We start from the raw sequence: 56,087 nt of genomic DNA on the forward strand, positions 1-56,087 counted from the left end.
CGGGCTTTTTTGTTTTTGCCGCCCTGGCACGCGGCGGGGCCGGTAGCCGGCCCCGCAGTAGCGCTTACAGCACTCCCCACATAACGTCGCACTTGTGGTCTCGTGCGGCCCGCAGCATTTCGAGCAGGGGATAAGCCCGGGTGGCGAAGCTCACCGTCTCCATGCCCTCATGCTCCTTGTCGTCAGGCGCGGTGTGCGCCTTGATGTCCTGCTGCACCTCGTCCGCCGCCTGGTGTTTCCGCGATTCGGCAATTTCCTTCTCGATTGTCTCGACCGCTTTGGGCGCCTCGGCCGCCGTGATCACGCCGCGGTCGGCGTCCTTGTTCAGCAGATCGAGGATCCGCTTTGCGTGCTCCTTGTACATCATGACCTCGGGAGCGGCCTTGCATCTGAACGTGATAAGCATGATTCTTTCCAGTTGGTTGGATGACTAAAACGATAACACGGCTCGCCAGCTGACGCCGGCGCGGTACGCGCTCACTGCGCCTTGAACGACGAGATGAACTGCTCGGTGGGCTCCGGCGCCACCGATTTGGCCGGCCCGACGACAATGACCTGGTAGAAGCGCTGTCCGCGTGCTTCGAAATGCCCCACGAGCCGCATCGGCACGCCGTTCAGTACGCCATCGGCCGTCACGTCGTTCGTTGCCGACGCGCTGGACGTGGCACCCGACACGCTCGCCGTCGCGCTCGATTTCTCCTGCGTCGCGGTGGCGCCGATGTTGCGCACGAGCGCGGTTTTCATTGCGCCCAGCGCTGCCTGGGCTTGGGCGGCCGTGGGCGCCTGCGCGGCGCCGACCGCATACATGGCCCCCTCGACTTCGGTAGCGGTCATGGTCATGTCCACCCGCATGCCGTCCAGGTCGACGCTGCGCGTGTAGGTTGCGGGCTTACCGGGAAACATCACCCGATAGGGCGCATCCGGGCTCATGTAGTCGCGCCAGTTGTACTTGGGGCTGCAGGCGGCGAGCGCAACGGTCGCGGCGGCAGCGGCGAATGCAAGGATGGAATGTGGTCGCATATACCGATGGTAGCAGGGCGGGCGTGGCGCAACCAGCCGCTCATCGCTCGCGCAGCCCACGCCGGTACTGCACCGCCTCGCTCACGTGCTCTGGCGCAATGCGCGGCGCGCCGGCCAGGTCGGCGATCGAGCGCGCCACCTTGAGCACGCGGTGGTAGGCCCGCGCCGACCAGTGCATGCGCGCCATGGCCTGGCGCAGCAGTGCCTCGCCGGCGGCGTCCAGCCGGCAGTGACGGTCGATTTCGCGCGTGGCCAGCTGCTGGTTCGGTTTGCCCTGGCGCGCCAGCTGGATGGCGTATGCATGGGCAACCCGGTCGGCGATCGCTTCGCTCGGTTCGCCGTCCGCCTCTGCGGCCATCGTCTCGGGCGTCATCGGCGCCACCTCCACCTGCATGTCGATCCGGTCGAGCAGGGGCCCCGAGATGCGGTCCTGGTAGCGCTGTACCGCTTCGCTGCTGCAATGGCATTTGCCCGAGGGGTGGCCGAGCCAGCCGCACGGGCAGGGATTCATCGCCCCGATCAGCTGGAAGCGCGCCGGGAAATCGGCCTGGTGGGCGGCGCGCGACACGGTGATGTGGCCGGACTCCAGCGGCTCGCGCAACACCTCCAGTACGCGGCGATCGAATTCCGGCAGCTCATCCAGGAACAGCACGCCGTTGTGCGCGAGCGACACCTCGCCCGGACGCGGTACGTTGCCCCCGCCAACGAGCGCCACGCCCGATGTTGTGTGATGGGGCGACCTGAATGGACGCGTCTTCCAGCGTTCGGCGCGGAACGCCCCGGCCAGCGACTGGACAGCGGCCGATTCCAGCGCCTCTTCATCGTTCATGGGCGGCAGCAGTGCCGCAAAGCGCGACGCCAGCATGCTCTTGCCGGTGCCCGGCGGGCCCACCAGCAGCACCGAATGCAGCCCGGCGGCCGCAACTTCCAGCGCGCGCTTGGCATACTGTTGCCCTTTGACGTCGGCGAAGTCGGCGTAGTCCGGGCTCGCCGGCTCGGCCCTGCCTGCGTGGCGCGCCAGCCGGCCGCTTTCATCGGCGCTCATGAAATGGGCGCACACCTCGAGCAGGGAGCGGGCAGGGTAGATGGCAGCGCTCGGCGCCAGCGCCGCTTCGTCCGCATTGGCATGGGGCAGGATGAACGATGGCGCCGCCAGGCAGCGCTGCATGGCGAACGCCATGGCCAGCGCGCCGCGAATCGGGCGCAGCTCGCCGGACAGCGACAACTCGCCGGCAAACTCGTACCGCCCGAGCTCCTTCGACGGAATCTGTTTGGATGCCGCCAGGATGCCGAGCGCAATGGGCAGGTCGAACCGGCCCGATTCCTTGGGAAGATCGGCCGGCGCCAGGTTGATCGTGATGCGCCGGGCCGGAATGTCGAAGCCGGAATTTTGCAGCGCGGCGCGCACCCGGTCCTTGGCTTCGCGCACCTCGGCGTCGGGCAGGCCGACGATGGTCAGGCCGGGCAGCCCGTTGGCCAGGTGCACCTCGACGCTGACCGCGGGCGCATCCATGCCCGCGAGGGCGCGACTGCGAAGGACTGCAAGGCTCATGGCTTTCGGCGCGAATTGAACTCGCAAGAGTTTGCTTGTTCACGCGCCCGGCCCTGTTGAGGGCCGCCAAACGGATCAGAACTTGCCGGTGATGCCGAGCAGGAATGCGCGGTCGGCCGTCAGCTGCACGCCGTTGACGTGCCGGTACAGCGCCTGCTGGACGTAGCCGTACACCTGCAGGTTGCCCGAAATGGCATAGGTCAGGCCCGGGCTCACGTACACGAAGCGGCCGCCGCTGTCTGCCGGCTCGGCCGAGGCGCCCTTGTCCGCGCTCTTGTGCACGAAGTTCAGCTGGACCTGCGCGCCGAAGCGCTCACCCAGCCCGTGCCGGTAGCCCAGGTCCGCACTGAATTGCGCGCCCGGCTTGTACCCGTCGTGGCTGTTCAGGGCGTGCTGGTATTGCGCCTGCGCGAACCACGAAGCGTCCGACATCATCAGGGTCTGGTGATAAAAGGCGCCGACGATCAGGTCGGTGGTGCCGGTACCCGGCTGCATGCTGCGCTCGCCGACGTCGCCGCCGTCGTTGGCCACCGTGGTGCGGCCGGTGGGCAGCTTCAGGCCCGCCATCACCCCGCCCGCGGAGGGCGCCGTTGCTTCCCCGCCACTAAAGAACTGGTAACGGCCCACTGCCCGGATATCACCCAGTTCGGTGAATTTCCATTGCTCGTTGACCTTCTCGCCATGGTGGTTGTGGATATGGACGTGGTCGCGGTCGCCCAGCGGTGCGCTGATCGACAGGCCCCAGCCGTTGCCAAAGCTGCGGCTGTAAGTCGCCACCAGGTTGCGGTTCAGCGTGCTCACCTCGTCGTGGTGGTGCGGGATCTGGCCAACGGCGATCTTGTCCGAGCCGGCGAACGGCTGGTCCTGGTTGATGAATTCGTAGCGCAAATCATACGAGGAGCCCGCATCGACCAAGGCGGACTGCGCAGTCCAGTTGGTGTTCACCGTGCAGAAAGCTGCGCCGCAGCTGGCGAAAGCGAGAGAAGGCAGCAGGCCGGCCAGGCTGGCTGCGATGGTGAGACGGCGTTTCATGATCTTGCTCCTCAATGTATGTCGCGGCGCACCGCGTGGTCGGGCTTGGTGTGGCCTTATTGCGACAAATCATACATGCGCGATACATCTTTTAAACATGATGTAGATCAAATTCCCTATAGAGCGCTGTTCACTCCGCTTGACGCCTATGATGGCACGGTCTCGCCCATTGTTCCGTACGTTAGGTTTTTTTGATGTACATCATTTTTTTAAGATGCATCTGAAATCTATCATTTGTCCCGTAACGAAACGAAAGAACACGACACAACAACCCCAAGGTGAAACAAATGAAACGCAAGCTGATCTCGACCGTCATCGCATCCCTCGTCCTGGGCGCCGCCAGCATGGCTCCCGCCTACGCACAACACCAAGCCCATCACGCGGCCTCGGCCGTGCAGAACGTCGCGGACGTCACCTTCACGCTGCGCACCGACATCGCCGATGGCAAGCTGGTCTTCGTTGGCAAGGGCGGCGCCCTTGATGGGCAAGCCAACCCGACGCTGCGCGTGCCGGAAGGCGCCGTGGTGCAGATCAACCTGGTCAATGGCGACGGAGCCACCCACGACCTGACCATCGCCGACTTCGGCGCCAAGTCGAACCAGGTCAACGGCAAGGGCGCAAGTACCTCGATCGTCTTCCGCGCTAACAAGAAGGGCGAATTCAACTACATCTGCTCGCTGCCGGGCCACGTTGCTGCCGGCATGATCGGCAAACTGATCGTCGGCGACGCCGCCGTCCAGGCCAAACCGCAAGGCGTCGAGATTTCGCACGACCCGCGCGACGTCGGCACCCCGGTGGGCGCCCGTGGCCCGCAGCACCTGAAGGTGAACCTGGACACCACCGAGGTGACCGGCCGCCTGATGGACGGCTCGACCTACAAATACTGGACCTTCAACGGCAAAGTGCCGGGCCCGTTCATCCGCGTGCGCGTGGGCGACACCGTGGACGTGAACCTGTCCAACGCGGCCGACAGCCACATGATCCACTCGGTTGACTTCCACGCCGTGACCGGTCCTGGCGGCGGCGCCGCTGTGACCCAGGCAGCACCGGGCAACAGCAAGGGCTTCACCTTCAAGGCACTCAACCCGGGCCTGTATGTGTACCACTGCGCTACCCCGATGGTCGCCCAGCACATCTCGAACGGCATGTACGGCATGATCCTGGTCGAGCCGGAAGGGGGCCTGCCGAAGGTTGACCGCGAGTTCTACGTGATGCAGGGCGAGCTCTACACCGCCCAGCGCCATGGCACCGCCGGCGAAAACGAGTTCTCGCTCGACAAACTGCTGGCCGAACAGCCTGAGCACATGATCTTCAACGGCAACCACGAAGCGCTGACCAAGACCTACCGCATGGAAGCCAAGGTCGGCGAGACCGTGCGCATCTTCTTCGGCGTCGGTGGCCCGAACCTGACCTCGAGCTTCCACGTGATCGGCGAAGTGTTCGACCGCGTGTACTCGATGGGCGACCTGACCTCGCCGCCGCTGCGCAACGTGCAGACCACCACGGTCGCACCGGGCGGCGCCACGATGGTCGAGTTCAAGGTCGAAGTGCCGGGCCGCTACGTGCTGGTTGACCACGCGCTCTCGCGCATGGAGAAGGGCCTGGCAGGCTTCCTGTACGTGACCGGCCAGGACAACCCGGAAGTGTTCAAGACCTCGAGCAAGCCGGACGCAGCCTCGGGCCATTGAACCAGTGTGAAAGCGGGCGCGATCGGCGCGCCCGTTGTGTGACCCGCGAGGCGTGCGTCCCCAAACGCGCGCCTCATTTTTACCTTGTGAGCGCCTGTCATGGCTATACAAAAAATCGATCCGCGTGAATTCTTGAAGCGCCAGCCCCTGTTCCAGGACCTCGGGCCGGAGGAACTGTCGGCCATCGCCGCTGGCACCGTTGAGGTGCATGCGGTGCGTGGCCAGCCGATCTTCCAGCGCGGGGACATTTGCCACGGTTTCCATACGGTCGTGTACGGCCAGGTGAAGCTCGGCTTCGTGTCCGCGCAGGGCAACGAAAAGATCGTCGAGATCGTCGGGCCCGGGCACAGCTTCGGCGAAGCGGTGATGTTCATGGACCGGCCGTACGTGCTGACCGCGCACGCGCTGGCCGACTCGCTGCTGCTGCACATCTCGAAGAAGGTGATGTTCGACGAGATCGACCGCAACCCGGTGCTGGCACGCCGCATGCTGTCCGGGATGAGCCGCCGCCTGCACGGCCTGATCGCCGACGTCGAATCGTATTCGCTGCGCTCGGGCAGCCAGCGCATCGTCAGCTACCTGCTCAACGAAGAGCCGCCGGCCGACGGCGCGCGCTTCACCCTTTCGGCCAGCAAGAAGATGATTGCGTCGCGCCTGAACCTGACGCCGGAGTACTTCTCGCGCGTGCTGCACGAGCTGGTTGCGCGCGGCATGATCGCGCTGCGCGGCCGCGAGGTCACGATCCTCGACCTGCAGCGTCTACGCGCGTTCGAGAGCTGACGCGGTAATAATGCGGCGGTAACGCAGCGCTGCGCCGGCCAGGATCGTGCCGATCCAGGCTGCCTGCGCCGCGAACAGTGCGCCTGCCGCCCGCGCCAGCACCGGCACCACCACCGCCACGCACAGCGCCGCCACCGCGGCGGCATGGGCCGCATATTGGCGTTTCGCGGCGCGTGCGCCGATCCAGTTGTTCACGCCCGGCACCCGCGCGCGCGCCACGCCGGCGCTGCCCAGGTGGTACCACAGCAGGAACGGCACGATCTTGTACAGCATGCCGTTGACGGCAGAGGTGGCAAACCCCGCCACGAACAGCACGCCCAGCAGCACTGCCTTGCGGTCCGGGTCGATCCCGGGCCACGCATACACGAGCGCGCAGCACAGCAGGCTGCCGAGCGACAGCCGCCAGTACCAGGTCGTGATGTCCGGGGTGGTGCGCCGGCTTTTCGAGAGCAGCCACAGCGAATAGCCCGCAAAGCCGGCCAGCACCAGTGCGACGCCGTAGCCGGCCAGGGCTTGCCAGGCCGGCCGCAGCCACCCTGCGGCGCCCCATGCGCACAGCAGCAGCGCCAGCGCCGGCGGCAGCGCAAAGCTGGCCGCGCGCCGGTACACGGGCGTGGCCTGGAACATCGGGATCACCTGGAATCCGGCCGCCATGACGAGCATGGCAACCCAGCCGAGCAGGCCAAGCGCTGCGTGCAGGTCGGTGACCGCCATCACCGGCAGGGCCGGGCCGCCGGCCAGGAACACCGCGAGCGACAGTCCAAGCACGATGGTCAGGAAGAACCCGGGCACCGCCAGGCGCATGCCGGCGGCCATGGGCAGGGCCCCTGGGCTGGTGCGGCGCGCCAGCGCGCGCGCGGCGCCGGCCACGAAGACCAGCAGCGCAAGCCCGAGCACGCTTGGTGCGGCGGCGAACAGCCAGCGCGGCCCGCCAAGCAGCGCGGCCGCCAGCAGGGGCGTGCCGCCCACCAGGCCAAGCCAGGACACCCACGCCACCGCGCGCGGGCGCGGGAACGGCGACTCCGCCACCACCGGCAGCATCTGCAGCATGGCGCCCAGCATGGTCATGGCCAGGAAGCCCAGCGTCATCAGGTGGGTGAGCGCGAGCATGGGGCCGCTCCAGCGGCTCTGCAATGCCGGCGCGCCGCTCCACAGCAGCAGCAGCCCGGCCGCCGCCGCAAACCAGGGCGCGGTCAGCATGAACCGCAGCGGAATCGACAGGGGCGGGGTGGTGTCGAACGAAAGCGCCCGCTGCATCAGGACGCGGGCCAGATCAGGATTTCGAAGCTGCCGTCCGCGAGCGACTTGGCCTGGAAGCGGTGGCCGTTGGCATCGAGGATACGGTACAGCGGCCGCGGTTCGCGGTCGACCAGCATGCGCAGGCGCTGCCCGGACAGCAGCGTGTCGAGCGCGTCGAGCACGCGTTCGAGGGGCTCGGGCGGCGGCAGGCCGCGCACGTCGAGCAGGATGTCTTGCGGATCAGTCTTGGGCATTGCGGGTCAAAGGAAGAACAGCGGGTTTTTGGTGACGGCCACGGCCACAATGTAACCGAAGGTGGTCAAAGCCGCCAGCCACGCAATCGTGCGCACGGTCTTGGTGCGCCCGTACTTGAGCGCCACGCTGCCCAGCAGGATGTAGGCCACGAGGGCGACCAGTTTGGCCGTGAGCCAGGGCTGTTCGCCGGGGTACTGGTGGCTCCAGGCGGCCAGGCCGACCGCGGAGCCCAGCAGGAGGGAATCGACCAGGTGCGGCAGGGTCTTGACCCAGCGGCGCTGCAGCAGCGGCGAGTTGGCCAGCATCCAGGTGCCGCGCACAAGGAAAAAGCTGCCCGAGAGGGCAGCGCAGGTCATGTGGAAGTGTTTGAGCAGCAGGTAGTCCATCGTCATCCGGAAAAGGTCAGTTCGGCGAATCCGTCGGCCAGCCGTGAGCGCGGGAGCGGCAGCACGCTGGCCAGCGATATGCGATCCAGTTCCTGCAAGTATGCACTGGTTGCGCGTCCGAGTGCGTGCTTGAGCACGCAAATGGGCGCCAGCGCGCACGTGTTCTTTTCCTCGTCGAAGCACTCGACGATGGTGAAATCGGGCTCGGTCAGGCGCACGACCGAGCCGATCGTGATGGTTTCCGGGTCGCGCGCCAGGCGCACGCCGCCGGTGCGGCCGCGCACGGTCTCGACCAGGCCCGCCAGGCCCAGCCGGTGCACGACCTTGGTCAGATGGTTCTTCGAGATGCCGTGGTTGATGGCGATCTCCTGGATCGTCACCAGACGGTCCTTCTGCGCGCCGACGTACATCAGCACGCGCAGGGCGTAATCGGTATAGTCGGTCAGTCGCATGGTCGTCGGTGCGCTTGGCGCTGTCAGGCTTTGACGGTGAAGTCGATCACGATCTCTTCCGGGTTGCGCGCCACGTAGCCGATGTCGATGCGCGGACCGAAGTAGTTGCGCAGCTGGGCCAGCAGGGGCAGCGGATCATGGTCGTTCACGAAGCGCATGGTCTCGCCCGGGGTCAGCGACTCGAGCGCGCCGAAGATCGAGGCATGGCGGAAGCGGCGCGCCACGCCGCGCGCGTCGAACAGGTGGGTGTTGTTGGCCTGGGCCGAATCGTTGCAAGTGCAGTTGGACATGATGGATTCCTTGTGTGGGTTGGCAGGGCGCCGGCGGAGAGGGGAGCCGGCGCCCTGCATTGCTTAGGCCTTGGTGCCTGCAACCGGTTCGGTTGCGGCGACCGCGGCTTCCTTCGGTGCGCCGCCGCGCAGCAGGCGCAGGGCGAACACGGCGAGGAACAGCACACCGATGGCGAACACGATGTCACCCGGCACACGCAGCCACACCATGTTTTCCATGAACGCCGAGTGGATCACTTCCGGCGAACGGGCGTACCACATGCCCTTGGTGATGCTGGCGGCAGCCTGGTAGATGCCGGCCGGGACCAGTGCCATGAACACCATCATCGCCAGGCCAATGTTCAGCAGCCAGAACATCTGCTTGAGCAGGGCGTCCGACCATGCCATGCGGTTGGTCAGGCCGCGCAGGCAGAACAGCATCAGGCCGATGCCGAGCATGCCGTACACACCGAACAGCGCGGCGTGGCCGTGTGCAGCGGTCAGGTTCAGGCCCTGCACGTAGTACAGCGAGATCGGGGTGTTGATCGAGAAGCCGAGCAGGCCGGCGCCGACCATGTTCCAGAAGCCGACGGCGATGAACGACAGGATCGACCATTTGTAGGCCTGGACCCACGGTGCTGCCTTCGAGCGCTGGTAGTTGCGGTATGCCTCGAAACCGATCATCGACAGCGGGACCACTTCCAGCGCGGAGAACATGCCGCCGATGGCGATCACCGAGGTCGGGGTGCCGGTCCAGTACAGGTGGTGCAGGGTGCCCAGGATGCCGCCGAACAGGAACACGATGGTTTCCAGCACGATGGCGCTGTTGGCGGTCGCTGCACGGATCAGGCCAAGACGGGTGAACAGCAGGGCGATGACTGCGGTGGCGAACACTTCAAAGAAGCCTTCGACCCACAGGTGCACCAGCCACCAGCGCCAGTATTCGATCATCGAGTAGTGGGTGGTACGGCCCCAGGCCAGCGAGGTGGCGTAGAAGGCGCCGATGCAGCAGGCGGCCAGGAACACCATCATGATCAGGCCGCGGCTTTCCGACGGCTTGGTCAGTGCGGGCCACAGGCCGCGGCCGAGCAGGAAGGCCCAGAACAACAGGCCAACGAACAGCAGGTATTGCCAGATGCGGCCCATGCTGGTGAATTCCAGGCCCTGGCTGCCGAGCCAGAACGAGAACTCGGTGCCCTTGTGCTCGATGGTGCCGAGCCAGCCGCACACGGTCGAACCGACCACGATGAACAGCAGCGCGTAGAACAGCACGTCCACGCCGAGCTTCTGGAATTTGGGTTCACGGCCGCCGATGATCGGGGCGATGTACAGGCCGGTGGCCAGCCATGCGGTCGCGATCCACAGCACTGCGAACGACGTGTGGATGGTGCGGGTGACGGTGTACGGCAGGATGTCGGCCAGCGGGAAGCCGAAGAAGGCGTGGCCTTCGACCGAATAGTGCGCGGTGATGGCGCCAAAGCCCACCTGCGCCAGGATCAGGCCGATCACGACCATGAAGTACTTCTTGGTCGCTTTCATTGACGGCGTGGCCTTCAGGCTGAACAGCGGGTCGGCCTTCGGCGGGGTCGGGTCGTCTTCTTCCTTGTGCGACGAGTGGTACAGGATCATGGCGGCGATTGCGCCGATCATCAGGATGATCGAGGCGATCGACCAGATGCCGGTGCCGGCGCTCGGGCTGTTGCCAACCAGCGGCTCCATCGGCCAGTTGCTGGTGTACGACAGGCCGGCTTCGCCCGGACGATCGGCGGCGGCGGCCCACGACGACCAGAAGAAGAAGCCGGTGAGCGCCTGGCGTTCGTCTGCCTTGGGCAGCGAGCCGGCGTTCATCGCATACTGTTCACGCAGCTTGTCGAGCTTGGAGTCGGTGCCGAACAGGCCGGCGTAGTGCTGCGCGACCTGGCGCACGGCTTCGGCACGGATGTCCGACAGGGCCAGCGTCTTGGTCTTTTCGTCATAGGTGTTGGTGCGCAGCTCCTGTTTGACCAGCGCGTCGACCTGGCCGCGCTGTTCGGCGGACAAATCTGCATAGTTGGTCTTGTAATTGCGCTGAGCGAACAGATCTTGGAGTGCAAGGGCTTCGCGGTGCAGCCAGTCGGCCGACCAGTCCGGTGCGACATAGCTGCCGTGGCCCCAGACGGTGCCAAGTTGCTGGCCGCCGGCGGACAGCCAGGCTTGCTGGCCGAGGATCACCTGGTCGGCGGTGTACAGAACGTCACCCTTGGTGCTGGTGACTTGTTGGGGGATTGGTGGCGCCTTCAGGTAGATTTCCTTGCCGACCCACAGCAGGACGGCAAAGGAAACTACGCAGATGATCGCAAGCCAACTCCATAGTTTGCGCGTGGCGTGCATGGTAGTTCCTTGGTGGTTGGGTTAATGGGTTTCCAAAGTTTTCTGCTGGGCAGCAGTTAAGATGCATTCTAGGTGCATCTTTTATTTGAGGCAAACGAAATGTATGTTTTCTTGACCCAGGTTGTGTTTTTTTGAGACACCGGCACAAAAAGTTGTAAAATTTGTGCCTGTTATCGCGCATGGCGCGAATGGCCCGACAATGAGACTGACTTCCTACACCGACTATGCATTGCGCACGCTGATGTACCTGGCGCTTAACCGCGACCGCCTGGTCACGATTGGCGACATCGCGGAGAACCACAACATCGCCAAGAACCACCTGACCAAGGTGGTGCACCAGCTGGGCACGCTCGGCTATGTCGAAACCGTGCGCGGGCGCAGCGGCGGCCTGCGGCTGGGACGCGAACCGTCCACCATCACCATTGGCGAAGTGGTGCGCGAGACCGAGAGCGACTTCTATATGGCCTCGTGCTTCGACGCCAGCACCGCACCGTGCCTGTACGCGGCCGGCTGCGAGATGCGCGGGGCGCTGGCGCGCGCCACCAGCGCCTTCCTCGGCGTGCTCGACAGCGTCACGCTCGAGCAGATGGTCGCGCGCGATCCCAAGCTGGGCACGCCCGGCGTGCAGGCGATCCAGCTGCACTTCAACAAGCGCGCCGCCGCCTGACCGCAACGCATTGTCGGTTGCTCTAGGGCAATCGGCACATGATGCAGGTCAAAACATGCGCGAGTTCGGCCCGGCGTGCGCGACAAGCAACTCGGCCACAGATCTAGGTTGCCTGCACAGGCTGTCCGGTATAAGATGCATTAAAAATGTATCTTAAACGGAGAAATACCATGTCTCTCTTGACCATCGAAGAACGCGAAGCGCCCGCCCCAACGCCGGGTTCGGCCTTGCTGGCGCTGGGGTTCCGCCCGTTCTACCTGCTGGCTGCGGCCTTTGCCGCCATCAGCATCCCGGCCTGGATCGCCAGCTACTACGGCGTGGCCGGACCGTTCCAGGTCGGCCTGGCCTGGCACGTGCATGAAATGATGTTCGGCTTCGTCGTGGCGGTGGTGGTGGGCTTCCTGTATACCGCCGGGCGCAACTGGACCGGCCTGTGGACCCCGCGCGGCGCCCAGCTTGGCGCCATTGCCGGGCTGTGGGTTGCGGGCAGGGTGGCCATGTTCGCCGGCTCGCCGCTGGTGGCCGCCGTGGTGGACGTGGCGTTCCTGCCGGTTGCGGCGTGGCCGTTCTACCAGGTGCTCAAGCGCACCGGCAACAAGCGCAACCTGTTCCTGGTCGCGCTGCTTGGCCTGCTGGCCGTGGCCAATGCGCTGTACCACGCCGCCATGCTGGGCTGGATCGACGCCTCGCCGCTGCGCCCGATCTACGCCGCGATCATCGTCGTGGTGGTGATCGAGGGCGCCATCGGCGGGCGCGTGATCCCGATGTTCACCCAGAACGGCGTGGGCGCCAAGACCGTCAGCAACCCGCGCACCGACAAGCTGGCGCTGGGCTGCACCGCCGCCGCGGGCCTGGCCTGGGGGCTGAACCTGCCGGCCATCGTGACCGCGCCGCTGGCACTGGCCGCGGCCGTGTTCCAGGCCATGCGCCTGGCTGGCTGGAAGCCGCTCTCCACCCTGGGCAACCCGCTGGTGTGGATCCTGCACGCGTCGTACGCGTGGATCCCGTTCGGCTTCCTGCTGCTGGCGCTGTCGCAGCTTGGCGTGGTGCCGCAGTCGGCCGCCGTGCACGTGCTCGCGGTGGGCGCGCTGGCCGGCCTGATCCTTGGTATGATGACGCGCACCGCACTTGGCCACACGGGCAGGAAGCTGGCGTCGGGGCCGAAGGAAACGGCGATGTACGTGCTGGTCCAGCTGGGCGTGGTCACCCGCCTGGTGGCGGCGCTGTCGCCGGATGGCGCGCGCAATGTCGCGCTGGTCGCCGCCGCGGTCTGCTGGAGCGCCGCATTCGCGCTGTACGTGGCTGTGTACGGCCCCTACCTGTGCCGCCCGCGCATCGATGGGCGCGAGGGATAACACCAACAAGGAAACACGATGTCGAAAACCGCATTCCCGGCGCCGGGCGCGCTGGACCTGTCCGCCGACCTGATCGAACGGATGAGCCAGCAGGGACCACGCTACACGTCCTACCCGACGGCGGACCGCTTCCACGGCCAGTTCACCGCGCTCGACTACCAGGCCGCGGTGCAGGGGCTGCGCGCGGCCGGCGGCGTGCGGCCGCTGTCGCTCTACGTGCACATCCCGTTCTGCCAGTCGCTGTGCTACTACTGCGGCTGCAACAAGATCATCACCACCAACCGCGACAAGGCCGCCATCTACCTCGACTACCTCAAGCGCGAGGTGGACATGCAGGCCGCGCTGTTCGGCGCCGACAACCGGGTCGAGCAGCTGCACTTCGGCGGCGGCACGCCGACCTACCTGTCCGACGCCCAGATGGGCGAGCTGATGGACTACCTGCGCAGCCGCTTCACCTTCGTGGGCGACACCGAGGGCGAGTATTCGATCGAGATCGACCCGCGCACGGTTGACCCCGAGCGCGTGCATTCGCTGCGGCGCCAGGGCTTCAACCGCCTGAGCCTGGGCGTGCAGGACTTCGACGCCGAGGTGCAGAAGGCGGTCAACCGCATCCAGCCCGAGGCGCTCACGCTCAACGCGATCCGCGCCGCGCACGAAGCGGGCTTCCGCTCGGTCAGCATCGACCTGATCTACGGCCTGCCCAAGCAGAGCATGGAAACGATGCGGCAAACGCTGGCCAAGGTGGTCTCCGCCAGCCCCGACCGCATCTCGATCTACAACTACGCACACATGCCGGCCCTGTTCAAGTCGCAGCGCCTGATCGACGAGGACGAGCTGCCGGCGCCGCAGGTCAAGCTCGACATGCTGGCGCTGTGCATCGAGCAGCTCACCAATGCGGGCTACGTGTACATCGGCATGGACCACTTCGCCAAGCCCGACGACGAGCTGGCGATCGCCCAGAAGAGCGGCGGACTGCAGCGCAACTTCCAGGGCTATTCGACCCATGCCGAGGCCGACATGGTGTCGGTCGGCGTGTCGGCGATCAGCGCGGTGGGCAGCGTGTACGCGCAAAACGAAAAGTCGCTGGAGCGCTACTACGCGGCGCTGGACCGTGGCGAGCTGCCGCTGGCGCGCGGCATTGCGCTCTCCAGCGACGACAGCATCCGGCGCGCCGTCATCCAGCGCCTGATGTGCGACTTCACGCTCGACGTGCCCGCCTTCGAAAAGGCGCACGGCATCGTCTTCAACGACTACTTCGCGGCCGAGATGCCCAAGCTGCGCGCGTTCGAGGCCGACGGCCTGCTGGCGCTGGAGGACGGCGCCATCAGCGTCACCACGCGCGGGCGCCTGCTCATCCGGAACATCGCGATGGCGTTCGACGCCTGGCTCGGCAAGCCCAACCACGTGCCGCTGCAGCGCATGCAGTATTCCAAAACCATCTGAGCCGGGGCAAGGCCGGGCGCACGTATAATCCGTTTAAGAACCGCCGCGTTGGCGGTTCCTGAACCAGCACACGTGTATGCGCCGTACCAGCCAATTCGCCCAAGGCACCGTCCACCGCTTCCTCTTCGACAGCCACGTCCTGCGCGCCAACCCGCTGGGCGACCCGCACCAGCGCGAGCTGTACGTGTACACCCCGCCGGGGTACGCATCCGGCCCGGCGCCCTTACTGGCCGACCTGCCGGGCTTTAACAGCTGCGGGCCGGACCACGTCGCACGCAAGAACATCGGCGAGAACGTTCCCGAGCGGCTCGACCGCCTGATTGGCCAAGGGGCGATGGCGCCGGCCGTGGTGGTGTTCGCCGATTGCATGACCGCACTTGGCGGCAACCAGTACATCAACGGCGACGCCACCGGCCGCTATGCCGACTACCTGGTGCAGGAAGTGGTGCCGTTCGTCGAGCAGCGCTTCGGCTGCGGCGGGGCTGGCCGGCGCGGCCTGTTCGGCAAATCGTCCGGCGGCTTTGGCGCGCTGTGGCACCTGATGCTGTATCCGGGCTTCTGGTCGGCCGCGGCCTGCACCTCGGGCGACATGGATTTCGAGATCGCGTACAAACCCGGCATCTACGCGGCGCTCAATGTGCTCGAGCGCTTCGATCATTCGGTCGAGCGCTTTTTTGCGCACTTCGAAAGCGCGGGCAAGGTGACACCACAGGAACGCGGCTGCCGCATGCACCTTGCGCTGGCGGCCACCTATGACCCGGACCCGTCGGCATACCGTTTCGCCAGCCTGCCGTGCGACCCGCACACCGCTCGCTTCGACCAAGCGCGCTGGGCCAACTGGCTGCGCCATGACCCGGTGCTGGCAGTGCAGCACCATGCGGTCGCATTGCGCCAGGCGCGCGGCTTGTGGATCGATTGCGGCTGGCGCGACCAGTACTTCCTGCATTTCGGCGCGCGCCGCCTCAGCCAGGAACTGGCCCGGCTTGGCATCCATCATGTGCACGAGGAGTTCGACGACGAGCACCTCGACGTCGACTATCGGATGGACGCGTTCCTTCCGTTCCTGGCGCGTTCGCTGGCCTGAACGCGGCCGCCTGCGGCTGCACGTAGGGTGGGCTCTCGAGCCCACGCCGTTCATGCGACGCATGACGACCGCGTGGGCACGAGTGCCCACCCTACGGGGCTGGCCTGACGGGTATCTCGCCCACGCGTCCAATGGAAGCATGCATTGCCACGGCGCGACCGTGCTTTGAACGCGTGGGCAGGAGAACCTGCCCACCCTACCGATCAGGCATCCAAAAAAAATCCCCGCCTGGGCGGGGACCTGCTGGAAGCTCCGGGAATCAGTGCCCGCCGCCGCCACAGCCGCCGCAGCAGCCGCCGGTCTTCGGGGCTTCGCGCAGCGGAAAGCCGGTGCGTGCGAGCACCGCGGCGATTTCCTGGGCCGAGGTCGTGTTGTCGTCGAATGCGATGGCCACGCGGTTGGTGCCGTCGGCGGCGCCGACCTGGCTCACGCCCGCGAGCGCGGACAGCGCGCGGTTGACGGCGGCAGCGCCGGCGGCATCGAGGGCGGCGGCCAATTGAAGGTTCTGGTGAATCATGCTTGTTGCTCCTGCTTGAAGAATAGCGCGTCATCCGCGCGGTGGTTCGTTCGTTGGACACACGCGGGCCAGGCCCGCGTGCCTGGTCAGCCGCAGCCGCCCACGTAGTTGCATTCGGTGCAGCGGGTGCAGCCGTCGATCTTGCGCAGCGCGCGCGCGCCGCACTCCGGGCACTTGGCGCCCGAGGCGTTCGGCGCCACGCCTTCGACGGTGGTGGCCACCGGCTGCGGGGTGGTCTCGTGCGAGCAGCAGACGCGCTCGGCAAAGCGCTTGGCCAGCACCGGCACTGGCACCTGGTGGCCGTAGGCGTCCAGGAAGCCGCGCCGGATCAGGATACGCTGCAGCATGAAGGCGATCGCCGCCACTTCCGAGTCGTGGTACACCGGCACCTGGGTGCCGTCCTCGCGCGTCAGGTAGCCGCAGCGCACCGGGCCTTTTTCCCACACCACTTCACGCATGTCGGCCAGCGCCTTGGCGATCGGGCTGCCGGCGCGCGCGACCATCGACAGCATCCGCATCGATGCGGTGATCCACTGCTGGCCGTCGCTGCGCTGGTTGGTCGGCATGAAGAAGTCGAACGGACGCTCGATGGCGACCGGCTGGCCGTCGTACACGCCCTGGGCGCGGATGAAGCTCACCGTCAGGTACACCGACTTCTTGCCTTCCTGGGTCGAGTACTCGATCTTCGATGTCACCGATTCCAGCTCGCCCAGCGGGCGCCGCTCGAAGCGCTTGCGCAGCGGGTCGTCGTCGGGCGCCTTGAGCTTTTCCGGCTCGGGCGTGGCCGACAGCACGCTGCCGATCACCGAATTGGGGCGGTAGGTCGCCAGGCCCTTCAGCCCGGCGCGCCAGGCCTCGGTGTACAGGTCGCGGAAGTCCTCGTACGGGTAATCGGCCGGCACGTTGACGGTCTTGGAGATCGCGGTATCGACGAACGGCTGCACCGCCTCCATCATCTGCAGGTGGTCGATGGCGCGCATCTGCAGCGCGGTGACGAACTGCGGCGGCAGCTTGGCGTCGTCGGTCACGTCGTTGCCGAGCTGGCGGTACAGGCGCCAGGCGTGGTCGGCCACCTCGTAGGTGCGGGTCGAGCCGTCAGGCTGGCGCTTCTTGCGATGGTAGGTCCACGAGAACGCCGGCTCGATGCCGTTCGAGGCGTTGTCGGCGAACGCCAGCGAAATGGTGCCGGTGGGCGCGATCGACAGCAGGTGGGAGTTGCGGATGCCGTGCTCGCGGATGGCCGCGCGCAGCGACTCCGGCAGGCGGCCGGTGAACTGGCCCTGCAGGTAGCGCTCGGCGTCGAATTTCGGGAACGGGCCTTTTTCGCGGGCCAGCTCGATCGAGGCGGCGTAGGCGGCGTCGCGCAGCTCGATTGCGATGCGGGCCGCCAGCTCGCGGCCTTCGTTCGCGTCGTAGCGCAGGCCGAGCATCACCAGCGCGCTGCCAAGGCCAAGGAAGCCCAGGCCGATGCGGCGCTTGGCCTGCGCTTCTTCGGCCTGCTGCGGCAGCGGCCACTCGGTCGCGTCCAGCACCAGGTCGAGCATGCGCACGGCCACCGCGGCCACTTCGCGCATGCGCGCGAAGTCGAAGCTGGCCTGCGGCGTGAACGGGCGGTCCACGAACATGGTCAGGTTCAGCGAGCCCAGGTCGCAGCAGCCGTAGGCGGGCAGGGGCTGCTCACCGCAAGGGTTGGTGGCGCGCAGGGTCTCGCAGTACCACAGGTTGTTCTCCGCGTTCATGCGGTCGATGAACAGCACGCCCGGTTCGGCGTGGTCGTAGGTGGACTGGATGATGCGGTCCCACAGCTCGCGCGCGCGCAGCTGGCGGTACACCCAGATGCCGTCGTCGCGCTGCCATGCGCCGGCTGCGATCTGTTCATCGCTGGGCTCGGCCGCGTGCACCAGGTCGAACGGCGCGTCGGCCTGCACCGCTTGCATGAAGGCGTCGGTGACGCCCACGGACAGGTTGAAGTTGGAGAAGGCGCCGTTGTCCTTGGCGGCGACAAAGGCTTCCACGTCCGGGTGGTCGATGCGCAGCACGCCCATCTGGGCGCCACGGCGCGCGCCGGCCGATTCGACCGTCTTGCACGACGAGTCGAACACTTCCATGTACGAGACCGGCCCCGAGGCGCGCGACTGGGTGCCGCGCACCTTGCTGCCGAACGGGCGGATGGCGGAGAAGTCGTAGCCGACGCCGCCGCCGCGGCGCATGGTCTCGGCAGCTTCCGAGAGGGCGGTGTAGATGCCGGGCAGGCCGTTTTCGGCGCCGGTGATCGAGTCTCCCACCGGCTGCACGAAGCAGTTGATGAGGGTGGCCTTGATGCCCATGCCCACCGCGGAATTGATGCGGCCGGCCGGGACGAAGCCTTGTTCCTGGGCCCACAGGAAGCGCTGCTCGAGGTCGGCGCGCAGCGGTTCCGGTTCGAGCGCGGCCAGCGCGTTGGCTACGCGCGCGCGCACGTCGGCGACGGTTTGTTCAGTGCCCTTGGCGTATTTTTCGCGCAGCACATCGAGCGACACCTCCTGCGGTGCCATCTGTGACGTGCTGATTATCTTGTCGTTTGCATTCATGCCTAGCGGTCCTAATTGACTGTTCTGGCCTTTGCGGCCAATCGAACAGACTATCCATGAATGCTGGAAACGACGCCTTAAACTAGTTTAAGAAGCCTGTGCAGCCAGGCGTGCCTCCAGCTCTGCCACGCGTGCTTCGAGCAGCTCGAGTTTGGCCCGGGTCTTGGCCAGCACCTGGGCCTGGATGTCGAACTCCTCGCGCGTGACCAGGTCCAGCTTGGAAAAGCCCTGGGTCATCATGGCCTTGACGTTGCGCTCGATGTCCTTGACAGGCGAGTTCTCGAAAGCCTGGTTGAGCTTGTCCTGCAAGTCGTTGAAGAAAGTATTCATTCCGTTTCTGTTCCTGGCGAAGTAGGCGGCTGCACCGGCGCGGTGCGCCTGCCGCCTGTTGGTGCGCCCGCGCGGCGCGGGCAGCGAAATCCTGAAACCCATTTGGTGCGTGCTCGCTCAAAAAGCAAGCACGGCACGGTTCTTGGGACATGGCACGCATCCTGCTAGATGAAGGTCAGGCGTGCATATCGATTGTAACCGCAACAGGATCATCGTTCACGAAGGGGATGTCATGAAAATGAAACAAGCAGTCACGGCCGCGCTGGCGCTGGCCGCATGCAATTGGATCGTCCCGATGGCGCAGGCGCAGGAGCAGCCGGCGGCCGAGCACCAGGTGAGCTACAACGCGGCCGTGGTCAGCGACTACCGGTACCGCGGCATTTCGCAGTCGCGGCTGGACCCGGCGCTGCAGGGCGGCGCCGACTACACGCACACCCCGACCGGGCTGTACGCCGGCACCTGGCTGTCGACGATCCACTGGACCGGCGACCTGGGCGGCTCGGGCAGCGTCGAATGGGACCTGTACGGCGGCAAGCGCGGCGAGCTGGGCGGCGGCGTGAGCTACGACGTGGGCGGCCTCTACTACTTCTACCCGAGCAACGGCCTGCACCCGAACGCCAACACCTTCGAGCTCTATGGCCAGCTCGGCTACGGCCCGGGCTACCTCAAGTATTCGCGCAGCCTGACCAACCTGTTCGGCACCGCCGACAGCAAGCAGAGCGGCTACTGGGACCTGGGCGCGAACATCGATACCGGCTGGCAGGCGGTAACGCTGCAGCTGCACGCCGGCCGCCAGCAGGTGCACCACAACGATGCGCTCTCGTACACCGACTACAAGGTGGGCCTGGCGCGCGACTTCGGCTGGGCCACCGTCGGCCTGGCCTGGGTCAAGACCAACACCAGCGCCTACGTGGCGCCGGATGGCCGCAGCCTGGGACGCTCGGGCGTGGTCGCGTCCTTAACCAAAACTTTTTGAAAGAGGTAAGTCATGAAAATGATCACAGCGATCATCAAGCCCTTCAAGCTGGACGAGGTGCGTGAAGCGCTGTCGGCCATCAACGTGCACGGCATGACCGTGACCGAGGTGAAGGGCTTTGGCCGCCAGAAGGGCCACACCGAGCTGTACCGCGGCGCCGAGTACGTGGTCGACTTCCTCCCCAAGATCAAGATCGAGGCGGCGGTGGACGACGCCATCCTCGACCAGGTGATCGAGGTGATCGAAACCGCTGCGCGCACCGGCAAGATCGGTGACGGCAAGATTTTCGTCGCCAGCCTCGAACAGGTCATCCGTATCCGTACCGGCGAGACCGGCAACGACGCACTCTGAAAGGAACGCCATGAAACGAACCATGACCCGCGTGCTGGCTGCCGCTTGCGCGCTCGGCACCGCTTTGCCCGCCTGGGCTGCCGCCCCCGTCGTCAACAAGGGCGACACCGCCTGGATGCTCGTCGCCACCTTGCTGGTGGCGATGATGTCGATCCCTGGCCTGGCCCTGTTCTACGGCGGCCTGGTGCGCGCCAAGAACATGCTGTCGGTGCTGCTGCAGGTCTTCATGATCTTCTCGGTCATCACCGTGCTGTGGTACCTGTACGGCTACTCGCTCGCCTTCACCGAAGGCAATGCCTTCATCGGCGGCCTCGACCGCGCGCTGCTGCGCGGCATCTGGGACCCGGCCACCGCCACCTTCTCGACGGCGGCCACCTTCAGCAAGGGCGTGGTGATTCCCGAGTTCGTGTTCGTCGCCTTCCAGGGCACCTTCGCGGCCATCACCTGCGGCCTGATCGTCGGTTCCTTTGCCGAGCGCATGCGGTTCTCGGCGGTGCTGCTGTTCTCCGTGCTGTGGTTCACCTTCGCTTACCTGCCGATCGCGCACATGGTCTGGTTCTGGCCGGGCCCGGACGCGATCACCGACGCCGCCACCCTGGCCAAGGCCACCTCGCAGGCCGGCTGGCTGTGGCAGAAGGGCGCGCTCGACTTCGCGGGCGGCACGGTGGTACACATCAACGCTGCGGTAGCCGGCCTGGTCGGCGCCTTCGTGGTGGGCAAGCGCATCGGCTACGGCCGCGAGTACATGGCGCCGCATTCGCTGACCATGACCATGATCGGCGCTTCGCTGCTGTGGATCGGCTGGTTCGGCTTTAACGCCGGTTCGGCGCTGGAAGCGGGCGACGTGGCCGCGCTGGCCTTCGTCAACACCATGCTGGCCACCGCTGCCGCTGCCGTGTCCTGGCTGCTGGGCGAGTGGGTCTTCAAGGGCAAGCCGTCGATGCTGGGCGCCGCCTCGGGCGCGGTGGCAGGGCTGGTGGCGATCACCCCGGCCTGCGGCTATGTGGGCCCGATGGGCGGCCTGGTCATCGGCCTGGTGGCCGGCCTGGTGTGCCTGTGGGGCGTCAATGGCTTAAAGCGCATGCTGGGCGCCGACGACTCGCTCGACGTGTTCGGCGTGCACGGCGTGGGCGGCATCCTGGGCGCGCTGCTGACCGGCGTGTTCGCTTCGCCGAACCTGGGCGGGCAGGGGATTTTCGATTACGTGACCAACAAGATGTCCGCCGATGCGTATTCGATCGGCGCGCAGGTGTGGGTCCAGGCCCAGGCCGTGCTGACCACCATCGTGTGGTCCACGGTTGTGGCATTGATTGCGTACAAGCTGGTTGACCTGACGGTCGGCCTGCGGGTACCGGAAGAGCAGGAGCGAGAAGGGCTGGATATCACCAGCCATGGAGAATCGGCGTATCACTCGTGATAAAACGAGGGTATAGCTGACCGGAAAGGCGCCTTCGGGCGCCTTTTTTTGTCCCTTCCAACAGCACGGCCTTTAAAAACGGATGACGCGCCCCGATGTATCCTTACCATACTTATAAAGAAGCCAAACTAAGGACGCTACATTCATGGTTCCGCACCTCGTCACCGCCCTGAACGGTCCCCTGCTCGACCTGGAAAAGAAAATCCTCGAGGCCACCCCGGCCATCGAGCGCTGGTTCCGCCTTGAATGGCAGGAGCACACCCCGCCGTTCTACTGCTCGGTGGACCTGCGCAATGCCGGCTACAAGCTGGCCCCGGTGGACACCAACCTGTTCCCCGGCGGCTTCAACAACCTGGCCACCGAGATGCTGCCGCTGGCGGTGCAGGCGGCCATGGCGGCGATCGACAAGTACTGCCCGGATGCGCGCAATCTGCTCCTGATCCCGGAAAGCCACACGCGCAACCCGTTCTACCTGCAAAACGTGCAGCGCCTGATGCAGATCTTCCGCCAGACCGGCCTGCATGTGCGGCTCGGCTCGCTGTCGCCGGAAATCACCCAGCCGACGCCGCTGGCGCTGCCGGACGGGAACATGCTGGTGGTCGAGCCACTGGTGCGATCGAGCAACGGCCGCCGCGTCGGGCTGGCCGACTTCGACCCGTGCACCATCCTGCTCAACAACGACCTGTCGGCCGGCGTGCCGCCGATCCTGGAGAACATCCACGAACAGGCGCTGCTGCCGCCGGTGCACGCCGGCTGGGCGGTGCGGCGCAAGAGCAACCACTTCAAGGCCTTCGACGAGGTGGCCAAGAAGTTCGGCAAGCTGATCGACATCGACCCGTGGCTGGTCAACCCGCTGCACGCCAAGTGTGGCGAGGTCAATTTCCAGGAAGACCAGGGGCTCGATTGCCTTGCCGACAACGTATCGATGCTGCTGTCGAAGATCAAGAAGAAGTACAAGGAATACGGGATGAAGGAGCAAAAGCCCTTCGTCATCGTCAAGCCGGACGCGGGCACCTACGGCATGGGCATCATGACCGTCAAGGACGCCAGCGAAGTGCGCGACCTGAACCGCAAGCAGCGCAACAAGATGTCGGTCATCAAGGACGGCGTGCAGGTGACCGACGTGATGATCCAGGAAGGCGTGCCGACCTTCGAGTCGATCGAGGACAAGGTGGCCGAGCCGGTGGTGTACATGATCGACCGCTACGTGGTGGGCGGCTTCTACCGCGTGCACGCCGAGCGCGGCGTGGACCAGAACCTGAACGCGCCGGGCTCGCAGTTCGTGCCGCTGGCGTTCGCGCAGCAGCACGCGGTGCCGGACCTGAAGGCCAAGCCGGGCACGGCCGCGCCGAACCGGTTCTACGTGTACGGCGTGGTGGCGCGGCTGGCCTTGCTGGCGGCGTCGCTGGAGCTGGAGCGTACGGATCCCAATCCGGAAGTGTATTAAGCGGTAGGGTGGGCTCTCGAGCCCACGCCGTTCACGCGCCGCGTGTGCACGCGTGGGCTCAAGAGCCCACCCTACGCGCCACCGGCCACCATTGCACCACACCCCACGCAAACTCGGGCACCAGCAGCAGCCACAGGAACGGCGCGCCGGTATTGGCCAGCGCCCACGCCATCCACGTGGAGAACAGGAAGCGCCCCGTCCCGTCGAAGCGGCCCAGGCGCACCGACGGCTCGACCAGCCGCAGCACCGACCACACCAGCACCACGGACCCCATCAGGCAGGCGATCAGCGTCTGGAAAATGCCGAACGGCGGGAGCGCTGCGCCGCCCAGCATCTGGTTGGTGGCGGACATCGCCTCGTGCGCGAGGGCGAAAGTCCAGGGCGTGGCAAACAGGGCCGTCAGCACGATGTCGTACCAGGCGCTGGCGCGCACGATGCGGATGAATGCGGGCAGGGGAATCGGTGTCATGGGTATCCTCTTGAAGAAACGGGACGCCCATCGTCAACCGTGGAGTACACTCAAGGGTCAAGCACTTTGTAGGATGGATATGCAAATCGGCGAACTGGCGCTGGCAACGGGCCTCTCCCGCGATACCCTGCGTTTCTATGAAAAGCGTGGCCTGCTGACCGCGCGCCGGCGCGGCAACGGCTACCGCGACTATCCGCCCGAGGCCGCCGACTGGCTGCGCTACGTGCGCATGGCGCAAACGCTGGGGTTCACGTTGGCCGAAATCGAGGCAGGGCTGCCCCTGCTGGCAAACCCCGAACAGGCCGGCGCCGAGCTGCGCGCGGCGCTGCGCCGCAAGGTGGCTGAAATCGACACGCGCATCACGGCACTGGCCGAGCTGCGCGCCGGCCTGGCGCGCCGGCTGGAAGAACCGATGGCCGCCTGCCCGCTGCAGGCCGGAAAGGCCGTGTGAGCCCTGCCGTACCAAAGCCGCCAACCCGGCGGCCTTCACCGTTTCCGGCTAAAATCTGGGCATTCATCCAATGGAACCGCCCATGAAAATCGCTTTTCTCGCCGATCCGCTGTCCAGCTTTAAAACCTACAAGGATTCGACCTTCGCGATGATGCGCGAGGCCGCCAAACGCGGCCACGAGATCTACGCCTTCGAGCAGCACGACATGGCGCTCGAACAAGGCATCGCCACGGCCGAGGTCGCAAAGATCACGCTGACCGGCGAGCTTGACGACTGGTACCGCGCCGCGCCCGGCGAGTCGGTGCCGCTGTCGTCGTTTGACGCGATCATCCAGCGCAAGGACCCGCCGTTCGACATGGAATACGTGTACGGCACCTACCTGCTGGAAATGGCCGAGCGCCAGGGCGCGCGCGTGTTCAACAAGCCGGCCGCGATCCGCAACCACAACGAAAAGCTGACGATTGCGCAGTTCCCCGAGTTCACCGCGCCCACGCTGGTCACGCAGAGCGCGACGCGCCTGCGCGAATTCCACGCCGAGCATGGCGACGTGATCTTCAAGCCGCTCGACGGCATGGGCGGCTCGGGCATCTTCCGCGTCAAGGCCGACGGCATGAACCTGGGTTCGGTGATCGAGACGCTGACCCTCGAAGGAAAGCGCACCATCATGGTGCAAAAATACATTCCCGAGATCGTCAAGGGCGACAAACGGGTGCTGGTCATCGGCGGCAAACCTGTGCCGTTCGCGCTGGCGCGCATCCCGCAAGCCGGCGAAGTGCGTGGCAACCTGGCCGCCGGCGGCACCGGCGTGGCCCAGCCCTTGTCCAGCCGCGACCGCCAAATAGCCGAGGCGCTCGGTCCAGTTCTGGTCGAGCGTGGCCTGTTGCTGGTAGGATTAGATGTGATTGGCGATTTCCTGACGGAAGTGAACGTGACGAGCCCGACTTGCTTCCAGGAGATCACCGACCAGACCGGTTTTGACGTAGCCGCGATGTTCATCGACGCGGTCGAGCAGGCTTTGAACACTTGAGACCATGGTAGGCATCCTCCTGCTGACCCACGCACCGCTGGGCCAGGCATTCATTGCGGCGGTCGCGCACGTATTTCGCGGACCGACCGAGCGCTTCGAGGCGATCGACGTGACCGCGGACCAGGACCTGGCCGAGGTCAACGCGCTGGCCCGGCGTGCCATCGCGCGCCTGGACGACGGCGATGGCGTGCTGGTGATCACCGACATCAAGGGCGGCACGCCGTGCAACTGCTGCAATGCGCTGGCCGACGCGGGCCATGTCGAGGTCATCGCCGGGATCAGCCTGCCCATGCTGCTGCGCGCAATCACCTACCGCCGCGACTCGCTGGACGTGGTGGCCGAGATGGCGCTGGCCGGCGCGCAAAATGGCGCGGTAAAGATCGACAACCGGGTGAGGGTGGGGCCGGATTAAAACATCAAACAAAAGTACACCCCTACTTTTGTTTGGAGAACCATTGGCTAAAAATCACCGGCAAAGCCGGATGATTTTTAGATGCAAAAACAAGGTGGTAAGGCGTAAGATCGACCATATAACGACAAGATGATTCAACAGGAACTCGAGATTATCAACAAGCTGGGCCTGCATGCCCGGGCCTCCGCCAAATTCACCCAGCTCGCCGCCAAATTCCAGAGCGACGTCTGGCTCACCCGCAACGCGCGCCGCATCAATGCCAAGTCGATCATGGGCGTGATGATGCTGGCCGCGGGCAAGGGCGCGAAAGTCACCCTCGAGGCCGAAGGCCCGGACGAACAAGAGGCAGTGCAGGCGCTGGCCGCGCTCGTCAACGACAAATTCGGCGAAGGCGAGTAATGCCTTACGAACCGGGCCAGGGCCGACTTCAGACGAGACCACCAATGGCATCGTTCACGCTCCACGGCATACCGGTCTCGCGCGGCATCTCGATCGGCCGCGCGCACCTGCTCACGCCGGCCGCGCTCGACGTCAAGCACTACCTGGTGCCGGAAGAGCAGGTCGAAGCCGAAGTGCAGCGCCTGCAGGACGCGATCGCGCAGGTGCACCGCGACCTGGAAGCGCTGTGGACCGACCTGCCCAAGGACGCCCCCACCGAGCTGGGCGCCTTCATCGACGTGCATGCGCTGATCCTGTCCGACCCGATGATCTCGGAGGCGCCGCTCGACATCATCCGCACCCGCCACTACAACGCCGAATGGGCGCTGGTGACCCAGATCGACGAGCTGTCCTCGCAGTTCGACGAGATCGAGGACGAGTACCTGCGCGAGCGCAAGCACGACATCCAGCAAGTGGCCGAGCGCGTGCTCAAGGTGTTGATGGGTACCGCGCTGCCGATGCCGCCGCCGCGCGAGGACGACGACAGTTACCGGCCGCAGATGATCGTGGTCGCGCACGATATTTCGCCGGCGGACATGCTGGCCTTCCGCGACCGCTCCTTCATCGGCTTCGTCACCGACGTCGGCGGCCAGAACTCGCACACCGCGATCGTGGCGCGCAGCCTGGATATTCCGGCCGCGGTCGGCCTGTCGCAGGCCTCGCGCCTGATCGAGCAGGACGACTGGGTCATCATCGACGGCGACGCGGGCGTGGTGATCTGCAACCCGAGCCCGCTGGTGCTGGAACAGTACCGGGCGCGCCAGGCCGCGCTGCTCAAGGCGCGCAAGCGCCTGCTCAAGCTGAAGAAGACGCCGGCCGTCACGCGCGACGGCACCCCGGTGACCCTGCTGGCCAACATCGAGCTGCCGGACGACTGCCCGGCCGCGCTCGAAGCCGGGGCCACCGGTGTGGGGCTGTTCCGCTCCGAGTTCCTGTTCATGGGCCGCGCCGGCCAGCAGCACAAGGTGCCGGGCGAAGACGAGCAGTTCGAGCAGTACCGCAAGGCGGTGCTGGCGATGAAGGGGCGGCCGGTCACCATCCGCACGCTCGACATCGGCGCCGACAAGCCGCTCGACCCGACCGAGCACAATGCGCTCAACCCGGCGCTGGGCCTGCGCGCGATCCGCTACTGCCTGGCCGAGCCGCAGATGTTCCTGACCCAGCTGCGCGCGATCCTGAGGGCGTCCGCCTATGGCAAGGTGCGCATCCTGATCCCGATGCTGGCGCACGCGTTCGAGATCGACCAGTCGCTGGCGATGCTCAGGCAGGCCAAGGCCACGCTGGCCGAGGAAAATACCAAGTTCGACCCCGCGATCGAAGTGGGCGCGATGATCGAGATCCCGGCCGCCGCGCTGGCGCTGCCGATGTTCATCAAGCGGCTGGACTTCCTGTCGATCGGAACCAACGACCTGATCCAGTACACGCTGGCCATCGACCGGGTCGACTACGAAGTGGCGCACCTGTACAATCCGCTGCACCCTGCCGTGCTCCAGCTGATCGCGATGACCATCGAAGCCGGCAAGAAGGCCGGCAAGGACGTGGCCGTGTGCGGCGAGATGGCGGGCGACGTCAAGCTCACCCGCCTGCTGCTGGGCATGGGCCTGCGCGAATTCTCGATGCATCCGGCCCAGCTGCTCGCGGTCAAGCAGGAAATCCTCAACAGCGACCTGAAGGCGATTGCGCCTTGCACGCGCAAGATCCTGCGCTCGATGGAGCCTGCCGAAATCGCGCAGGCGGTGGAGCAACTGCAGGCCATGTAACTATCGTAGGGTGGGCGCGTCCCCCGCCCACGCGTCCAAGCGGCGCTGGCGCTGACGGAACCTCTGCTCGTGCCGGATTTGAACGCGTGGGCGGGAGAACCGCCCACCCTACCAACAACCAAGAAGCCTTAGATGGGATCAATCGGAAACGTCACGCCTCAGTCGATGCACTTCGCGGAACCGTTGCGCCTGCAAAGCGGCGCCCAGATCAGCGACTACACCCTGATGTACGAAACCTACGGCACGCTCAATGCCGACAAGTCGAACGCGGTGCTGATCTGCCACGCGCTCAATGCCTCGCACCACGTCGCGGGCACCTACGCGGATAACCCGAAAAGCGCCGGCTGGTGGGACAACATGGTCGGCCCCGGCAAGTCGGTGGACACCAACCGCTTCTTCGTCATTGGCGTGAACAACCTGGGCTCGTGCTTCGGCTCGACCGGGCCGATGCACACCAACCCGGCCACCGGCAAGCCCTACGGCGCGGCGTTCCCGCTGCTGACGGTGGAGGACTGGGTGGCGGCGCAGGCGCGCCTGGCCGAGCGGCTTGGCATCGGGCAGTTCGCGGCGGTGATGGGCGGCTCGCTGGGTGGCATGCAGGCGCTCACCTGGTCGATCATGTTCCCCGAGCGGCTGCGCCACTGCATCGTGATCGCGTCCACGCCCAAGCTGTCTGCGCAGAACATCGCGTTCAACGACGTGGCGCGCCAGGCAATCCTGACCGACCCCGACTACCACGGCGGCGACTTCTACGAGCACGGCGTGGTGCCGAAGAACGGCCTGAAGGTGGCGCGCATGATCGGCCACATCACCTACCTGTCCAACGACGACATGGCCGAAAAATTCGGCCGCAAGCTGCGCAACGCCGCAGAAAATAACGACTACAAGTTCGACTTCGGCATCGACTTCGAGATCGAATCCTACCTGCGCTACCAGGGCGACAAGTTCTCCGAGTACTTCGACGCCAACACCTACCTGCTCATCACCAAGGCACTCGACTACTTCGACCCGGCGCGCGAATACGACGGCAACCTGACGAAGGCGCTGGCCGGCACGCAGGCGCAGTTCCTGGTCGCCTCGTTCACCACTGACTGGCGCTTTTCACCGGAGCGCAGCCGCGAGATCGTGCAGGCGCTGGTCGATAACCGCCGCCGCGTGACCTACGCCGAAATCGACGCGCCGCACGGCCACGACGCGTTCCTGCTCGAAGACCCGCGCTACATGAACGTGGTGCGGGCTTACTACGACCGCATCTGGGGCGAATCGCTTGCTAAGGAGGCGGCATGAGCACGCAACAGACTACCCTCATCCGCCCGGACCTGGCGTTCATCTCGCGCTGGGTGCGCGAAGGCGCGCACGTGCTCGACGTGGGCTGCGGCGACGGCGCCATGCTGCGCTACCTGGAGCAGGCCAAGCGCTGCACCGGTTACGGCATCGAGATCGCGGACGACAAGGTGCTCGAAAGCGCCAAGCGCGGCATCAACGTGATCCAGCACGACATGGAGCAGGGGCTCGGCCTGTTTGGCGACAATTCCTTCGACACCGTGCTGTGCCTGTCCTCGCTGCAGATGATGCAGCAGGTCGAGGCGCTGCTGCGCGAGATCGTGCGGGTCGGGCACGAGGCGATCGTCTCGTTCCCCAACTTCGCCTACTGGCCGCACCGCGTGGCGCTGCTCAAGGGCCGCATGCCGGTGTCGCGTTCGCTGCCGTACCAGTGGTACGACACCCCCAACGTGCGCTGCGCCACGATCTACGACTTCCAGGAGCTGGCCGAGGAATGCGGCCTGGAGGTGCTCGAATGCGTCGCGCTGGCCGACGGCGCGCCGGTGCACTTCCTGCCCAACCTGCGCGGCAGCCTGGCGGTGTTCAGGCTGCGCAAGAAGGCGCGCGCTGCGGCCTGAGCCCGCGCCGCCTGCGGCCCGCTTGGGTTTATGATTGCCGAAACGATCATATCGCCGGGAGGACGGGGCCGCCAATAACGGTCTTGTGGATAGAAAATGAAACGATTAAAACGCGTTGCCATGCTGCTGGTGCTGTGCGCCAGCGTCGGCTCCGTGCCGGCGGCCCAGCCGCAGCAGCAAGAGGTGCAGGACGGGATTACCTTACGTCCGATCAATAAATACTGGAGCGTGCTGATTTCCAAGGAGCAGCTCAACCAGCAGGCCGCGCAGGAGTACTCGGGCCTGATCTCGACCGCGCGTGAAAAGGGCGCGCTGGTGCCGGCCAGCGACCCCGAGGCCCGGCGGCTGCGCGCCATCGCCCAGCGTATCATCCCGTTCGCCCCGCGCTGGAACCCCGAGGCGTCCGGCTGGAACTGGCAGGTCAACTTGCTGGAGTCGGACCAGGTCAACGCCTTCTGCATGCCGGGCGGGCGGATCGCCTTCTTCAGCGGGATCATCGACAAGCTCAAGCTGACCGACGACGAAATCGCGGCGGTGATGGGGCACGAGATGGCGCACGCGCTGCGCGAGCACGGACTGGAGCAGGCCGGCAAGTCCGGACTGACTTCGCTGGGCGCACGGCTCGGCGGGGCCGCCCTGTCGGCGTGGCTGGGCATCGACCCCAACATCACCAGCACCGCCACCAACGCGGCCGGCCAGCTGCTTGTGCTCAAATTCTCGCGCAACGACGAGCGCGAGGCCGACCTCGTTGGCCTGGACCTGGCCGCCCGCGCCGGCTTCGATCCGCGCGCCGGCATCTCGCTGTGGCAGAAGATGGCGGCGCAGAACCAGCGCGCGCCGATCGAGCTGCTCTCCACCCACCCGTTGGGCACGGAGCGCATCGCCCAGATCCAGGACCACATGAACGTGCTGCTTCCGCTGTACGCCCGCACCAAGGGCACCACCGTGGACAAGCTGCCGCCGTACCGCAGCAATGTCGCGCTTCGTTAGGCCAGGCCACCAGGCCCAGGCCAATGCCTTCGTTCCGCTGCCGATCAAGGATGGCGTAGCGCCGAGCTACCTGTGGATCACCGAAACGCTGGCCGGCGGCATGCTGCGCTTTCTGTGCGAGCGTTTCCCGGACGTGTCACCCGAGGGCTGGACGGCGCGCCTGGCGCGTGGCGAAGTGGTGGACGCCGAGGGCAGGGCGCTGGCGGCGGACAGCCACGTGCGCCAGGGCATGCGCATCTGGTACTACCGCGAGCTGGAGGAGCCCGAAACGCCGATCCCGTTCGAGGAAAAGGTGCTGTTCCAGGACGAGCACCTGCTGGTGGCGGACAAGCCGCACTTCCTCCCGACCATCCCGACCGGGCGCTTCTTGCACGAGACCCTGCTGGTGCGCCTGAAGCGCCAGTACGACTTGCCGCACCTCACGCCGATCCACCGCCTCGACCGCGAGACCGCCGGCGTGGTCATCTTCTCGCACAACCCGGCCACGCGCGGCAAGTACCAGTCGCTGTTCCAGAAGCGTGCGATCCGCAAGGTGTATGAAGCGCTGGCCGCGCCGATCGCCGGCCGCGCATTCCCGTTCACCTACCGCAGCCGCATGGTCGATGGCGAGAAGTTCTTCGTGATGAAGGAGGAGGCGGGCGAGCCGAATTCGGAGACGCTGGTGGAGCTGATCGAAGAGCGCGGCAAGGTGGCGCGCTACCGGCTGCACCCGCACACCGGTCGCAAGCACCAGCTGCGGCTGCACATGGCCTCGCTCGGCGCGCCGATCCTGAACGACGCGTTCTACCCCGTGGCGCTGCCATGCAAGGGCGACGATTTCTCGGCGCCGCTGCAGCTGCTGGCGCGTTCAATCGCGTTCGACGACCCGCTCACCGGCGAACCACGCGAGTTCGCCAGCGAGCGCGCGCTCGACTGGCCTTAGTACAGGACCGAAGGCCCGAGGTAGATCTGGGCCGTGATCACGTCGAACGGGAAGTCGATCGTGGTCGCCGCCACATGATTGCCTGCCGCGTCGGTGACGCCGCTCAGGTCCAGCGACAGCTTGCCCGATTTGCTCGGATGCAGCGTGAGGACCGACACTTCGTGGTTGTTCAGCATCGTGGTGCCCCAGTTGCTCGGGTCGTTGGCATGGGCGTCGGAGGCGTTGTTCGAGTTGTCCCACAGCGTGCCTGTGCCCAGTGCGCCGTGGTCCACCAGCTCGCTGAACACCAGCTGGAATCCGCTGCCCGTGACCGAGCTGGTCCAGCTGGCCACCGTTGGCGCCGTGGCGTCGATCGTGACCGCGACGCTGGCGGACGCCACGCTGGCATTGCCGGCCGCATCCAGCTGGCGTGCGCTGAGCGCATGGCTCCCGTCCAACAGCTCGCCCGACGGGGCAATGCTGAAATTGCCGCTGCCGTCTGCCGTCCCGGTTCCCACTTTTTCCGCCCCATCGTACAGGTCGACCCGCATGCCGGGCACCGCGCCGCCGCCCGTGATGACGGGCTTTTTGACGTTGGTGATGTGGTCGGTGTTCGACACCCCGGAGTCGCTGCTTGCGGACAGCGCCAGCCCGGTCAGTGCGGCGGGCGCGGTGCGGTCGATGGTCAGGGCCAGCACGTCCGATGCGACGCTCACGTTGCCGGCCAGGTCCGTCTGGCGCACCGTAAAGTTGTGCAGGCCTTCGGTAATCGAGGCGAGCGTGATGGTCCAGTCGCCCATCTCGTCGGCGACGGCGGCGGCGACCGAGGTGGTGCCGTCGAACAGCTCGACCTTTGCGCCTTGCTCGCAACCCATGCCCATCAGGATGGGATTGGTCGCGTTGGTGAGGTTGTCGCCCACGGTGCCGCTGTCGGTTGCGCTGTTGAGCACCGGTGCGTTTGGCCGCTCGGCGGAGAGGTCGATGTTCAGCGCCAGCGCTTCGGACAGGGCGCTGGTGTTGTTGGCGCCGTCGGTCTGGCGCACCGCGAGATCGTGCATGCCTTCGGTCAGGTTCGACAGCGCCAGGCTCCACACGCCGTCGGCGTTGGCGGTGGCGCTGCCCACGCGGGTGGTGCCGTCGAACAGCTCGATCTTCGCGTTGGGCAGGCTGCCGGTCCCGCTGATGGTCGGGGAGGCGATGTTGGTGATGGCGTCGCCGTGCACGCCGCTGTCGCTGACCGTGGCAAGCGCCGGCGCGGGAGGCTTTGCGATGCCGCTGCTGACGATGGTCAGCTCCAGCCAGGACGACGGGCTCTCGTTGTGCGCATCGTCGATCTGCCTGGCCACCAGGTTGTGCATGCCGACCGTGAGCGATGTCGTGATCGACCAGTTGCCGCTTGCGTCGGCCGCCGTAGAGGTCAACCAGTATTCGCCGTCATACAAGTCGATTTCGTTACCCGGTTCGGCCTTGTCGCCGTGCAGGGTGACGATGGTCTTGGAGGTGATGTTGTCGCCCGCGGTGCCGGTGTCGTCTGCCGGGTCGAGGGTGGGCTTGCCGGGTGCGGCGGGCGCGACCGTGTCGATCACGGCGGTGCCGCCGAGCAGGTCGAATTGCGTGAAGTCGATGTTCGACGCAACCAGCGCATTGCCTGCCAGGTCGGTCAGGCCGGTGACCAGGTTGGCCGTGCTGGACAGCTTGAGTTCGCCGTTGACGTCGGAGGCGCCGACCGTGTACTCGAAGACGGCGTACGTGCCGCCTTCGGTCAACGCGAGAAGCTTCGCCTGTCCGTTGCTGCTCAAGCCGAGCGACGGGGTCGCCCCTTCAGCCAGCTTCATCGGCTCGCTGAACGTCACCCCGATGTGGATCGTCGAACCCGCGCCGTACGAATCGTGCGAGCCCGTGAACAGCCAGGCGCGGGTCGCGTGCGGCGCAAGCGTGTCCACATACACGCCCGAGGTGTGGAATTCGAGCGGATGGTCGGCCGCCATGTTGCCGGCGATGTCGGTGAGCGTGCCGGGCAGGTAGAGCGTATAGCCCAGGCCCGAGACCAGCTTGGCGTCGGCCGCGCCGATCGTCAGCGTCTTGCCGTCCGCCGACAGGTTGCTTGCGCTGATGGTCACGAACACCTCCCGGCCGTCCGCACCCTCGAGCACGACCTGGTCGTCGCGGTACTCCGTCGTGCTGGCGTGCCAGTACATCTTCTCGTTGAAGGTGATCACGAGTGGCAGGCCCGGGTCGTACAAGGTGCCCTCCACGGGCGCAACCAGCGCCGGTACCGGCGCGGTGGTTTCGACCGTGATGGTGCGGCTCATGGTGGCGCTGGCATGGCCGTTAGTGTCGATCACGTTCGCTTCGATGACATGGCTGCCGTCCGACAGCGGCGTGCTCACCTTGTAGCTCCAGCTCGAGGTGGCGCCGCGTTCGATCGAGATCTGGTCCTGTGCGATGGCCACACCGTCGATGCGCAGCTGGACCGACTGGTCGGCGCCCAGGGTGCCGACGAAGTGGCCGCCAACCAGGGTTTGCGCGTCGTGTGTGATGTAGTCGTGCGCATCCGGCCCGGTATCGTCGATCACCAGGTCCGGGGACAGCAGCGTGGTGACCGTGGTGTCCACCGCGTAGCCGGTCGAGACCGCGGTGCCGCTGAACGCCGATGCGTCGGCCGGGTGGACCTTGGCCAGGTTCAGGCTCACCGTGTTGGTCGCCTCCAGCGTGCCGCCGGCGGCCGGCTTGAGCGTGGCGTACCAGGTCTTGCCGTCCGCCGAGGCGTGCAGGTTCTCGACCGTCGCGTTCTGGGCGCTGATCGCGTCGGCATCGATGCTGCTTACCGCCACCTCGAAGCCGATGGTCACGCCGATGCTGCCGCCCCAGACCAGCTTGGAGCCGCTGAGCGCGACGGTGGCGTGGCCCACCGGCGCGGTGTTGGCATCGACGCTGTAGCCGGTCGTGCTGGTGACCGTGCCCATGCCGGCGTTGCCGTACACGTCCTGCACGTTCGCGGCGTCGATGTTGACGAAGTTGTTGCCGGTGTCGCTGCTGGCGGGGGTGAGCGTGGCCACCCAGGTCACGCCGCCGTCGTCGCTGTGCAGGCTGGTGAGGTTCGCGTGCGGCGTCGTGATGGCCGCGGCCGGATTTTTCACCGCTTCCGAGAACGTGATCGTCAGCGTCACGCTGTGGGTCGGGTTGATCGCCGTGCCGTCGAGTGCAATGCTGGACACCGACGGACCCTGCGTGTCCACGCTGTAGGCCCCGGACGTGGCGATGCCGGCGCCGAAGTTGCCGGCCATGTCCTGCACGCGCCCCAGGTTGATCTGCAGGTTGCCGGTCTGGGTCGTGCCGCTCATCGGGGACAGCCCGACCGTCCAGTTCACGCCGCCGTCAAGGGTGGTGAGCGAGGTGATGTTGGCGTAGGTGGCCGACAGCGCCTCCACGGTCAGGTTCACCGCTTCGGAAAAGGTGAGGGTGGCACTTGCGCCGGTCTTGCTCATCACCGGCGAGATGCCGCTGAACGCCACTTTCGGCAGCGTGGGCAGCACGCTGTCGGACAGGTAGGTGCCGACGTTGGCAACGCCGGTCCCGGCGTTCAGGGCGGCGTCCTTCACCTGCGTCATGTCCAGCGATGCCACGTTGCTGGTGCCTTGGACGTTGGCGGCGGCGGTCACCGTCGCCTGCCAAGTGGTGCGGCTGGCGTCCACCGGGTGCAGGTTGGTGATCACCGCGTTGGGCGTGGTGAAGGCGGCGGCATCGAGCGTGGGCACCGATTCGGAAAAGGTGATGCTCATGGTGCCGCTGTTAGCCGCGTTCAGCGCCGGCGTGAACAAGGTCGAAACGATCGAGGGCGGCATGGTGTCGGTGTTCGACACGGTGAACGAGGTCCGGCCCGGGTTGGAGAGGCCGGCAAACGGGAATTGCGAGCTGGACAGCAGCACGCCCGGCCCCATCAGCACGCTGTAGCTGTGCCCGCCCGGCAGGTCGAGCCCGTCGATGTACACGTGGTTGCCGTCGATCGTCACGCTACCCACCGGCACCTCGCGCGTGACCGTCGCGCCGACGATGCGCATCGTCGGCAGGCCGGTGGCGCGGTCGATCACGCTCTGGGCGGCGCCGTCGGTGATGAAGATGCTGCCGCTGCCGCGCGCCATGCCGGTCGAAAAGCCCAGGTCCAGGCGCAGGTGGCCGGGGCTGCCTGTGACGTGGACGATGTCGGTCAGGAGGGGAGGCACGCTCGAGTATGTGGTCATGATGGGATGCCCGGCCCGGAGGCGGCCGGCAGGTAAACGGTGGCACGGAGCCCGCTACGGGCGAACCTGAATAGCGGGATGATAACAAACAAAACAGCAACATTTTCCCGAGGGAACTAACTTTTTGTTTCCTTGTTGCATGGGGGCGACTGCCATACCGCCCCGTCAGGTCGTGGGCGGCCCGACGGTGAAGACCAGGTCCGGCAGGCCGACCAGCGACACGTTACCGGCCAGGTCGGCGGCCTGGCTGGATTCGGCGTGCAGCTTGTAGGCGCCGTTGGCCAGGCCGTCGATCTGGAATACCGAGATGTCGTGCGAGCCGTCGCTGCCCACGCTCCAGTTGGCGCCGGCGGCATAGGTCGCCACCACATGGTTGGCCGAGTCGTACAGCGTCAGCGCGCCCACGGAGGCGACGTCGATCCGTTCGTTGAACTTCAGGATGAAGGCCGCGCCCGAGGCCACGGATGCGGTCGAGCTGGACAGGGTGGGGCCATTGGTATCCATCGTGATCGTCAGCGCCGGGGAATCGGGCCCTTCGTTGCCGGCGTCGTCACACTGGCGCACCACGTACTGGTAGGTGCTGCCCACCACCAGGTTCTTGGACGTGATGCTCCACTTGCCGCTGGCGTCGGCCACGCCTTCGCCCATCAGCGCCGGGGTGGACTGCAGCAGGTAGATGCGCACCAGGCTGTTGGGCGCTGCGGTGCCGGTCAGCGTGGGCGTGGTGTCGCGCGTGATGTGGTCGCTGTTCGAGACGCCGGTGTCGCTGCTCGGGTCCAGCGCGGGTGCGGACAGCACGCTGGCCGGGGCCACCGTGTCGATCGTGACCTGCACCGTGGCCGACAGCGGACCCAGGTTGCCGGCCTGGTCCATCTGCAGCACGGACAGGGTATGCACGCCGTCGGACAGCGCCTTCGAATCGAACACGTCGGCGAACCAGGTGCCGTCGGCATTGGCGTAGCCGCCGCCGATCCTGGTGCTGCCCTCGTAGAGCTGAATCTCGCGCGCGTCCGGCTCGGCGCCGGTGCCGGTCAGGGTCGGGGTCGCATCGTTGGTCAGGCGGTCGCTGTGCGAGATGCCGTGGTCGCTGTAGCTGTAGAGTGACGGCGCGTTGAGCGCGGCCGGGGCGTGGGTGTCCACCGCGATGTTCCACTCCAGGTTCAGCGGCGCGACCTGGATGTGCGACGCGTCGAGCTTGTTGCCGGCCAGGTCTTCGATCTTGCCGGCCAGGCCGCTGGCGTCGGCAATGTCGAGCCTGGCGGTGTCGGCGTCGCTGGCCCCGACCGTGTAGCTGAAGTGCAGGGTCTTGCCGTCGCTGCTCGCGCTCTTGTAGGTGGCCGTGCCACCGGTATTGAGCGCCAGCGACGGCGTCTGGCCCGAGACCGCGCGCACCGCCTCGTCGAACAGGACGGCGATGTCGATCGTGGTGCCGGCCGGGTAGCTCTTGCCGGGCCAGCCGCTGCTGGTGACGCCGTCCGCGCGCAGCGCCGACGGCGCCGTGGTGTCGGTATAGGTGCCGCTGGCCTTGAGTTCGACCGAACTGGCCGGCAGCAGGTTGCCGGCACGGTCCATGATCACCGCGCCAGGCAGCGTGACCCTGTAGGTGCTGCCGCCGGCCAGGTGCAGCGCGTCGGCCGAGACGGCCAGCGTTTTGTGGTCGGCCGAAAAATTGCGGTCGTCGATGGTGATGCTGGCGATGCCGGCATAGGCGCTCACGTTCTCCAGTTGCAGTGCGGTGGAGGCGACGCTGGGGTCGAGATAGACCGGCTCGCTGAAGTTGAGCAGCAGCGGCGACGAGGCGTCCTGCGTGGCGCCGGTGGCCGGGCCGGTGAGCGACGGGAGCGTCGAGTCGATCGTGAACACCTGGGTCACTTGCGCGCTGTGGTGCCCGGTGGCGTCCTGCAGCCAGGCCGTGACCTGGTGTGCGCCCTCGGCCAGCACGGTGGAGTTGAAGGCGGACCAGGTGTACTTCTGCGTTTCGTTGTTGAACGCGAGCGAGGCGCTGGCATCCACGCCGTCCAGCATGAGCCTGACCGAGGTGCCGTCTGCGGGCGCGCCAGATCCCGACAGGCCGATGACGCAGCCTTTCAAGTTCAGGCGGCTGTCGGTGGTCAGGTAGTCGCTGCTGCTCACGCCCGTGTCGTTGATGCTCACCGTCGGCGCGAGCCAGGCGGTGACGATGGTGTCCACCGCGTAGTTGCCGGAACTGGCAGTGCCGGTCCCGGTGTGGTTGGCGGTGCTGACCACGCGCGCCATGTCGATGGCGACCGCATTGGACGGCGCGTTGATGCCGCCCGCGCCAGGCGCCAGCGTGGCCGACCAGGTCGTGCCCGAGGCATCGACCGGGTGCAGGTCCTGCAGCTGTGCGTTGGGCGTGGAGACTGCGCCCGGGTCCAGGCTCGATACGCCTTCCGAGAAGGTGATGGTGACGGTCGGCGCGGCGCCGCCGGCGCGCAGCGTGGTGGCGCCGGACAGGGCCACCGTGGCGGTCAGGCCGCCGGTTGGCGCGGTGGCGATGGCGTAGCTGGCGCTGCTGGACACGGTGCCGCTGCCGGCATTGCCGGCGATGTCGAGCACCTTGCCCAGGTCCACGCTGACCTGGTTGCCGCTGCTGGGCGTGGTGTCGGCCGCCGACAGGGTGGCCGTCCAGGTGCGGCCGTTGTCGCTGGTCGCCAGCGCGCCCACGGTCGCGTGCGGCGCGCTGATCGCCGCGGCCGGCAGTGCCTGCACCGGTTCAGTAAACACCAGCGTCAGGCCGATCGTGTGCGCGCTGTCGAGCACAATGCCGGCGAGCTGGATCGACGGCAGCGCGGGCGGCTTGGTGTCAACCTGGTAGCTGGCCGCAAGGCTCGTGGGAATCCCCGCGTTGCCGGCCGCGTCGTGCAGGTTGATCATGTTGATGCCGACGTTGGCGCTGGTTTCGACGTTCAGGTCCGTCGCCGAGAGCGTTGCTGTCCAGGTGATCTTGTCGTCCGACTGCAGGTTGGTGAGCACCGCGTTCGGCGTGGTCACCATCGATGCGTTGAAGTCGGGGACCGCTTCCGAGAACTTGATGGTCAGCGTGGCCGGGGCGCCGCTGCGCAGCATCGAACTACTCAGGTTCATCGAGACCAGGGTGGGCGCGGAGCGGTCCACCGCGGCGCCGGTGTCAAAGCGCGCCATGCCGGGGTTGAGGGTGCCGAAGGCGTTGCCGCTGCTTGATGCGAGGGCGCCGGGCGCCATCACCACGCTGTAGCTGTGCTGCGGCTGCAGGTCCCAGCCATCGATCACCACATGGTTGCCGCTGAAATGCACGCTGCTCGCTGCCACCTGCTTGGTGTCGGTCGCGCCAATGATGCGCATCGTCGGCAGGCCGGTGCCGCGATCGACCACCGTCTGCACCGCCCCGTCCGTGATCCAGATCGCGCCCGAGCGAAGCGCCATCGCCGTGCTGAACACCAGGTCGATGCTCATGTGGTCCGGCGCCCCGCTCGGGGTCGCGCCGCCGAAAATGGGCACCGGGAACGCGATGTCCGCGGAAGAGCGGCTGCTGCCCTGCATCAAAACAACGCCGGGCTGGGCAGCGCTTGCGGCGAAGGGGCCGGAAAGGAAGGAAGTCGGTCGGGTCATGGCATGTTGGGCGCCGCAGGTGCGCGGCGGCGCCGGGCCTTTGGTATTTGAACAAGCCATTTAACCCGGAAAATTGGCCCCGGGAAAGAGGTCAGGGAGCGAATCCCCCCGGCAGGGGGTGATAGCGGCGCTCATCACTGCGGTGCAGCATCGAACAGCGTTGCGTGCCGACGGCAGAGCTGCTATGTTGATGTCAAAGCAAGGCCCAGGCAACAAATCTTCCTACATCGAAAGGAACGAGATGACTGTACCGAGCAACAAAACGGACCCGCCGTCCGTCAAACCCCATCCATTCTGGTTGATTCCTGTCGGCGCGCTGGTCGGCTGCCTGCTGTTCCTGGCGGGCGAGGACGGGCCGCTGGCGCAGCAAGCCTTCATCGGCGCCATGTGGGGCGCATTTGGCGCGGTGCCGGTGGTGATGGTGTCCGCCTTCATCCTGATCACCCTGAACCACCGCCGCGAGAGCGCCGAGTGGGAGAGCCACAGCCTGAGCTGGTACCTGAGCACGCATCCCGAGTGCGCGGTGGCGCGCTCCGACGTGCATTGCCACTCGTGCGGCGAGGCGCGGGTCCACCGGCGCAACATGAACAGCCGCGGCGACGTGCGCGCCGTCGTGTGCTCCGAGTGCGGCGAAGTCCTCTACTACGAACGCGAGGGCTGAGGGCGGCGCCTCCTGGCCCGCGCATCGATCGGTGGCGGGCCGTGACGCGGCTTACAGGTGGTAGTCGATGATCAGCGGGGCGTGGTCGGAGAAGCGCTCGTCCTTGTAGATCGAGACCGCCTTCGCGCTGGCCGCGATGCCCGGGGTGGCAACGTGGTAGTCGATCCGCCACCCCACGTTCTTGGCCCAGGCCTGGCCGCGGTTGCTCCACCAGGTGTACTGCTCGGGGCGCTGGTCGATCCCGCGGTGCACGTCCACCAGTCCCAGCTCATCGAAAATGCGCGTCATCCACGCGCGTTCTTCCGGCAGGAAGCCCGAATTCTTCTGGTTGCCCTTCCAGTTCTTCAGGTCGATTTCCTTGTGCGCGATGTTCCAGTCGCCGCAGATCACCACTTCGCGGCCTTCGGCCTTGAGCTCCGACAGGTGCGGCAGGAACACGTCCATGAAACGGAACTTGGCTTCCTGGCGCTCAGGCGAGGACGAGCCGGACGGGCAGTACACCGAGATCACGGTCAGGTTGCCCAGGTCGCAGCGGGTGTAGCGGCCTTCGGCGTCGAATTCAGGGCAGCCAAAGCCGGTGCGCACGGCGTCCGGCTTGCTGCGGCTGTACACGCCGGTGCCCGAATAGCCCTTCTTCTCGGCATAGTGGAAGTGGCCGTGGTAGCCGTGTGGCGCGAGGAATTCCTCGGTCATGTCGGCCTCCTGGGCCTTGAGCTCCTGGACGCAGATGAAATCGGCGTCCTGCTTGCCCATCCAGTCGAAGAAGCCCTTCTTGTGGGCGGAGCGGATGCCGTTGAGGTTGGCGGAGATAATTCGTGGCATGGACAGTGAGTGGGACGGGGTGATGCGTGCGCCAGGGGCGGGGGCGGATTACAATACAGCCCGTCTTTTATTTTTGGGGTTATCGTGAACAACTTGCGCCAAGAGTTTATCGCGTTTTCGGTCTCGACGGGAGTGCTGAAGTTCGGCGAATTCACCACCAAGGCCGGCCGCCAGTCGCCTTACTTCTTCAACGCGGGGCTGTTCCACGACGGCGCAACGCTCGGCCAGCTGGCGCAGTTCTACGCGCAGACGCTGCTCGATTCCGGCGTGCAGTTCGACATGCTGTTCGGGCCTGCCTACAAGGGCATCACGCTTGCCTCCGCCACCGCCGTGGCGCTGGCCGCCAAGGGCCGCAACACCTCGTACGCGTACAACCGCAAGGAAGCCAAGGACCATGGCGAAGGCGGCACCATCGTCGGCGCCAAGCTGCAGGGCAAAGTGGTCATCGTCGATGACGTGATCTCGGCCGGCACCTCGGTGCGCGAGTCGGTGAACATGATCCGCGCCGCCGGCGCCGAGCCGTGCGCAGTGCTGATCGCGCTCGACCGCATGGAACGCTCGGGCAAGGACGACGCGCTGTCGGCCCATTCGGCGGTGCAGGAGGTGTCGAAGGAGTTCGGCATTCCGGTGATCTCGATCGCCAACCTCGACGACCTGTTTGGCTACCTGTCCACCCACGCGGACGACCCGCAGCTGGCGCAGTTCAAGGACAAAGTGGCCGCGTACCGCGCGCGCTACGGCGTCTGACAGGTAGGGTGGGCAGCTTGCCTGCCCACGCTTCCAGATCACGCAGGCGCTGCATGAACGCGTGGGCAGACGAGCTGCCCACCCTACGGGTCTTACGCGTTCGCCACTTTCGGCGCATACAGCGCCAGCTGGTCCGCGAGCGCCTTCTTGAAAGCGGCCCGCGCGGTGCAGCGGTCCAGGTACGCCTTCAGGTGCGGGAACCGGGCCACGTGATCGGTCGCGCCGAGCAGGCGCAGCACCGTGACCATGAGGATGTCGGCGGCGCTGAAGCCGCCCGCCAGGTACTCGCGTCCTTCCAGCCATGCATCCAGGTCGCGCAGGCGTTGTAGCACCGTTTCTTCCAGCGCCGGGCGGCGCTCTTTTGCCCATGCTTCGCCGGACGAGAACGCGAGCAGGCTCACCAGGTTGAGCACGTGCGGTTCGACGGTGTTGAGCGCGGCGAACATCCATGTGTGAACGTGGGCGCGGGCAGCGGGCGCGTCCAGCAGCAGGGCGGGCGTTTTCTCGCCCAGGTGCAGCAAAATGGCGCCCGATTCGAACAGCGACAGATCCCCGTCCTGCAGCATCGGCACCTGGCCAAACGGCTGCTGCTGGCGGTATGCCGGGGAATGCCGTTCGTCGAACTCGATCAGGCGCAGCTGGTACGGCAGGCCGGCCTCTTCGAGCGCCCAGCGCACGCGCAGGTCGCGCACGAAGCCGATGGCAAACGAGGGGACGGAGCGGTAGGTGGTCAGGGTGTACATGCTTGCTCTCCTTGGTTGGACAAGCCGCAGGATACGGACCTTGATAATATGTTCAAGAACATATTTTGAATCGCCCGATAATGGGGTCCTGAGGAGGACAAGAAGATGCCCTACACCAGCGAACACAAGGCACGCACCCGCGCCCGGATCGTCGAGTCGGCGCGCAAGCTGTTCAACCGGCACGGGTTCGAGAAGGTGTCGATCGACTGCATCATGGCCGACGCCGGGCTCACGCGCGGCGGCTTCTACAATCACTTTGGCAGCAAGGACGAACTGTACGCGGCGGCCGTCGAGAGCTTCAGCTCGTGCAATCCGTTCCGCCCCGACTTCAAGGGCCGGCCGGCGCCCACGCCGATGGAGCTGGCGCGCAGGATCGTCGACATCTACCTGAGCGACGAGGTGCTGGGCAGCCCCGACTACCATTGCCCGCTCTACGCGCTGCCAGGGGATGTGGCGCGGGCGGGCTTGATGCCGCAGAAGGCCTACACCCAGCTGGTGCGCAACCTGACCGAGGTCTATCGGCGCGCGCTGGCAGGGGCCGAGGATGGGGAGCAGCGCGCGCAGGCGATCCTGTCGCTGTGCGTGGGCGGCATGCTGCTGGCACGCACCACGGAGGACGCCGCGTTATGCAGTTCGCTGCGGGCGTCAGCCAGGCGGCAGGCGCTGGCGCTGCTGGGCGATTGTTGAGAGCCGGGACTCAATCGTCGCCGGAGGCGGTGTCGATGATGTCGGAGATGTCCAGGTCACCGGCGTCGCGGCCGATGCCGCCGCTTCCCTTCGTCTCCGTCAAGCCGGCCTTATGCAATCTTCGTAGGGCAATTGTGCATCCCCCAGCGCATGACCCGATGATGAAAAAGCCGGCCGTCCGGTGCAGTCCGCGAGGATGGGTTCCGACCATATACGCCAGGTCAACGACAAGCACGACCGCGCACGCAAACAGGATGAGCTTCCAGCGGCCCTCGTAGGCGTACAGCTCGCGTCTGGTCAGGCGTCTGGTGGTCATTCGCATGCCAGCTCTTTGGTCAGCGCATAGCGCGCGCCGCCCGGCGGGAAGTCGGGGAGTTTGCTAAACACCTTGTACCCCAGCTTTTCGTAGAACGGCAGTGCCTGAAAGCTGAGCGTTTCCAGAAAAGCGCGCGGACAGCCGCGCCGAATGGCCTCCTGCTCCGCTTGTGCCATCAAGGCGCGGCCATGCCCGCCCCCGCGCAGTGCTTCTGGCAACCACAGCGCCTGCACTTGCAGCCAGCCCAGGTAGGTGGCGCCAAGCAGTCCGCCAACCACCGTCCCCTCGGCGTCGCGCAGCGTGACAAGCAGGTAGTTCGGTGTATCGCCCGCGGCCTTGGACGCATTGAATTCGGTCAGGCCGCGGACGATTGCCGCCATGTCGCCCGGTTCCGGCTTGCTCTCGACTGCCACGACGTATTCGCTGCTCACGCTGCCTCCGGTGTGGATTGGAATGACGGTCATCGTGGCACGAGAGCGTTGTCAACGCAATAAAAAACCGGGGCGCGCAGGCCCCGGTTTTTGCGTGAAGAGAACGCGCGCTTAGCCCGCGAGCTTTTTCTTCAACAGCTCAGTCACCTGGGCCGGGTTGGCCTTGCCCTTCGATGCCTTCATGGTCTGGCCGATCAGCGCGTTGATCGCCGCTTCCTTGCCGGCGCGGTACTGCTCGACCGACTTGGCGTTGTTGGCCAACACCTCGTCCACGATCGCTTCCAGCGCGCCGGTGTCGGAGATCTGCTTCAGGCCCTTCTGCTCGATCACGATGTCGGCCAGGTTCTCGTCGCCCGACTTCGCTTCCCACATCGCCTGGAACACTTCCTTGGCCGCCTTGTTCGAGATGGTGCCGTCGGCGATGCGCTTAAGGAGCAGGGCCAGTTGCGACGCTTCCACCGGCGCTTCGTTGATCGACACGCCTTCGCGGTTCAGGGTCGAGGACACGTCGCCCATCATCCAGTTGGCGGCGGCCTTGGCGTTTTCCTTGCCGGCCTTGGCGACGATGGCTTCGTAGTAGGTCGCCATCTCCTGTGATGAGGTCAGCACGTTGGCATCGTACGCGGGCAGGCCGTAGTCGTTGACGAAGCGTTCACGCATCGCTGCCGGCAGTTCGGGCATGTCGGCCTTCACGCGCTCGATCCAGTCCTGGCCGATCACCAGCGGCGGCAGGTCGGGGTCGGGGAAGTAGCGGTAGTCCTGCGCGTCTTCCTTGGTGCGCATCTCGCGGGTTTCCTTGCGGTCCGGGTCCCACAGGCGCGTGGCCTGCACCACCTTGCCGCCGTCCTCGATCAGTTCGATCTGGCGCCGCACTTCGTAGTGGATCGCCTCTTCCATGAAGCGGAACGAGTTCAGGTTCTTGATCTCGCAGCGGGTGCCGAATTCCTTCTGGCCGACCGGACGCACCGACACGTTCACGTCGCAGCGGAACGAGCCTTCCTGCATGTTGCCGTCGCAGACGCCGAGCCACATCACCAGCGAGTGCAGGGCCTTGGCGTAGGCGACCGCCTCGGCGGCGCTGCGCATTTCGGGTTCGGACACGATCTCCAGCAGCGGCGTGCCGGCGCGATTGAGGTCGATGCCGCTCATGCCGGCGTAGTCCTCGTGCAGCGACTTGCCGGCGTCTTCCTCGAGGTGGGCGCGGGTCAGGTTGACGGTCTTGAACTCCTGCTTGCCGTCCTTCTCGTACCAGAAGCTGATGGTGCCGCCCTGGACCACCGGGTCCTCGAACTGGCTGATCTGGTAGCCCTTGGGCAGGTCCGGGTAGAAGTAGTTCTTGCGGGCGAACACCGAGACCGGGGCGATTTTTGCGCCCACGGCCAGGCCGAAGCGGATCGCGCGTTCGACCGCGCCGCGGTTCAGTACCGGCAGCACGCCCGGCAGCGCCAGGTCCACGGGGCTGGCCTGGGTGTTGGGTTCGGCGCCGAACTTGATCGAGCTGCCGCTGAAGATTTTGGAGTTGGTCGTGAGCTGGACGTGGTTCTCAAGACCGATGACGACTTCCCATTGCATGATTTTTCTCTCTTTGCGAGTATTCGGGCGCTGGTTGAACGCGTGGGCAGGAGACCTGCCCACCCTACGTTAGACGCCTTGCGGCGCGCGTTGATGCCAGTCGGTCGCTTGCTGGTACTGGTGCGCGATGTTCAGCAGCTTCGCTTCGGCAAAGTAGTTGCCGATGATTTGCAGGCCGACCGGACGGTTGGCGTTCTTCTCGCCCTGGCCGAAACCGACCGGGATCGACATGCCGGGCAGGCCCGCCAGGCTGGTCGAGAGCGTGAAGATGTCGGCCAGGTAGTTGGCCACCGGGTCGTTCGATTTCGCGCCCAGGTCCCATGCCACGCTCGGGGCCACCGGGCCCATGATGACGTCGCACTGGTCGCGGAAGGCGGCCTGGAAGTCGTCGGCGATCATGCGGCGGATCTTTTGCGCCTGCACGTAGTAGGCGTCGTAGTAGCCGTGGCACAGCACGTAGGTGCCAACCATGATGCGGCGCTGGACCTCGGGGCCGAAGCCTTCGGCGCGGGTCTTCTTGTACATGTCCTGCAGGTCCTTGTACTCCGGCGCGCGGAAGCCGTAGCGCACACCGTCAAAGCGCGACAGGTTCGAGGAAGCCTCGGCCGGCGCAATGATGTAGTAGGTCGGGATCGACAGGCTGGTGCGCGGCAGCGAGATGTCCACCAGGGTGGCGCCGAGCTTGACGAACTGCTCCAGTGCGGCGCGCACGGCGGCCTCGACGTCGGCTGCCAGGCCCTCGCCGAAGTACTCCTTGGGCACGCCGATGCGCAGGCCGTTCAGCGGCTTGGCGAGGTCGCGGCCGAAGTCTTCGCGCACGTTGCCCTGTTCGGGCGTGAGGCTGGTCGAGTCGCGCTCGTCAAAGCCCGTCATTTCGTTCAGCAGCAGCGCGCAGTCCTCGGCGGTCTGCGCCATCGGGCCGCCCTGGTCGAGCGAGGAGGCGAACGCGATCATGCCGAAACGCGACACGCGCCCATAGGTGGGCTTGATGCCGGTGATGCCGCAGAAGGCGGCCGGCTGGCGGATCGAGCCGCCGGTGTCGGTGCCGGTGGCGCCCGGCGCCAGGCGCGCGGCCACTGCCGCGGCCGAGCCGCCTGACGAGCCGCCCGGCACGGCCTGCTGGTCCCACGGGTTCTTCACCGCGCCGAAGGCCGAATTCTCGTTCGAGCCGCCCATGGCGAACTCGTCGCAATTGAGTTTACCGAGCGTGACCATGCCGGCCGCATTGAATTTTTCGACGACGGTCGCGTCGAATGGGCTGACATAGTTACCCAGCATTTTGGACGAGGCGGTCGAGCGCCAGCCGCGCGTGACGAAGATGTCCTTGTGCGCGATGGGCACGCCGGTGAGCACGCCCGCGGTACCCTGGGCGATGCGTTCGTCGGCGGCCCGGGCCTGCGCCAGCGACAGCTCGGGCTCGACATCCAGGAAGGCGTTCAGGTTGCTGGCGGCGATGCGGTCCAGGTAGTGCTGGGCCAGTTCGGTGGCCGACACCTGCTTGGACTGGAGCAGCGCCGACAGTTCTTTGATGGTCTTGTTATGCATGCTGCGTACCTTGTTATTCGATCACTTTCGGCACCAGGTACAGGCCGTCCTGGGACTTGGGCGCGGGCTTCTGGTAGTCCTCGCGATGGTTTTCCTCGGTGACCACATCCTCGCGCAGGCGCAGCGGCAGCGCCAGGATGGCCGAGAGCGGCTGGGCGAGCGGCGCCACGCCGCTGGTGTCGACCGCCTGCATCTGTTCGGCCAGCGCGAAGATGCCGTTCAACTCGGTGAGCATCTTCTCGGCGTGGGCTTCGTCCATATCGAGCTGGGCCAGGTTGGCGATCCGTTTAACGTCTGATAGTGTCAGGGACATGGCTAGGGCGCGGCATGGCTGCCGCGGGCAAAATGGTTGGGCGAATGGTGAAACCTGATTCCTTGCCGGCTACGGTCGATAAAACCTTGGTAACGCGGCCGAATTCGCTTGTCTCGTCCTTGTGAAATCGAAGGGGTTTCGCGAAATAATCGGCAAATTATAAGGTAGAATGGCGGGCTAATGCGTTGCTGGCGCCGAAAGGGGCCGGCCGCGGGGCCGCCAGCGGCCGACCGCGGCGACGGGCTCGGGCACGGCATCTCCACTCCATCAATGTTTAGCGCACCCGACTTGCGCATTCAGGACACACATGTTTGGTTTTTTACGCAGCTACTTTTCGAATGACCTGGCAATCGACCTGGGCACCGCCAATACGCTGATCTATGTGCGCGGGCTGGGCATCGTGCTGGACGAGCCGTCGGTCGTCGCGATCCGCCAGGAGGGCGGGCCGAACGGCAAGAAGACCATCCAGGCCGTCGGCAAGGAAGCCAAGCAGATGCTCGGCAAAGTCCCCGGCAACATCGAAGCGATCCGTCCCATGAAGGACGGCGTGATCGCCGACTTCACCGTCACCGAGCAGATGCTCAAGCAGTTCATCCGCATGGTGCACGACTCCAAATTCTTCCGCCCGTCGCCGCGCATCATCATCTGCGTGCCGTGCGGCTCCACCCAGGTCGAACGCCGCGCGATCCGCGAGTCGGCGCTGGGCGCGGGCGCCTCGCAGGTGTACCTGATCGAAGAGCCGATGGCCGCCGCGATCGGCGCCGGCCTGCCGGTGGCCGAGGCGACCGGCTCGATGGTGGTGGATATCGGCGGCGGCACCACCGAGGTCGGCATCATCTCGCTGGGCGGCATGGTGTACAAGGGCTCGGTGCGCGTGGGCGGCGACAAGTTCGATGAAGCGATCGTCAATTACATCCGCCGCAACTACGGCATGCTGATCGGCGAACAGACCGCCGAGGCGATCAAGAAGGCGATCGGTTCGGCCTTCCCGGGTTCCGAAGTCAAGGAGATGGAAGTCAAGGGCCGCAACCTGTCCGAGGGCATCCCGCGTTCGTTCACGATCTCATCCAACGAGATCCTGGAAGCGCTGACCGACCCGCTCAACAACATCGTCTCGGCCGTCAAGAACGCGCTCGAACAGACCCCGCCGGAACTGGGCGCCGACATCGCCGAGAAGGGCATGATGCTCACCGGCGGCGGCGCGCTGCTGCGCGACCTGGACCGCTTGCTGATGGAAGAGACCGGCCTGCCGGTGCTGGTGGCCGAAGATCCGCTGACCTGCGTGGTGCGCGGCTCGGGCATGGCGCTCGAGCGCATGGACAAGCTGGGCTCGATCTTCTCGTACGAATAAGCGTGTACTGCGCCTAGACGCGGGCAGGGCGCGCGGCTTTCCAGGGCCGCGCGACTGCCCGCGTTGACCTTGGGGACCGGCGCATTCATTATTCTCAACTCATGGAATACAGTCCACCGCCACTTTTCAAACAGGGCGCCCCGGCGCGGGTGAAGGTGACGGTGTTCGCGCTCATTTCCATTGCGCTGCTCGTCATCGACGCGCGCCTGCACGCGCTCACCGCGGTGCGCCAGGTGGCCGCGACGGTCCTGTACCCGTTCCAAATGGTGGCCCTGATGCCGCGCGACGCGTTGACGTCGATGGGCGACTACTTTTCGTCGCTGTCGTCGCTGCAGAAGGAAGTGGCCGAGCTCAAGAGCCAGCAGGTGGCCACCTCGCAGGCGCTGCAGCAGGCGCAGCTGCAGATGGCGGAGAACGCCCACCTGCGCAAGCTCATGGACGCGCGCGAGCACCTGCCGGTGCACTCGATGATGAGCGAGATCCTGTACGACGCGCGCGATCCGGCGGTGCACAAGGTCGTGCTCGACCGCGGCATGAAGAACGGCGTCACGCTGGGCCTGCCGGTGATCGACCACGCCGGCGTGGTGGGCCAGGTCACGCGCGTGTTCCCGTTCACGTCCGAGGTGACGCTGTTGACCGACAAGGAGCAGGCCATTCCCGTGCAGGTGCTGCGCTCGGGCCTGCGCAGCGTGGCCTACGGCCGCGGCCAGTCGGGCCTTTTGGACCTGCGCTTTGTCGCGCCCAACGCCGACATCCAGGTGGGTGACGTGCTGGTCACGTCGGGCCTGGACGGCATGTACCCGGCCGGGCTGGCGGTGGCCAAGGTGATCCAGGTCGAGAGCGTTGGCCAGGGCGCGTTCGGGCGCGTGGTATGCCAGCCGCTGGCCGGCATCGACCGCAACCGGCAACTCCTGATCGTGATGTCGAGCGAGGCCAAGCCGCCGCGCCCGGCCGGGGAAGCCGGCAAGACGGTTGCGCTGAACAAGAAGAACCTGCCGGCGATGGACCCGGTGCCGCTGCCGCCGCTGCCTTCGGCGCCGCTGCCGGCGCAGCAGCCTTCCGGCACCGCGCCCGCAGCGGGAGCGGCCCAGGCGCCCGGCGCAGCGGTGCAGGGCGCACCGGCCGCAACGGGCGCTGCCCAGCATCCGCCGGCCGCAACCAACGTCGTTCCGCAAGCTGCCGCCAGCCCGCGCGGCGCCGCCGGCACGCCGGCCCAGACGCCAGCGGCGGCCACGTCGGCGCAGCGCGCGCCGTCGCCCGCCACGGTGCCGGCCGCAGGGGGCGCTGCGCAACGCGCTGCACCCGCGGCCGCCACGCCGGCACAGGCCGCGGCCGCGCAAAAGCCGTCGCAGCCGGCGCGCGCCGGCGCCACCACCGCCGCGGCCGCCGTGCCGCAGCAGGCGCAACGCAAGGAGGGCGCGTAATGCCGACCGCGAACCGCCCGCAATACATCCTGCTGCCGGTCAGCCCGCTGTTCATCGCGTTCAGCCTGACCTGCGCCTTCATGCTTAACCTGCTGCCCTGGGGCCGCTGGGTGGGCGCGCCCGATTTCGCCGCGCTGGTGCTGGTATTCTGGGGCATCCACCAGCCGCGCAAGGTCGGCATCGGGGTCGCTTTTTCGATGGGCCTGTTGATGGACGTGCACGACGCGACCCTGCTCGGCGAGCACGCGCTGTCGTACACGCTGCTGTCGTACCTGGCGATCATGATCCACCGCCGCGTGCTGTGGTTCCCCGTGATCACCCAGGCGATGCACGTGTTCCCGCTGCTGCTGTTCGCGCAGGCGATCCAGTCGATCGTGCGCCTGATGGCGAGCGGCCGCTGGGCGGGCTGGCTGCAGTTCATCGACAGCGCGGTTGCCGTCGCGCTGTGGCCGCTCATCACGTGGCTGCTGCTGGCGCCGCAGCGGCGCGCGATCGACCGCGACCATACGCGTCCGATCTGAGTAGTACCAATGACCGAGATAAAAGACAACGACCGCGAAATCCACCTGTTCCGCATGCGCCTGACTGCGGTGGTGGTGTTCGTGTTCATCTGCTTTGGCCTGCTGGTGGCGCGCTTCGTGTGGCTGCAGGTGATCAAGCACAGCGAGTACATGGCGCAGGCGGAGGACAACCGCATCGCGCTGGTGCCGATCGTGCCCAACCGCGGCCTGATCGTGGACCGCAACGGCGTGGTCCTGGCGCGCAACTACTCCGCTTACACGCTCGAGATCACACCGTCCAAGCTGCAGGCCAACATGGACTCGGTGATCGACGAGCTGGCCAAGCTGGTGACCATCGAGGCCAAGGACCGCAAGCGCTTCAAGCACCTGCTGGAAGAGTCGAAGAACTTCGCCAGCGTGCCGATCCGCACCCGCCTGACCGACGAGGAGGTGGCGCGCTTCACCGCGCAGCGCTTCCGCTTTCCGGGCGTGGAAGTGCAGGCGCGCCTGTTCCGCCAGTACCCGCTGGGCGAGACCGCGTCGCACGTGATCGGCTACATCGGCCGCATCAACCAGAGCGAGGCCAACGACCTGGCCGGCAGCGACGACGCCGCCAACTACAACGGCACCGACCACATCGGCAAGGAAGGCCTGGAGAAGAGCTACGAGCGCCAGCTGCACGGCATCACCGGCTACGAGGAAGTGGAACGCTCGGCTGGCGGTCGCGCGATCCGCACGCTGTCGCGCACCGCGCCCACCTCGGGCCAGAACCTGATCCTGTCGATCGACATCGAGCTGCAGAAGGTGGTCGAGGAAGCGTTCGGCGACTACCGCGGCGCGCTGGTGGCGATCGAGCCGGCCACCGGCGACATCCTGGCCTACGTGTCGCGCCCGGGCTTCGACCCCAACCTGTTCGTGGACGGCATCGACGCGCAGAGCTGGAACGAGCTGAACACCTCGCTGGACCGGCCGCTGATGAACCGTCCGCTGTCGGGCACCTATCCGCCGGGCTCCACCTTCAAGCCCTACATGGCGCTGGCGGCGCTGGAGCTGGGCAAGCGGCGTCCCGAATACGGCATTTCGGACCCCGGCTTCTTCATGCTGGGCGGGCACCGCTTCAACGACGACAAGAAGGGCGGCCACGGCTTCATCGACATGTACCGCTCGATCGTGCTGTCGTGCGATACCTACTATTACCAGCTCGGCAACGACATGGGCATCGACGCGATCAGCAAGTTCATGGCGCCGTTCGGCTTCGGTCAGATCACCGGCATCGACTTGCTGCACGAGCAGAAGGGCGTGCTGCCGTCGCAGGAGTGGAAGCGCGAGCGCTTCAAGAAGAACCGCGCGGCGCAGAAGTGGGTGGGCGGCGACACGATCTCGATCAGCATCGGCAACGGCTTTAACAACTACACGCCGCTGCAGATGGCGCACGCGGTGGCCACGCTGGCCAACGACGGCGTCGTGATGAAGCCGCACCTGGTCAAGACGGTGGAGGACCCGGTGTCCAGGAAGCGCACCCTTACCGTGCCCAAGGAGAGCGCGCGCATCCCGCTCAAGCAGGAGAACATCGACACCATCAAGCGCGCCATGGTGGGCGTGATCACCGAAGGCACCGGCGCGCAGGCGTTTCGGGGCATTCCGTACACGGCCGGCGGCAAGACCGGTACCGCGCAGGTGGTGGGCCTGAAGGGCGGCAAGTACAACGCGGCGATGACGCCGGAACGGCTGCGCGACAATGCGCTCTTCATCGCGTTCGCGCCGGCGGATCATCCGCGCATCGCGCTGGCGCTGGTGGTCGAGAACGCCGGCTTTGGTGCGGCGGTGGCCGCGCCGATCGCGCGTAAGGCGCTCGACTACTACCTGCTGGGCAAAAAGCCGGGCGAGAAGGACAAGCCGCTGCCGCCGCAGCCGAACCCGGATGCCGAGCCGCCTTCGGATCCGCAGACCACGGCGCCGGCGGGCGCGACCACTGAATTCAGGCCCGGCGGCGAAACGGCCGGGAACAAGGAGTAAGCCATGGCGCACATTCCGGAACGGCGCTCGCTCGGGCGCAGGCTCAAGCCTTACTTCGCGGTCTTCGACGGCCCGTTGGCCCTGATCCTGTTCCTGCTGCTGTGCACGGGCCTGGTCACGCTGTCGTCGGCCGGGCACGACTTCCCGGGCCGCCTGGAAGGCCAGATGCGCAACATCCTGGTCGCCTTCGTGATCATGTGGGTGGCGGCCAACGTGCCGCCGCAGACGCTGCTGCGCCTGGCGGTGCCGGTGTACACGGTGGGCGTGGCGCTGCTCATTGCGGTGGCGGTGGCCGGCACGGTCAAGAAGGGCGCGCGGCGCTGGCTGCACGTGGGCGTGGACATCCAGCCGTCCGAGATCATGAAGATCGCCATGCCGCTGATGCTGGCGTGGTACTTCCAGTTCAAGCAGGGCATGGTGCGCTGGCATTCGTTCATCGTCGCCGCCATCCTGCTGGTAATTCCCGTCGGGCTGATCGCCAGGCAGCCCGACCTGGGCACTTCGCTGCTGGTGCTCGCGCCCGGCTTTTACGTGATCTTCCTGGCCGGCCTGTCGTGGAAGGCGCTGCTCGGGCTGGCCGCCGCCGCCGGGGCCAGCCTGCCGGTGGTGTGGTCGGTGATGCACGACTACCAGCGCGAGCGCGTGATGACGCTGATCGACCCCACCTCCGACCCGCTCGGCAAGGGCTTCCACATCATCCAGTCCACGATTGCGATCGGCTCGGGCGGCGTCACCGGCAAGGGCTACATGAAGGGCACCCAGGCCTACCTCGAGTTCATCCCCGAGCGCACCACCGACTTCATCTTCTCGGTGTATTCGGAAGAGTTTGGCCTGGTCGGCAACCTGGTGCTGCTGTTCCTGTACCTGCTGCTCATTGGCCGCGGCCTGATGATCGCGGCGAACGCACCCAACCTGTTCACGCGCCTGCTCGCCGGATCGATCACGATGAGCTTCTTCACTTACGCATTCGTCAATATGGGCATGGTGTCCGGCATCCTGCCCGTGGTCGGCGTGCCGCTGCCGTTCATGAGTTACGGCGGGACCGCGCTTTTCACACTGGGCCTCGCGTCTGGTATATTGATGAGCATACAAAGACACCGAAAACTGGTGCAGACTTGACTGAACGAGGAGCCTGATGGCCGTTTCGAGAACCCTCCCTACGGTCATCATGCTCTCGGCGTTGATGGCAGGTTGCAGCTCCACCGGAGAGCACCACCGTTTCATTCCCCTGCCGTGGCCGCACAAGTCGGCCAAGGACCACAAGATCGATCCCGACCTGCCCAAGCTGCCGGCTGCCGGTTCCGGCCGTGGCGGCTATTACCAGGACGACGGCCCCGGCGAGAATCCGCCGCCGGGCCTGCGCGACGTGCCCGACGCCGAGGTCAAGTACGAGCCGTACGCGAAGTTCGCGAACAAGCCGTACTCGGTGTTCGGCCAGACCTACACGCCGCTGATCAACGACGAGCCATTCACGCAGCGCGGCGTGGCCAGCTGGTATGGCGTCAAGTTCCATGGCCAGCGCACGTCCTCGGGCGAGCTGTACGACATGTACAAGATGACGGCCGCGCATCCGGTGCTGCCGATTCCGTCGTACGCGCGCGTGACCAGCATGGAAAGCGGCAAGTCGGTGGTCGTGCGCATCAACGACCGCGGGCCCTTCCATTCCGACCGCATCATCGACGTGTCGTACACGGCCGCGCTCAAGCTGGGCCTGTTGGGCAAGGGCAGTCACGAGGTCAAGATCGAGCGCATGTTCCCCAACGACCCGGCGCGCATTGCGACCGCGCGGCGCGAGGCCACCTCCGCCGCCCAGGCGGTGCCGGCGCCGCCGTCGATCGCGGCCCTGATGCTGGAGGACCGCATGGAGCCGGAACCGGCGCCGGTGGCGCAAAGCGCGCCCGCGAGCGGCTTCTACCTGCAGCTGGGATCGTTCAGCAAGGCCGGCAAGGCGCAGGAGATGAGCGAGCGCCTGGTGCAGGCCGGGCTGGCGGCCGATTCGCTCAAGGTGATCGCGGCGGGCGCGGTGAACAGGCTGCTGCGCGGGCCGTTCAGCACGCGCGAGCAGGCGCAGAAGGCGGTGGCGGAACTGCCGTCAGGGTTCGGGATCAAGCCGATCATCGTGCGGCGTTAGCCGCTATTTGCAGGCGCGCACGTCGGCGGTGTCGTAGCGGTCGGCGATGTCGACGATCTTGGCACGCGTATCCGCATCGATGCCGCGGAACTGGTACACGGTGCGGTTGCTGACCGGCCCGCGCGGGGCGATGCGCGCGCTGCGCACACCCTGCTTGGCCAGCGACGCGAGCATGGCCTGGGCCGAGGTCTCGGACTTGAACAGCCCCAGCGAGATGCCGTACTTGTAGGGCGAATCGCCCGAAATGATGAAGAAGTTCGTCACGCCCATCGAACGCAGCTCGGCCGCCTTGCGGTCGGCGGCCTCCTTGCTGCCCAGGCTCGGAATGTACACCAGCCGGCTCGTCACTTCCTGGAACGGCACGGTCACGTGCGTTTCGTGCTCGCCCAGATCGAGCTTGGCCAGGCGCGCCTGGAAGCGGCGCTCGTCGGCGGGGGACAGCGGGCCCACTTCGGTGCAGGCCACCACGGCCACCGGCGGGGCGCTGGCAGCGGGCGCGGAGGCGGCGGCCGGCGCGGATGCTTCGCTCGAGGCCGCCGCGGCGCTGGCGGCGGCCGCCTGCGCCTGCTCGGCCGTCACCATTTGCACGCGCTGCGGCTCGAGCTGGTTCTTGACGCGCGCCGGTTCGTGTTCCTCGCTTTTCACGTTGCCGAGATAGCCTTTGGAGTAAGCGAACAGCACGCCGTTCAGGCCGAGCAGGATCCAGAAGACGAATTTGAGCACGGTCTATTCCTCCATCTGTGCGGCGCCAAGGGCTGCCGCGTGCAAACCCACCAGCACCATATTATCGGCCAGCCGGTGCGGGATGTTGAGCGAGGTGGATATCCACGGCGCCGCGCCGCCGGACACGATGCAGCGTTCGGCCTGGTGCGCCCGCACAGCGCGTTCGATGGCGCCGGCCTGCGCCGACAGGCAGCCCGAGACGATCGCATCGTCGGTATTGTCGGCGAACAGCGGGGGCGGGGCGGCGCCTGGCGCCACCTGCGGCAGCTGGGCCGTGTTGCGGGCCAGGGAAGACGCCATCAGCGCCAGGCCCGGCAGGATCATCCCGCCGATGAAGACGCCGTCGGCGCTGACCGCGTCGATCGTGGTGGCGGTGCCGCAGGTGGCCACCACCAGTGCCCGGCCCGGTTCCAGCGCACGCGCGCCGATCGCGGCGGCAAAGCGGTCGCAGCCAAGCTGGGTCGGGTTGCGATAGCCGTTCGCCAGTCCGGCGCGCTGCGCGCTCGACGCGAACCACTCCGTCGGTACCGTCGGCAGCAGGGCGCCGAGCCGCGTGCGCAGCTCGGCCCCCGCCACGTTGGAGATGATGGCGCGCTCGATGTGCAGGCCCTGCAAGGACTGCGGCAGCGTGTCGAGCGCGGCGTGCGCGACTGCCCCTTGCGCCAGCCACTCGCCCGGGGCCGCCGCCATGTCGGCCAGCGCCCAC

Annotated in this window: 53 protein-coding genes (1 of these 53 running past the window's edge); 28 read left to right on the forward strand and 25 right to left on the reverse strand. The window is 66.4% G+C overall.

Annotation, left to right across the window (positions count from 1 at the left end):
• Positions 1-64 precede the first annotated feature (64 nt).
• From NX774_RS22455 to NX774_RS22470, 4 genes are all read right to left on the reverse strand, one after another.
• Positions 65-406, reverse strand: a complete 342-nt coding sequence (locus tag NX774_RS22455; protein WP_258824524.1) for a DUF1840 domain-containing protein — start codon at positions 404-406, stop codon at positions 65-67.
• A gap of 71 nt (positions 407-477) precedes the next feature.
• A complete protein-coding gene (locus NX774_RS22460) occupies positions 478-1,020 on the reverse strand; it encodes a hypothetical protein (protein ID WP_258824525.1) in 543 nt (180 codons plus the stop codon).
• Positions 1,021-1,060: 40 nt separating this feature from the next.
• Positions 1,061-2,572, reverse strand: coding sequence for a YifB family Mg chelatase-like AAA ATPase (locus NX774_RS22465; protein WP_258824526.1), 1,512 nt, complete (start codon positions 2,570-2,572; stop codon positions 1,061-1,063).
• A 75-nt stretch (positions 2,573-2,647) separates the two neighbouring features.
• Positions 2,648-3,604 carry a transporter gene (locus NX774_RS22470; RefSeq protein ID WP_258824527.1) on the reverse strand — a complete coding sequence of 319 codons (957 nt, stop codon included), beginning with the start codon at positions 3,602-3,604 and terminating at the stop codon, positions 2,648-2,650.
• A 287-nt stretch (positions 3,605-3,891) separates the two neighbouring features.
• On the opposite strand from NX774_RS22470, the gene nirK reads away from it, so the two are divergent.
• Positions 3,892-5,292, forward strand: a complete 1,401-nt coding sequence (gene nirK, locus NX774_RS22475) for a copper-containing nitrite reductase (protein WP_258824528.1) — start codon at positions 3,892-3,894, stop codon at positions 5,290-5,292.
• A gap of 99 nt (positions 5,293-5,391) precedes the next feature.
• On the forward strand, positions 5,392-6,072 hold the full coding sequence (locus NX774_RS22480; protein ID WP_258824529.1) for a Crp/Fnr family transcriptional regulator: 681 nt from the start codon (positions 5,392-5,394) through the stop codon (positions 6,070-6,072).
• Here the strand turns inward: NX774_RS22480 and NX774_RS22485 are convergent.
• The 6 genes from NX774_RS22485 to NX774_RS22510 form a co-directional block, all read right to left on the reverse strand.
• Positions 6,052-7,329, reverse strand: coding sequence for a permease (locus NX774_RS22485; RefSeq protein WP_258824530.1), 1,278 nt, complete (start codon positions 7,327-7,329; stop codon positions 6,052-6,054). The two genes, NX774_RS22480 and NX774_RS22485, sit on opposite strands and share 21 nt — an antisense overlap.
• Positions 7,329-7,565, reverse strand: coding sequence for a DUF2249 domain-containing protein (locus NX774_RS22490; protein WP_258824531.1), 237 nt, complete (start codon positions 7,563-7,565; stop codon positions 7,329-7,331). The genes NX774_RS22485 and NX774_RS22490 overlap by 1 nt, the downstream gene beginning before the upstream one ends.
• 6 nt (positions 7,566-7,571) lie before the next feature.
• Positions 7,572-7,952, reverse strand: a complete 381-nt coding sequence (locus NX774_RS22495) for a SirB2 family protein (protein ID WP_258824532.1) — start codon at positions 7,950-7,952, stop codon at positions 7,572-7,574.
• Between the two features lie 2 nt (positions 7,953-7,954).
• Positions 7,955-8,404 (reverse strand): RrF2 family transcriptional regulator, encoded by a 450-nt coding sequence (locus NX774_RS22500; RefSeq protein WP_258824533.1) that lies wholly within the window; start codon positions 8,402-8,404, stop codon positions 7,955-7,957.
• A 23-nt stretch (positions 8,405-8,427) separates the two neighbouring features.
• The gene (locus NX774_RS22505) at positions 8,428-8,694 is read right to left on the reverse strand and encodes a DUF2249 domain-containing protein (RefSeq protein ID WP_258824534.1); all 267 of its coding nucleotides are present in this window, start codon (positions 8,692-8,694) and stop codon (positions 8,428-8,430) included.
• A 63-nt stretch (positions 8,695-8,757) separates the two neighbouring features.
• On the reverse strand, positions 8,758-11,043 hold the full coding sequence (locus tag NX774_RS22510) for a nitric-oxide reductase large subunit (RefSeq protein WP_258824535.1): 2,286 nt from the start codon (positions 11,041-11,043) through the stop codon (positions 8,758-8,760).
• A gap of 199 nt (positions 11,044-11,242) precedes the next feature.
• On the opposite strand from NX774_RS22510, the gene NX774_RS22515 reads away from it, so the two are divergent.
• The 4 genes from NX774_RS22515 (at position 11,243) to NX774_RS22530 (ending at position 15,592) form a co-directional block, all read left to right on the forward strand.
• Complete coding sequence (locus NX774_RS22515) at positions 11,243-11,710, forward strand: RrF2 family transcriptional regulator (RefSeq protein WP_258824536.1); 468 nt, start codon at positions 11,243-11,245, stop codon at positions 11,708-11,710.
• Positions 11,711-11,880: 170 nt separating this feature from the next.
• Positions 11,881-13,065: an NnrS family protein gene (locus tag NX774_RS22520; protein WP_258824537.1), complete on the forward strand. Its 1,185-nt coding sequence runs from the start codon at positions 11,881-11,883 to the stop codon at positions 13,063-13,065.
• 18 nt (positions 13,066-13,083) lie between these two features.
• Positions 13,084-14,508: an oxygen-independent coproporphyrinogen III oxidase gene (gene hemN / locus NX774_RS22525; protein ID WP_258824538.1), complete on the forward strand. Its 1,425-nt coding sequence runs from the start codon at positions 13,084-13,086 to the stop codon at positions 14,506-14,508.
• 76 nt (positions 14,509-14,584) lie between these two features.
• The gene (locus tag NX774_RS22530; protein WP_258824539.1) at positions 14,585-15,592 is read left to right on the forward strand and encodes an alpha/beta hydrolase-fold protein; all 1,008 of its coding nucleotides are present in this window, start codon (positions 14,585-14,587) and stop codon (positions 15,590-15,592) included.
• Positions 15,593-15,851: 259 nt separating this feature from the next.
• Here the strand turns inward: NX774_RS22530 and NX774_RS22535 are convergent, their stop codons facing one another.
• The 3 genes from NX774_RS22535 to NX774_RS22545 all read right to left on the reverse strand — a co-directional run bounded on the left by NX774_RS22535 (position 15,852) and on the right by NX774_RS22545 (position 19,009).
• Positions 15,852-16,109 carry a heavy-metal-associated domain-containing protein gene (locus NX774_RS22535; protein ID WP_258824540.1) on the reverse strand — a complete coding sequence of 86 codons (258 nt, stop codon included), beginning with the start codon at positions 16,107-16,109 and terminating at the stop codon, positions 15,852-15,854.
• An 86-nt stretch (positions 16,110-16,195) separates the two neighbouring features.
• The gene (locus tag NX774_RS22540; protein ID WP_258824541.1) at positions 16,196-18,679 is read right to left on the reverse strand and encodes an adenosylcobalamin-dependent ribonucleoside-diphosphate reductase; all 2,484 of its coding nucleotides are present in this window, start codon (positions 18,677-18,679) and stop codon (positions 16,196-16,198) included.
• A gap of 87 nt (positions 18,680-18,766) precedes the next feature.
• Positions 18,767-19,009, reverse strand: a complete 243-nt coding sequence (locus NX774_RS22545) for an accessory factor UbiK family protein (protein WP_258824542.1) — start codon at positions 19,007-19,009, stop codon at positions 18,767-18,769.
• A gap of 238 nt (positions 19,010-19,247) precedes the next feature.
• Here NX774_RS22545 and NX774_RS22550 point away from each other — a divergent pair, with 238 nt between their 5' ends.
• The 4 genes from NX774_RS22550 (at position 19,248) to gshA (ending at position 23,200) form a co-directional block, all read left to right on the forward strand.
• Complete coding sequence (locus NX774_RS22550) at positions 19,248-19,985, forward strand: TorF family putative porin (protein WP_258824618.1); 738 nt, start codon at positions 19,248-19,250, stop codon at positions 19,983-19,985.
• Between the two features lie 12 nt (positions 19,986-19,997).
• A complete protein-coding gene (glnK, locus tag NX774_RS22555; RefSeq protein ID WP_258824543.1) occupies positions 19,998-20,336 on the forward strand; it encodes a P-II family nitrogen regulator in 339 nt (112 codons plus the stop codon).
• A gap of 22 nt (positions 20,337-20,358) precedes the next feature.
• Positions 20,359-21,753 (forward strand): ammonium transporter, encoded by a 1,395-nt coding sequence (locus NX774_RS22560; protein WP_370660469.1) that lies wholly within the window; start codon positions 20,359-20,361, stop codon positions 21,751-21,753.
• Between the two features lie 145 nt (positions 21,754-21,898).
• Complete coding sequence (gene gshA / locus NX774_RS22565) at positions 21,899-23,200, forward strand: glutamate--cysteine ligase (RefSeq protein WP_258824545.1); 1,302 nt, start codon at positions 21,899-21,901, stop codon at positions 23,198-23,200.
• Positions 23,201-23,258: 58 nt separating this feature from the next.
• On the opposite strand, the gene NX774_RS22570 is transcribed toward gshA, so the two are convergent.
• On the reverse strand, positions 23,259-23,669 hold the full coding sequence (locus NX774_RS22570) for a hypothetical protein (protein WP_258824546.1): 411 nt from the start codon (positions 23,667-23,669) through the stop codon (positions 23,259-23,261).
• A 79-nt stretch (positions 23,670-23,748) separates the two neighbouring features.
• On the opposite strand from NX774_RS22570, the gene NX774_RS22575 reads away from it, so the two are divergent.
• The 9 genes from NX774_RS22575 to NX774_RS22615 all read left to right on the forward strand — a co-directional run bounded on the left by NX774_RS22575 (position 23,749) and on the right by NX774_RS22615 (position 31,570).
• Entirely contained in the window at positions 23,749-24,120 is a 372-nt protein-coding gene (locus tag NX774_RS22575) for a MerR family transcriptional regulator (protein ID WP_258824619.1), read from the forward strand.
• 82 nt (positions 24,121-24,202) lie between these two features.
• Positions 24,203-25,147 carry a glutathione synthase gene (gene gshB, locus NX774_RS22580; RefSeq protein WP_258824547.1) on the forward strand — a complete coding sequence of 315 codons (945 nt, stop codon included), beginning with the start codon at positions 24,203-24,205 and terminating at the stop codon, positions 25,145-25,147.
• A gap of 4 nt (positions 25,148-25,151) precedes the next feature.
• Positions 25,152-25,559, forward strand: a complete 408-nt coding sequence (locus tag NX774_RS22585) for a PTS sugar transporter subunit IIA (protein WP_258824548.1) — start codon at positions 25,152-25,154, stop codon at positions 25,557-25,559.
• Between the two features lie 129 nt (positions 25,560-25,688).
• Positions 25,689-25,958: an HPr family phosphocarrier protein gene (locus NX774_RS22590; protein ID WP_258824549.1), complete on the forward strand. Its 270-nt coding sequence runs from the start codon at positions 25,689-25,691 to the stop codon at positions 25,956-25,958.
• Between the two features lie 44 nt (positions 25,959-26,002).
• Complete coding sequence (gene ptsP, locus NX774_RS22595; protein ID WP_258824550.1) at positions 26,003-27,757, forward strand: phosphoenolpyruvate--protein phosphotransferase; 1,755 nt, start codon at positions 26,003-26,005, stop codon at positions 27,755-27,757.
• 132 nt (positions 27,758-27,889) lie between these two features.
• Positions 27,890-29,044 (forward strand): homoserine O-succinyltransferase MetX, encoded by a 1,155-nt coding sequence (gene metX / locus NX774_RS22600; protein ID WP_258824551.1) that lies wholly within the window; start codon positions 27,890-27,892, stop codon positions 29,042-29,044.
• Positions 29,041-29,658 (forward strand): methionine biosynthesis protein MetW, encoded by a 618-nt coding sequence (gene metW, locus NX774_RS22605; protein WP_258824552.1) that lies wholly within the window; start codon positions 29,041-29,043, stop codon positions 29,656-29,658. The genes metX and metW overlap by 4 nt, the downstream gene beginning before the upstream one ends.
• Positions 29,659-29,754: 96 nt before the next feature.
• Positions 29,755-30,648 (forward strand): M48 family metallopeptidase, encoded by an 894-nt coding sequence (locus tag NX774_RS22610; RefSeq protein ID WP_258824553.1) that lies wholly within the window; start codon positions 29,755-29,757, stop codon positions 30,646-30,648.
• Positions 30,632-31,570, forward strand: coding sequence for an RluA family pseudouridine synthase (locus NX774_RS22615; protein WP_258824554.1), 939 nt, complete (start codon positions 30,632-30,634; stop codon positions 31,568-31,570). Before NX774_RS22610 ends, NX774_RS22615 begins: the two co-directional genes overlap by 17 nt.
• Here the strand turns inward: NX774_RS22615 and NX774_RS22620 are convergent.
• Together NX774_RS22620 and NX774_RS22625 are read right to left on the reverse strand one after the other, a co-directional pair.
• On the reverse strand, positions 31,567-35,790 hold the full coding sequence (locus NX774_RS22620) for an Ig-like domain-containing protein (RefSeq protein WP_258824555.1): 4,224 nt from the start codon (positions 35,788-35,790) through the stop codon (positions 31,567-31,569). The two genes, NX774_RS22615 and NX774_RS22620, sit on opposite strands and share 4 nt — an antisense overlap.
• A gap of 165 nt (positions 35,791-35,955) precedes the next feature.
• A complete protein-coding gene (locus tag NX774_RS22625; protein WP_258824556.1) occupies positions 35,956-39,399 on the reverse strand; it encodes an Ig-like domain-containing protein in 3,444 nt (1,147 codons plus the stop codon).
• Positions 39,400-39,640: 241 nt separating this feature from the next.
• On the opposite strand from NX774_RS22625, the gene NX774_RS22630 reads away from it, so the two are divergent.
• The gene (locus tag NX774_RS22630) at positions 39,641-40,060 is read left to right on the forward strand and encodes a hypothetical protein (protein WP_258824557.1); all 420 of its coding nucleotides are present in this window, start codon (positions 39,641-39,643) and stop codon (positions 40,058-40,060) included.
• A 51-nt stretch (positions 40,061-40,111) separates the two neighbouring features.
• On the opposite strand, the gene NX774_RS22635 is transcribed toward NX774_RS22630, so the two are convergent.
• Entirely contained in the window at positions 40,112-40,882 is a 771-nt protein-coding gene (locus NX774_RS22635; protein WP_258824558.1) for an exodeoxyribonuclease III, read from the reverse strand.
• Positions 40,883-40,966: 84 nt separating this feature from the next.
• Between NX774_RS22635 and pyrE the strand changes: the two genes are divergently transcribed.
• Positions 40,967-41,629: an orotate phosphoribosyltransferase gene (gene pyrE / locus NX774_RS22640; RefSeq protein ID WP_258824559.1), complete on the forward strand. Its 663-nt coding sequence runs from the start codon at positions 40,967-40,969 to the stop codon at positions 41,627-41,629.
• A gap of 92 nt (positions 41,630-41,721) precedes the next feature.
• Here the strand turns inward: pyrE and NX774_RS22645 are convergent, their stop codons facing one another.
• Positions 41,722-42,372: a glutathione S-transferase family protein gene (locus NX774_RS22645; protein ID WP_258824560.1), complete on the reverse strand. Its 651-nt coding sequence runs from the start codon at positions 42,370-42,372 to the stop codon at positions 41,722-41,724.
• A 105-nt stretch (positions 42,373-42,477) separates the two neighbouring features.
• Here NX774_RS22645 and NX774_RS22650 point away from each other — a divergent pair, with 105 nt between their 5' ends.
• Entirely contained in the window at positions 42,478-43,059 is a 582-nt protein-coding gene (locus NX774_RS22650; RefSeq protein WP_258824561.1) for a TetR/AcrR family transcriptional regulator, read from the forward strand.
• Between the two features lie 10 nt (positions 43,060-43,069).
• On the opposite strand, the gene NX774_RS22655 is transcribed toward NX774_RS22650, so the two are convergent.
• The 5 genes from NX774_RS22655 to gatC form a co-directional block, all read right to left on the reverse strand.
• Positions 43,070-43,381, reverse strand: coding sequence for a hypothetical protein (locus NX774_RS22655; protein ID WP_258824562.1), 312 nt, complete (start codon positions 43,379-43,381; stop codon positions 43,070-43,072).
• Positions 43,372-43,806, reverse strand: a complete 435-nt coding sequence (locus NX774_RS22660) for a GNAT family N-acetyltransferase (protein WP_258824563.1) — start codon at positions 43,804-43,806, stop codon at positions 43,372-43,374. Before NX774_RS22660 ends, NX774_RS22655 begins: the two co-directional genes overlap by 10 nt.
• Before the next feature lie 111 nt (positions 43,807-43,917).
• Complete coding sequence (gene gatB, locus NX774_RS22665; RefSeq protein WP_258824564.1) at positions 43,918-45,378, reverse strand: Asp-tRNA(Asn)/Glu-tRNA(Gln) amidotransferase subunit GatB; 1,461 nt, start codon at positions 45,376-45,378, stop codon at positions 43,918-43,920.
• Between the two features lie 69 nt (positions 45,379-45,447).
• Positions 45,448-46,923 (reverse strand): Asp-tRNA(Asn)/Glu-tRNA(Gln) amidotransferase subunit GatA, encoded by a 1,476-nt coding sequence (gene gatA / locus NX774_RS22670; protein ID WP_258824565.1) that lies wholly within the window; start codon positions 46,921-46,923, stop codon positions 45,448-45,450.
• Between the two features lie 13 nt (positions 46,924-46,936).
• The gene (gatC, locus tag NX774_RS22675; protein ID WP_258824566.1) at positions 46,937-47,236 is read right to left on the reverse strand and encodes an Asp-tRNA(Asn)/Glu-tRNA(Gln) amidotransferase subunit GatC; all 300 of its coding nucleotides are present in this window, start codon (positions 47,234-47,236) and stop codon (positions 46,937-46,939) included.
• A 307-nt stretch (positions 47,237-47,543) separates the two neighbouring features.
• Between gatC and NX774_RS22680 the strand changes: the two genes are divergently transcribed.
• From NX774_RS22680 to NX774_RS22705, 6 genes are all read left to right on the forward strand, one after another.
• Entirely contained in the window at positions 47,544-48,587 is a 1,044-nt protein-coding gene (locus tag NX774_RS22680; RefSeq protein ID WP_036235315.1) for a rod shape-determining protein, read from the forward strand.
• A 101-nt stretch (positions 48,588-48,688) separates the two neighbouring features.
• Positions 48,689-50,011, forward strand: coding sequence for a rod shape-determining protein MreC (gene mreC / locus NX774_RS22685; RefSeq protein ID WP_258824567.1), 1,323 nt, complete (start codon positions 48,689-48,691; stop codon positions 50,009-50,011).
• Positions 50,011-50,532, forward strand: coding sequence for a rod shape-determining protein MreD (gene mreD, locus NX774_RS22690; protein ID WP_258824568.1), 522 nt, complete (start codon positions 50,011-50,013; stop codon positions 50,530-50,532). The genes mreC and mreD overlap by 1 nt, the downstream gene beginning before the upstream one ends.
• A 9-nt stretch (positions 50,533-50,541) precedes the next feature.
• Positions 50,542-52,527, forward strand: coding sequence for a penicillin-binding protein 2 (gene mrdA, locus NX774_RS22695; protein WP_258824569.1), 1,986 nt, complete (start codon positions 50,542-50,544; stop codon positions 52,525-52,527).
• 3 nt (positions 52,528-52,530) lie between these two features.
• A complete protein-coding gene (gene rodA, locus NX774_RS22700) occupies positions 52,531-53,646 on the forward strand; it encodes a rod shape-determining protein RodA (protein ID WP_258824570.1) in 1,116 nt (371 codons plus the stop codon).
• 16 nt (positions 53,647-53,662) lie between these two features.
• Positions 53,663-54,658, forward strand: coding sequence for a septal ring lytic transglycosylase RlpA family protein (locus tag NX774_RS22705; RefSeq protein WP_258824571.1), 996 nt, complete (start codon positions 53,663-53,665; stop codon positions 54,656-54,658).
• Positions 54,659-54,661: 3 nt separating this feature from the next.
• Here NX774_RS22705 and NX774_RS22710 read toward each other — a convergent pair whose 3' ends face one another.
• Together NX774_RS22710 and NX774_RS22715 are read right to left on the reverse strand one after the other, a co-directional pair.
• Positions 54,662-55,381: an SPOR domain-containing protein gene (locus NX774_RS22710; RefSeq protein ID WP_258824572.1), complete on the reverse strand. Its 720-nt coding sequence runs from the start codon at positions 55,379-55,381 to the stop codon at positions 54,662-54,664.
• Positions 55,382-55,384: 3 nt separating this feature from the next.
• Positions 55,385-56,087 carry the 3' portion of a type III pantothenate kinase gene (locus NX774_RS22715; RefSeq protein ID WP_258824573.1) on the reverse strand. It continues 38 nt past the right edge of the window, so the window shows 703 of its 741 coding nt (coding positions 39-741); the start codon falls outside the window, past its right edge; it ends in the stop codon at positions 55,385-55,387.

It is taken from the genome of Massilia agilis, from assembly GCF_024756255.1.
GTDB lineage: Bacteria > Pseudomonadota > Gammaproteobacteria > Burkholderiales > Burkholderiaceae_D > Telluria > Telluria agilis.

Bases quoted from the DNA above. Each gene is read 5' to 3' on its own strand.
- NX774_RS22455 (WP_258824524.1), bottom strand. From the start codon at position 406: ATGCTTATCACGTTCAGATGCAAGGCCGCTCCCGAGGTCATGATGTAC.
- NX774_RS22460 (WP_258824525.1), bottom strand. From the start codon at position 1,020: ATGCGACCACATTCCATCCTTGCATTCGCCGCTGCCGCCGCGACCGTT.
- NX774_RS22465 (WP_258824526.1), bottom strand. From the start codon at position 2,572: ATGAGCCTTGCAGTCCTTCGCAGTCGCGCCCTCGCGGGCATGGATGCG.
- NX774_RS22470 (WP_258824527.1), bottom strand. From the start codon at position 3,604: ATGAAACGCCGTCTCACCATCGCAGCCAGCCTGGCCGGCCTGCTGCCT.
- nirK (WP_258824528.1), top strand. From the start codon at position 3,892: ATGAAACGCAAGCTGATCTCGACCGTCATCGCATCCCTCGTCCTGGGC.
- NX774_RS22480 (WP_258824529.1), top strand. From the start codon at position 5,392: ATGGCTATACAAAAAATCGATCCGCGTGAATTCTTGAAGCGCCAGCCC.
- NX774_RS22485 (WP_258824530.1), bottom strand. From the start codon at position 7,329: ATGCAGCGGGCGCTTTCGTTCGACACCACCCCGCCCCTGTCGATTCCG.
- NX774_RS22490 (WP_258824531.1), bottom strand. From the start codon at position 7,565: ATGCCCAAGACTGATCCGCAAGACATCCTGCTCGACGTGCGCGGCCTG.
- NX774_RS22495 (WP_258824532.1), bottom strand. From the start codon at position 7,952: ATGGACTACCTGCTGCTCAAACACTTCCACATGACCTGCGCTGCCCTC.
- NX774_RS22500 (WP_258824533.1), bottom strand. From the start codon at position 8,404: ATGCGACTGACCGACTATACCGATTACGCCCTGCGCGTGCTGATGTAC.
- NX774_RS22505 (WP_258824534.1), bottom strand. From the start codon at position 8,694: ATGTCCAACTGCACTTGCAACGATTCGGCCCAGGCCAACAACACCCAC.
- NX774_RS22510 (WP_258824535.1), bottom strand. From the start codon at position 11,043: ATGCACGCCACGCGCAAACTATGGAGTTGGCTTGCGATCATCTGCGTA.
- NX774_RS22515 (WP_258824536.1), top strand. From the start codon at position 11,243: ATGAGACTGACTTCCTACACCGACTATGCATTGCGCACGCTGATGTAC.
- NX774_RS22520 (WP_258824537.1), top strand. From the start codon at position 11,881: ATGTCTCTCTTGACCATCGAAGAACGCGAAGCGCCCGCCCCAACGCCG.
- hemN (WP_258824538.1), top strand. From the start codon at position 13,084: ATGTCGAAAACCGCATTCCCGGCGCCGGGCGCGCTGGACCTGTCCGCC.
- NX774_RS22530 (WP_258824539.1), top strand. From the start codon at position 14,585: ATGCGCCGTACCAGCCAATTCGCCCAAGGCACCGTCCACCGCTTCCTC.
- NX774_RS22535 (WP_258824540.1), bottom strand. From the start codon at position 16,109: ATGATTCACCAGAACCTTCAATTGGCCGCCGCCCTCGATGCCGCCGGC.
- NX774_RS22540 (WP_258824541.1), bottom strand. From the start codon at position 18,679: ATGAATGCAAACGACAAGATAATCAGCACGTCACAGATGGCACCGCAG.
- NX774_RS22545 (WP_258824542.1), bottom strand. From the start codon at position 19,009: ATGAATACTTTCTTCAACGACTTGCAGGACAAGCTCAACCAGGCTTTC.
- NX774_RS22550 (WP_258824618.1), top strand. From the start codon at position 19,248: ATGAAACAAGCAGTCACGGCCGCGCTGGCGCTGGCCGCATGCAATTGG.
- glnK (WP_258824543.1), top strand. From the start codon at position 19,998: ATGAAAATGATCACAGCGATCATCAAGCCCTTCAAGCTGGACGAGGTG.
- NX774_RS22560 (WP_370660469.1), top strand. From the start codon at position 20,359: ATGACCCGCGTGCTGGCTGCCGCTTGCGCGCTCGGCACCGCTTTGCCC.
- gshA (WP_258824545.1), top strand. From the start codon at position 21,899: ATGGTTCCGCACCTCGTCACCGCCCTGAACGGTCCCCTGCTCGACCTG.
- NX774_RS22570 (WP_258824546.1), bottom strand. From the start codon at position 23,669: ATGACACCGATTCCCCTGCCCGCATTCATCCGCATCGTGCGCGCCAGC.
- NX774_RS22575 (WP_258824619.1), top strand. From the start codon at position 23,749: ATGCAAATCGGCGAACTGGCGCTGGCAACGGGCCTCTCCCGCGATACC.
- gshB (WP_258824547.1), top strand. From the start codon at position 24,203: ATGAAAATCGCTTTTCTCGCCGATCCGCTGTCCAGCTTTAAAACCTAC.
- NX774_RS22585 (WP_258824548.1), top strand. From the start codon at position 25,152: ATGGTAGGCATCCTCCTGCTGACCCACGCACCGCTGGGCCAGGCATTC.
- NX774_RS22590 (WP_258824549.1), top strand. From the start codon at position 25,689: ATGATTCAACAGGAACTCGAGATTATCAACAAGCTGGGCCTGCATGCC.
- ptsP (WP_258824550.1), top strand. From the start codon at position 26,003: ATGGCATCGTTCACGCTCCACGGCATACCGGTCTCGCGCGGCATCTCG.
- metX (WP_258824551.1), top strand. From the start codon at position 27,890: ATGGGATCAATCGGAAACGTCACGCCTCAGTCGATGCACTTCGCGGAA.
- metW (WP_258824552.1), top strand. From the start codon at position 29,041: ATGAGCACGCAACAGACTACCCTCATCCGCCCGGACCTGGCGTTCATC.
- NX774_RS22610 (WP_258824553.1), top strand. From the start codon at position 29,755: ATGAAACGATTAAAACGCGTTGCCATGCTGCTGGTGCTGTGCGCCAGC.
- NX774_RS22615 (WP_258824554.1), top strand. From the start codon at position 30,632: ATGTCGCGCTTCGTTAGGCCAGGCCACCAGGCCCAGGCCAATGCCTTC.
- NX774_RS22620 (WP_258824555.1), bottom strand. From the start codon at position 35,790: ATGACCACATACTCGAGCGTGCCTCCCCTCCTGACCGACATCGTCCAC.
- NX774_RS22625 (WP_258824556.1), bottom strand. From the start codon at position 39,399: ATGACCCGACCGACTTCCTTCCTTTCCGGCCCCTTCGCCGCAAGCGCT.
- NX774_RS22630 (WP_258824557.1), top strand. From the start codon at position 39,641: ATGACTGTACCGAGCAACAAAACGGACCCGCCGTCCGTCAAACCCCAT.
- NX774_RS22635 (WP_258824558.1), bottom strand. From the start codon at position 40,882: ATGCCACGAATTATCTCCGCCAACCTCAACGGCATCCGCTCCGCCCAC.
- NX774_RS22645 (WP_258824560.1), bottom strand. From the start codon at position 42,372: ATGTACACCCTGACCACCTACCGCTCCGTCCCCTCGTTTGCCATCGGC.
- NX774_RS22650 (WP_258824561.1), top strand. From the start codon at position 42,478: ATGCCCTACACCAGCGAACACAAGGCACGCACCCGCGCCCGGATCGTC.
- NX774_RS22655 (WP_258824562.1), bottom strand. From the start codon at position 43,381: ATGCGAATGACCACCAGACGCCTGACCAGACGCGAGCTGTACGCCTAC.
- gatB (WP_258824564.1), bottom strand. From the start codon at position 45,378: ATGCAATGGGAAGTCGTCATCGGTCTTGAGAACCACGTCCAGCTCACG.
- gatA (WP_258824565.1), bottom strand. From the start codon at position 46,923: ATGCATAACAAGACCATCAAAGAACTGTCGGCGCTGCTCCAGTCCAAG.
- gatC (WP_258824566.1), bottom strand. From the start codon at position 47,236: ATGTCCCTGACACTATCAGACGTTAAACGGATCGCCAACCTGGCCCAG.
- NX774_RS22680 (WP_036235315.1), top strand. From the start codon at position 47,544: ATGTTTGGTTTTTTACGCAGCTACTTTTCGAATGACCTGGCAATCGAC.
- mreC (WP_258824567.1), top strand. From the start codon at position 48,689: ATGGAATACAGTCCACCGCCACTTTTCAAACAGGGCGCCCCGGCGCGG.
- mreD (WP_258824568.1), top strand. From the start codon at position 50,011: ATGCCGACCGCGAACCGCCCGCAATACATCCTGCTGCCGGTCAGCCCG.
- mrdA (WP_258824569.1), top strand. From the start codon at position 50,542: ATGACCGAGATAAAAGACAACGACCGCGAAATCCACCTGTTCCGCATG.
- rodA (WP_258824570.1), top strand. From the start codon at position 52,531: ATGGCGCACATTCCGGAACGGCGCTCGCTCGGGCGCAGGCTCAAGCCT.
- NX774_RS22705 (WP_258824571.1), top strand. From the start codon at position 53,663: ATGGCCGTTTCGAGAACCCTCCCTACGGTCATCATGCTCTCGGCGTTG.